The following is a 57671-nucleotide window of genomic DNA, read 5'->3' on the forward strand; positions in this document are numbered from 1 at the left end:
ACGCGGCCCTGCACTGGGTGACCGCGCAGCCGGACGTGGACGTCAAGCGCATCGCCCTGCTGGGCTGGTCGCATGGCGCCTCGACCGTGCTGGCCTCACTGAACCTGGCCGAAACCGATGTGGCCATCCGCAAGATCCAGCCGCGCGCGGCGGTGGCCTTCTATCCGGATTGCCGCCCCTACGCCAAGACCAACGAACCCTTCAAGCCGGCCGCACCGCTGCTGATCCTGATGGGCGAAAACGATGACTGGACCCCGCCCCAGGCCTGTGAAGCCATCGAACAGAAGATGCAGGGCAGCGATACCGAGATCGCCCTGCGTCTCTATCCGGACACCTATCACGACTTCGACGCCCCCGGTCTGCCGGTGCATGTGCGCATGGACGTGGCCGGCGTCGGCAAGCGCGGCGAAGGTGTCACCAGCGGAGGCAACCCGGATGCGCGCGCCCAGGCCTATCGCTCCATGCTCAACTTCCTGGACGCCAAGCTCAATTACTGAGACAAAGACCGCCGCGGCGTCTCGCGGATTTCGGTCAATGGCTTCACCAACGACAATGCCGGCCCCTTGCGGGAGCCGGCATTGTCGCTTTGCTCGACCTGTTTCTTCACATCGGCCGGAAACCGCCGTCCATCGGCGCTCTCCGGCTTGCCTTGCGGTCAGGCGATCAGGTCCTGCATGCCCTCGCCCAGTTCGGCCAGCGGCGGCATGTCCTCGGTGAAGGTGCCTAGGGTCAGGCCCAGCCTGGCGGCCACCTCGCCCGGGAAGGTCGATTCCAGTTCATCGGCCGAGTATTTGTTTTCCTCGGCGCGGGCGCGCCAGGTGGCCAGGTGGACGATGGCGGCGTACGCATCGAACTGACCTTCCAGCGGCTGCGGGAAAGCCTTGATGACCTGCGCGAACTCATCCGGGAAACGCCAGCGGCGCGCCAGCTCGGCTCCCACATCGGCAAAGTCGTAGCCGAAGGACTTGCGCTCCACATCGAGGCGACGGGCATCCAGGGGACCGGCCACCTTGTCCACCTGCAAGGCCTGCTCGGGCATGGCCGCGTGCATGACCAACTGGCCGATGGCGTGCATCAGGCCCACCGTGAAGGCGAAATCGGAATTGAGCTTGACCTCTTTGGCCAGCCACTTGGCGACCAGGGCGGTATCGAGGCTGTAGCGCCAGAACAGCTTGAGGTCCACGCCCGGCAACTTCTTGAAGCTGCCGGCCATGCCGGTACTGACCACCAGGGTGCGCACGGTCATGAACCCCAGCATCAGCACCGCATCATCGACGGTGCCGATGGTGCGCGAGACGTGGTAATAGGACGAATTCGCCAGACGCAAGATCTTGGCACTGAGGACCTGGTCGGCGGCCAGCTTCCTGGCGATCTCCTCGATCGAGACCGCGTCGTTGTTGAAACTTTCGATGACTTCCTGCACCACCTTCGGAATGCTCGGCAAGGCAGTTTGCTGCTGAAACAGTGCTTCCAAATTCATGCTTCTCTCCTGTAAGACGACCCCCAGACATCTTGCTCGCTCTTCGCTTGTCAGGACCACCCCCGTGGCATGCCCGGTCGGACGACGCCCGGCAACATCGACGGCAATCGCATCATCCCGGCTGCGCCTCGGCTGGCAGCCCTTTTTCTTCACCGGAAACCTGCAGAACTTCCCCCGGTTCAGTCATCGCGCCTTGAGTATAGCGTCAGCCCTTGTCATCAACACAAGGCTTTTTTGCGGTGCAGGAGAGCTTGCACAAATACAACAAGCAAAAATGATGCCACATGGCAACTTCGAGTGATTTCGTGTGGCCGTGCGCCGCATTTCACCAGCGGCCGGGAACCCCTGAAAAAACTGCCCACAGCAGCGCGCGCCAATGCGAAAAATCCGCATCCCGCAGCATTTCCGGCTGCATTGCCGTGGCTTGGCGCAGTTGTGCTTGCTATAATCGCCCATTCTCCGGAATTCCCTATATGACAGACCAATTTGCTAAAAAGGGCGAAGCCTGGTCGGCTCGCTTTTCTGAACCCGTCTCCGATCTCGTCAAGCGCTATACCGCATCGGTGTTCTTCGACAACCGCATGGCCCAGGTCGACATCCAGGGCTCGCTGGCGCATGCCGAGATGCTGGCCCACCAGGGCATCATCAGCGCGGCCGATTACGCCGAGATCCAGCGTGGCATGGCCCAGATCAAGGGTGAGATCGAGTCCGGCCAGTTCGAATGGTTGCTGGACCTGGAAGACGTCCACCTGAACATCGAGAAGCGTCTGACCGAGCTGGTCGGCGACGCCGGCAAGCGCCTGCACACCGGCCGTTCGCGCAACGACCAGGTGGCCACCGACATCCGCCTCTACATGCGCGGTGCCGTTGACGACATCATCGGCCTGCTGCGCGATCTGCGCGGCGCCCTGCTGGACCTGGCCGAGCAGCACGCCGACACCATCCTGCCGGGCTTCACCCACATGCAGGTGGCGCAGCCGATCACCTTCGGCCACCACGTGCTGGCGTACGTCGAGATGTTTGGCCGCGATGCCGAGCGCATGATCGACGCCCGCAAGCGCATCAACCGCCTGCCGCTGGGCGCAGCCGCCCTGGCCGGCACCACCTTCCCGATCGACCGCCTGCGCGTGGCCAAGACCCTGGGCTTCGACGACGTGTGCCGCAATTCGCTGGACGCCGTCTCGGACCGTGACTTCGCCATCGAATTCTGCGCCGCCGCTGCACTGGTGATGACGCACATCTCGCGCATGTCCGAAGAGCTGGTGATCTGGATGAGCCCGCGTGTGGGCTTCATCGACATCGCCGATCGCTTCTGTACCGGCTCGTCCATCATGCCGCAGAAGAAGAACCCGGACGTCCCCGAACTGGCGCGCGGCAAGACCGGTCGCGTCAATGGTCATCTGATCGCCCTGCTGACCCTGATGAAGGGCCAGCCCCTGGCCTACAACAAGGACAACCAGGAAGACAAGGAGCCGCTGTTCGATACCGTCGACACGCTCACCGATACCCTGCGCATCTTCGCCGACATGGCCCGCGGCATCAGCGTCAAGCCGGAAGCCATGCGCGCGGCGGCCCTGCAAGGCTACGCCACCGCCACCGACCTGGCCGACTACCTGGTCAAGAAGGGCCTGCCCTTCCGCGACGCCCACGAAGCCGTCGCCCACGCCGTGCGTACCTGCGTGGACAAGGGCTGCGACCTGGCCGACCTGTCGCTGGATGACCTGCGCGCCTTCTCCAGCCTGATCGGGGAAGACGTGTTTGCCGTGCTGACCCTGGAAGGCTCGGTGGCTGCACGTGACCATATCGGCGGCACCGCACCCAACCAGGTGCGTGCAGCCATTGCGCAACTGCGCAAGGAACTGAACTAAGCAAGACCTGGCACCACCCTTCGTCCGCAGGCCGGACGTTGTTCGCATGCCGCCGTGGCGCGCCCTACCCGGGCGCGTTGCAGCGGGTTGTAATTGCTGGCGCAGCCTGCCTTTTCGGGTATGCTGTGGCGGCTGTATCGAAAGAGGCCGCACAACGGTCTTCAGAGGATGGAGCACAAGTCCCGGCCATCCCGGGCGCCTTTTGCATCATCCTCGATGAAGGAATCACCCTGTGACGTCGCGCGACACTGTCGAGCGCGCCGTGATGCGGACGATTTCTACAATATCTAACTGAGGAGAGAACTCGATGCAATTCAATACCATGCTCAAGACCATTCCGGCCCTGCTGATCGGTGCCACCCTGTCGCATGCCGCGCTGGCTGCCGACATCAAACTGGGCGTCGCTGAAGCCCTGACCGGCCCGGCGGCCAAGTATGGCGTGGCCATCAAGAATGGCTTCACCCTGGCTTCCGAAGAGATCAATGCCAAGGGCGGCGTCAACGGCAACAAGCTGGCCCTGGTGATCGAAGACGAACAAGGCAAGAAGGAAGAAGCCATCAACGTCTTCAAGAAGCTGATCTTCCAGGACAAGGTACTGGCCGTCTTCGGCCCCACCCTGTCGAACTCGGCCTTTGCCGCCGACCCCATCGCCAACGCGGCCAAGGTCGTGGTCTTCGGTACCAGCAACACCGCTGACGGCATCACCGCCATGGGCCCCTTCACCTTCCGCAATTCCGTGATGGAAGCCGACGTGCTGCCCGTCACCGTCAAAGCGGCCGTGAAGCACTTCGGCATCAAGAAGGTCGCCGTGATCTACGGTAACGACGACGCCTTCACCAAGTCCGGCTACGACGTCTTCAAGGCCACCCTGGAACAGCAGAAGATCCCCGTCACCACCACCGAGGCCTATGCCAAGGGCGACGTCGACTTCAAGGCCCAGCTGACCAAGATCAAGGCCGGCAACCCGGACGCCATCGTCTGCTCCTGCCTGGCTGAGGAAGCCGCCAACATCATCCTGCAAACGCGCGCGCTGGGCATGAAGCAGCCCTTCATCGGCGGCAATGGCCTGAACTCGCCCAAGCTGTTCGAGATCGCCAAGGATGCCGGCGACAACACCCTGATGGGCAGCCCCTGGTCGGCCGAAAACCAGACCCCGGCCAACAAGGCCTTCATGGCAGCCTACAAGGCCAAGTTCGGTTCGGACCCGGACCAGTTCGCCGCGCAAGCCTATGACGCCATGTACATCATGGCCGATGCGATCAAGGGCGTGAAGCTCACCGGCAACCTGGCCAAGGACCGTGACGCCGTGCGCGTCGCGCTGCCGGCCGTGAAGATCGAGGGCGCCACCGGCAAGTTCGCCTTCCGCGCAGCACCGGCGGTAGCGGGCAAGCAGGTCGGCTTCGATGCGGACCAGGAAGCCATCGTCAACATCGCCAAGGGCGGCAAGTTCGTCCTGCTGAAGTAAGCAGCCCGAGGCCGTAACAACGGTCGCCTCCGGAGCACCGGCGGCGACCGTTTGCAAGTGATCGCGCGCCGCGCGGCGCTTGGCATCTCATCACCCATTGCAGGTTCCCATGTTAGAACAACAGCTCATCAATGCCCTCTCGCTGGGCAGCGTGTATGCGCTCTTCGCGCTCGGTTTCACGCTGGTCTTTGGCGTGTTGGGCGTGATCAATCTTTCGCACGGCGCCATCTTCATGCTGGGCAGCTATGCCGCCCTGCTGCTGGTGGAGCAGATGGCGCTGCCCCTGTGGGTGGCACTGCTGCTGGCCATGGTGGCCACCGGTCTGCTCGGCCTCATCATCGATGTGCTGGTCCTCAAGCCCTTGCGCCGCCGCAATGCACCGCACCTGATCCCGATGATCGCCACCATCGGCGTGGCCATCATGATCACCAACATTTCGCAGGGCATCTTCGGTGCCGAGAACAAGCGTTTCCCCCAGGGCACCATCCCTGAAGACAGCGTGAACCTGGGCAACCTGCACATCACTGCGGTCCAGGTGGCCATCATCGTGATTGCCTTCGTGCTGATGGTGGTGCTGCTGGGCGTGATGCGCAAGACCCAGCTGGGCCGGGCCCTGCGCGCCATCGCCGAGTCGCCCAAGGCGGCTTACCTGCTGGGCATCAACGTCGAGGGCCTGTTCCTGCTGACCTCCTTTGCCGCTGCGGCCCTGGGGGGGGCGGCCGGCGTATTGGTGGGCGTGTCCTTCAATGCGATCTCGCCCTTCATGGGACAGCCGATGCTGCACAAGGGCATCGCCGTCATCATCCTGGGCGGCATGGGCGATATCCGTGGCGCCATGATCGGCGGCCTGTTCCTCGGCTTTGCCGAGGTGTTGACGGTGGCCTATATCTCCAGCGACTTCCGCGATGCGGTGGCGTTCGGCCTCCTGTTCCTGATCCTGCTGGTAAAACCCTCCGGCATGTTTGGCAAAGTGCTGGAAAGGAAGGCATAAGATGGGCTTCATGGATTGGTGGGATGGCTTCTGGGCCACCTACAACACGGTCATTTTCAGCGTCGGCGTCAATGCCATGCTGGCGCTCTCGATCTACGTCACGCTCTCCTGCGGCCTGCTCTCGCTGGCCAATGCGGCCTTCATGGGAATTGGGGCCTACACTGCCTCGCTGTTGACGATGCAGTTCGACATGCCCTTCCCTGTTGCGCTGGCCGCTGGCGGCGTGTTGCCCGCGCTGGTGGCGCTGGTGATCGGTATTCCCACGCTGCGCTTGTCGGGCGTGTATCTGGCCATGGCGACGCTGGGCTTTGGCGAAGTGGTACGGGTCATCGTGCTGAACCTGGACATCACCGGCGGGCCCATGGGCCTGAATGGCGTACCGCCGCTGACCGAGTGGTGGCACATCGTGCTGCTGCTGGGCGTGACCGTCTACGCCCTGGCGCGCCTGCGCCGCTCCAAGACCGGCCGCGCCTTCGAAGCCATCAAGGAAGATGAAGTCGCGGCACGTCTGATGGGCGTGAACGTGGCAGGCTACAAGCTCTTGGCCTTCGTCATCGGGGCGGCCATCGCGGGCGTGGCCGGTGGCCTGAACGCGCACTTCACCTTCACCATCGGCCCCAACAACTATGGCTTCGAGAACGCGGTCGACATCCTGACCATGGCTGTCTTCGGCGGCACCAGCAACCTGGTCGGCCCGATGATCGGTTCGACCATACTCTCGCTGCTGCCGGAAGTGCTGCGTCATTTCAAGGACTTCCGCCTGGCCATCAATGGCCTGATCCTGATCCTGGTGGTGCTGTACCTGCCCAAGGGCATCTGGGACCCGCGCCGCATCCGCGCCTTCCTGGGCCGCAACGCTGAGAAGAAGGTGAAGTAATGCTTCTACAACTGAACGACATCAGCAAGAACTTCGGTGGCCTGCAAGTGCTGCAGGGTGTGAACTTCAACGTCAAGGAAGGCGAGATCTTCGGCCTGATCGGCCCCAACGGTGCCGGCAAGACCACCGTCTTCAACCTGATCACGGGCCTCTTGCGCGCCTCCTCCGGCAGCATCCGCTTCAATGACGACGACATCGGTGCCGTCGCCCCGCACAAGATCACCGAGCGCGGCATTGCCCGTACCTTCCAGAACATCCGCGTGTTCAAGGAAATGACGCTGCTGGAAAACGTGGTGGTCGGCATGCACGAACACCTGAACTATGGTGTGACCAGCATGCTGTTGAACCTTGGCGGTTTCCGCAAGGCCGAAAGTGAAGCCCGTGAACGTGCGCTGGAACTGTTGTCCTGGGTGCGCCTGGATCACAAGGCGCACATGCTGGCCGACAGTCTCTCCTATGGCGAGCAGCGCAAGCTGGAGTTCGCCCGTGCCCTGGCGACCAAGCCCAAGCTGTTGTTGCTGGACGAGCCGGTGGCCGGCATGAACCCGGCCGAGAAGACCGAGCTGATGAGCGAGATCGTCAACATCAAGGCGCGCGGTTTCACCATCTTCATGATCGAGCATGACATGCGTTTTGTCATGGGCCTGTGCGAGCGCATCGCGGTGCTGAACTTCGGCAAGATCATCGCCGAGGGCACGCCAGACCAGATCAAGAACAACCAGGAAGTGATCGAGGCCTATCTCGGCAAGGAAGAAGCATGAGCGCCAGTGGTAACAAGCAAGCCATCCTGCAGGTCGAGGACCTGGCCGTGGCCTATGGCCACATCGAAGCAGTCAAGGGCATCAGCCTGTCGCTGAACGAAGGCGAAATCACCGCGCTGGTCGGTGCCAATGGTGCCGGCAAGAGCACGTCGCTGTTGGCCATCTCCGGCCTGGTGAAGGCACAGCGCGGCCGCGTGCTGCTCAACGGGCAGGATTTGCTGCAGATGTCACCGCACCGCATCGTTGAATCCGGCGTGGTGCAGGTCGCTGAAGGCCGTGCCACCCTGACCACGTTGAGCGTCGAAGAGAACCTGGCCCTGGGCGCCTATACCCGCAAGGACAAGGAAGGCGTAGCGCGGGATCTGGAGTGGGTGTATTCCCTTTTCCCGGTGCTGAAGAACCGTGCAGCCGGGCTGGCGGGCAATCTCTCGGGCGGCGAGCAGCAGATGCTGGCCATTGGCCGCGCGCTGATGGCCAAGCCCAAGGTGTTGTTGCTGGATGAACCCTCGATGGGGCTGGCCCCGCTGATCATCCAGGAAATCTTCCGCATCGTGCAGGAGATCAACAAGACCGGCATGACCGTGCTGCTGGTGGAACAGAACGTGCGCCAGGCGCTGCGTATCGCGCAACGGGGCTATGTGCTGGAGACGGGCAAGATCGTGCTGGAGGATAGTGGCGCCAATCTGCTGGGCAATCCGAAGGTGGTGGAGGCTTATCTGGGTGGTTGATGGGCATGAATGTGGGGCCTGCGAAAAATAATAAAAAATTTTTCAATTAGGTGTTGACCATCAGCCTGATAGGCCTTAATATGCAGCCTCTTTCAAGCACAGCAAGTCACCGCTGATGCCAGAAGGCCCACGTGGCGGAATTGGTAGACGCGCATGGTTCAGGTCCATGTGCCGCGAGGTGTGGGGGTTCGAGTCCCTCCGTGGGCACCAAAATAGAAAAGGTCGATTGATGAAAATCAATCGGCCTTTTGTATTCTGGGGTCCACGAGCAAGGCGCCTGCGCGCCTTGCGGGAGGGACGAGAAAGTCCGGCCTTGCAAGGCCGGACGGGGTCGCGGGACGTGACCGAGTCCCTCCGTGGGCACCAAAATAGAAAAGGTCGAATGATGAAAATCATTCGGCCTTTTTCGTTTCGGGGGTTGGAAAACCGTTTTATTTATCGAGGGTTTTCTTTGAAAATTACTTCTTCAATTTTTTAGGTTTTAGGGGTCTTCTTCGCTCTTGGGTAGCGATTTTTTTATTAGTTTTTTCGGAGTAAAAAACTTGAAGAAAATAGGTGACAACTTAAAAGTTGTCCCTTAGAATGCAGCCTCTTTCAAGCAATGCAGTTTGAACGCATTGGCAGAAGGCCCACGTGGCGGAATTGGTAGACGCGCATGGTTCAGGTCCATGTGCCGCGAGGTGTGGGGGTTCGAGTCCCTCCGTGGGCACCAAAATAGAAAAGGTCGATTGATGAAAATCAATCGGCCTTTTGTATTTTGGGGACCGCGAGCAAAGCGCCTGCGCGCTTTGCGGGAGGGGCGAGAAAGTCCGGCCTTGCAAGGCCGGACGGGGTCGCGGGACGTGACCGAGTGCCTCAGTGCGCAGCAAAATGGAAAAGGTCGATTGACGCAAGTCAGTCGGCCTTTTGTATTTTTTTGGGGGGGCACATCATGACGGCTTAGTTATTCGAAGTGTCGTTTTTATTATTTCTTGCGCGCCGTGCAGAATACTCAGAGTCGATCAAGAAACGACATCCTCAATTCCCACGCTTGCCCACCACCTTGCCACCTGGTCGCTCCACCGCCCCCCGCACCTCAAATCGCACCCGATCCAGTTCCTTGCCGGCCTTGTCCTGCAACACCAGCACATGCTTGCCCGGCCAGGGCATCCAGTCGAAACTCAAGTCCTCCAGCGCAGGCGCAGACGTGCTCGCCACCACCTTCTGTGCCTTCACCCTGCCCGCCTGCATGACCTCCTGCGGCATCAGCTTGCCGTCCAGCATCCAGCGACTACCGACAGGCGCACCCTGGGCGCGGAAGCGGATGCGCTGACGCGCAGGCGGAATATCCGGGTCCAGTGCCGCCAGCATGCCCGTGGTGGGATAGGTGATGGCAGGACGGATATCGCGCGCATGCGCCAGCCGGATCTCGGCCTGCGCCGTGCCGGGCAGAAAATATTCCGTGCGCGCCGCTTCCACCTCCTGCTCATAACGGATCACCTGCGCCTGCACGCCAATTGGTTTGGCAGGCGGTCCGTTGCCTGCATCGCGGCCACCGTTGCGTCCACGCTCATGCAGATACTGCATGACTTCCTGCCACACCGGTGCCGCCCCCGTCACACCGGACACGTCCCACATCGGCGCACCAGAAGCGTTTCCGACCCATACCCCGACGGTATAACGCGAGGAATAGCCCACGCACCAGTTGTCGCGCATGTCCTTGGAGGTGCCGGTCTTGACCGCCGTCCAGATGCGCGTGGATAGCGCATTCTCCAGACCGAAGGTACGGGCGCGCGCACTGCGGTCCGAAAGAATATCGCCGACGATGTAAGCCGCATCTGGGTCCATGACCTGCATGGTGCGCGCTGTGGTACGGGCCTCATCGAGTCGCGTGCGCAATGGCGTGTAGCGCCCCTGATTGGCCAGCACGCGATAGGCATTGGCCAGGTTGGCCAGGGTCACATCGGCACTGCCCAACGCGAGGCTGTAGCCGTAGTAATCACCGCTCTCGCGCAGGTTGAAACCCAATGCCTGCAAGCGCCGGAAGAAGCGCTCCGGCGTCACCATCACCAAGGTGCGCACGGCGGGGATATTGAGGGAGGAAGCCAGTGAAGTGCGCAGGCTGACCAATCCCTTGTATTGCTTGTCGTAGTTCTGGGGGATATAGAGCCCCGCCGAAGTGGCAAGGTTGACGGGAGAGTCGTCCAGCAGGGAGGCTGCCGTCAGCCATTTCTTTTCGATCGCCAGTTCGTAGAGGAAGGGCTTGAGGGTCGAACCCGCCTGCCGCTGTGCGACTACACCATCCACATTGGCCGCCGCCGACAGCGGGCCGCTGGAACCAACCCAGGCCAGCACCTCGCCGCTGGCATTGTCGATGACGATAATGGCACCGTCCTCGATGTTGCGATCGGCCAGTCCGGCCAGTTGATGGCGCAAGACTTGTGTGGCAAAACGCTGCACGGGCGCATCGAGTGTGGAGCGCAATTGCTGGCCCGGTGCGTTCAGCAGCTTGCGCGCCAGATGCGGTGCCAGTTGCGGCGCTTCGCTGGTGCCCGGCAAATCACGTCTGGCTGACACGCGCGCCACGGCCAGCTCGGTGCGACCGTCCATGCCGCTGCACTGCTGCGCTGCCCCCTCCTCCTTGAGGATGGCGCAGGCACGTTCGGCCACGCGGCGCGGCGGCGCATTGGGCGCGCGGATCAAGGCGACCGCAATGGCGGCCTCACCCTGGTCGAGTCCGCTGGGATGCTTGCCGAACATCACCCGCGACAAGGCGTGCACCCCCACCAGTTCCCCCCGGAAAGCGACCAGATTGAGATAGGCCTCCAGGATCTGATCCTTGCGCCAACTGCGTTCCAGCGACTGTGCAATCCATGCCTGCGAAACCTTCTGCGTGAACGAACGCGCGCCGGACTTGCGGTGCAGATCGTCATAGAGCAAACCCGCCAGCTGCATGGTGATGGTGGAGGCCCCGCGTGTCCTGGTGTTCCACAGATTTCCCCAGGCAGAGGCGGCCACGGCACTCCAGTCGATACCGCTGTGCTGGTAGAAGCGTCGGTCTTCCGAGGCGATCAAGGCATGGCGCAGGGCCGGCGAGACGTCTTCCAGTTTGACCCAGGCCAGCTTGCGCTCGTCCATGTTGATGCGCATGCGCTGCAACAGCTCGCCATGACGGTCCAGCAGACTGGCTTCGGAGGGCAGGAAATCGCGCTGCACCTCGTTGAACGAAGGCACCGCAGCCGCCGCTATCGGCAGCAGCAAGGCCAACATCAGCGCGCCCCTTGCACACAGTGCGCCGGGCCGGGATATGCGTGTGGTCATGCCGATCACGGCGCTGCCTTCACGACCAGCTTGCCATTGGGGATTTCACCAAACATCTCGGGCGCGTACATCGCTTCCACCCGCGTGGGCGGCAGGTTGAATTCACCGGCATTGTTCAGACGCACGGTATAGCTGATGCTGGTGCGCCCCTTGGGCATGGCTTCGTAGTAGGCGCGATAGGCTTCGAAGCTGCGCTCTTCATAGGCCAGCCAGCCCATGCCATGCTCACGCGGGGCCGCCTCTTTGCCCTGTGCGATGACGGAGTCGCGCCCCAGGCCGGAACCCAGCAGGGTGGCACCGCCCGGCACCGGATCGCTGACCACCACCCAGGTCATTTCGGCCTGGGCATCGATGTCCAGCGTCACGCGCAGCACGTCGCCACGGGTGTAGACGCCGGCTTGCTTCTGCTCGATGGCCTCGACCTTGCGGGTGATGCGATAACCGGCGGCGAAGGGCTGCTTCAAGGGCACCGCGGCCAGACTCTGCAAGGTGACCCATGGTTTGCCATTCCCCTCTTGCACCACGCGTACGCTGCCACCTTGCGCATTGCCTTGCGGCCACGGCAACTGCAACTTGCCGCCGTTGGCTGCGCCGCTCCAGGCCAGGCTTTGCGTGGCGGCGCTGGCACCGTTCTGCTCCAGCGTGGCGCGGGTGGCACCGGTGACCGCTTCGGACTCGAACTTGCGGGCGAATTTCTCCAGCGCCAGGCTGCCCCAGACGTTGGCCGTGGTGGTGCTCCAGTGGCCGCGCTGCTGCCGGCCGATGGCGCCGGCGATCAGGCGCGGCATGTCCTCACGCCAGGCCGGGTTGTTCAGCTCCAGCAGGATCAGACGGTTGGCATTGGCATCGGCGCTGCTCATGAGCCACCACCAGTAATCACCCTCTTCATTGGAGAAGCCCATGCGCGTACCCTGGAAGTTCAGGCGGGCGCGCAGGATCTGGTCAGCTTGCTCCAGCTTCTTGTCGCGCTCGGGGATGGCGGCGACCCGCTGCAGGATGCCGATCCAGTCCAGCAGTGCCGATGTGGGCCAGACATTGGGGTTGATCTGGATCGAACCCAGCATCGCAGGCTGGACGCGGTTATAGCGCGACAGCGCTTCCAGCGCGGCCAGCTTGCGCACATCCAGATCCTTCTGCGGCGACCAGAATTCGCGCATGACCTTGCCTTCCACGAAGGCTGCCAGACCATCGAGCATCTTGTCGCGGCTGGCTTGCGGAATGGCGTAGCCGGCCTCGTTGGTGGCGGCCAGCAGATAGGCCGTCAAGGTATCGCTGCCCCGGCGCGCAGCACTGTCACTGGGCGGGAAGTAATAGGCCAGGCCGTCGCCGTCCAGATAGGTCGGCAGGTCCGCCACGATCTTCTGCCAGGCCGCTTCATCGCGCAGACCGATGGCCTTGGAGGTCTTCTGCTCCAGGCAAGCAAAGGGATAATTGACGAAGTAGCGGGTCAGGGCATCACTGCCACCGGCCAGGCTGGGCTTGAGCGAGATCGCCAGGCCACCGCGCCCGGGCAGGCTGTCGGCGGGCCGCGCCACGTTCATGGCAGCACTCTTGTCCAGCTGGAACAGCGTGGCCTGCTGCACCGTGACCGGCACGGCGGGCACAACGCGCTGGGTGAACTTCATCGCGTCACGCGCTTGCTGACCGCCCTGCTCCCGGGCGCTGATTTCCCAGGCCAGTTGGCTGATATCTTCGGGCGTCTGCACCGGCCACATGACTTCAGTGGACTGCCCGGCGGCGATCTTCACCTCACGTTCAGGCAGTGTCAGCGTACTGCTTGCAGTGCCCCCCTGCGCACGTGCGGCGACCTTGATGGTCATGTCGTGCGTGGTGGTGTTGCGTACGGTGACGGTGCCATTGAAGTTGTCACCTTCACGGACCAGCGGCGGCAGACCGGAAATGATCTGCACATCCTGCGTGGAACGGATGCTGACGCTGCCGGTACCGAAATCGCTGATGCCGTTCTCGGCGATGGCAACGATGCGGAAGGAGGTCAGCGCATCATTGAGCGGCACATCGAGTTGCGCCTTGCCCTCTGCATCCAGAGTGACGCTGGGCTTCCATACCAGCAAGGTATCGAACAACTCACGCGTGGGCGCACGACCACCGCCACCGCCGGCCGGGGTGGCCTTCTTGCCGTAGTGGCGCTTGCCGACCACCTGCATCTGCGCGGTGGAGGTTTCCACGCCATAGCTGCGCCGTTGCAGCATCGCGTGCAATACATCCCAGCTGCCATTGGGCTGCAGTTCCAGCAAGGCTTCATCGACGGCGGCGAGCGCGAATTCACCACCGGCGGCGGGCTTGCCGTTGGGCAGCTTCACCTGCACTTGTACTTTCGCCGTGGCGCGGATCGGATACGTCGGTTTGTCCGTCGTGACCGCCACCTGCAGACGATGGCCCGCATCACCGACGTTGACTTCGGCAATACCGAATTTCCAGGCCGGCTTGGAAAGATCGACGACGGGGCCCGGTCCCTGGTATTGGCGGAATTCATGCCACCAGTTGATCGGTTCCTTCCAGCCCCAGATGAAGAAGGAATACCACGGCACCTCGCGCATGCGGCCACGCACAGCCAGGACCGACACATAGACGTTGGGACCATACTCGGCCTTCATCGGCACACTGATGGCGGGATCCTGGCCGGACAGCTGCACCACGCGCGTATCGATGACGCCCTCACGTTCGACTGCTACCAGGGCGGTAGCGTGGCGGAATGGCATGCGTACCTGGAAGGTGGCGGTCTCACCGGGCTGATAACTTTTTTTCTCGGGCAGGATATCGATACGGTCCTGGTTCTCGCCATCGAACCAGACTTCGCCGCGTCCCGTGACCCACACCGAGGAGCGGGCGGCAGCGGCGTTGCCATGGCCATCCCTGGCGCTGGCGATCAATTCCACATTGCCCGCTTCCGACAATTCCGTCTCGCAGGTGAACATCCCGTGCGGGTCGCTCTTGCCGGAGCAGAGCTTGCCCAGGTCCTGCTTGCTCTCATCGTTTTCATACGCATAGAAGCCGCCGACCATGCGCTTGCGGTGCGAGTTGGTCTTGCGCGCCAGGCCACGGATTTCCACCGGCACACCGGCTTGCGGCTGGCCTGCGGTATTGAGGGTGACGGCAGTCAGTGTGAGCTTCTTCTTCACCGAGACCCAGTTGCCGGTGCGCAGACCGACCACCACGGCGGCAGGCCACAAGGGCGTAACGCTGGAGATGGTCTGCACCTCGCCATTGGGGTCGCTGTAGGTCATTTCGGTGAGCAGTTCCTGCGGGCGTTGCAGCGCGGGCAGTTTGCCGATCACGGCGCGGCCTGCACCGTTCTTGTCGAGCGTGACGGCCAGCTTGTCGGCGACGATCTTCTGGTCGTCCGCGTTGCTGTCGTCATCCTCGCGCGGGGCATCGAAAGAGAAACCGTCGTAACCGGACATGTTCAGCGACCGCGAGCGCAGCAGCGAGGACACCTGCACCGCCTGGTTGGCCGCTGCGCCACCGTTGATGTAGTTCAGCTGCAGGTCCAGCGGCAGTTCCTTGATGGCGACCTGCGCGCCCTTGGGAGGCGTGATGCGCCCCTGCATCAGCGGCAGGCGGAATTCCTCCACGCGGAAGGTACCGGTGACGTAGCTGCCACGGCCATAGTGATCTTCGTCATCATCGTCACTCTGCTCACCCGTATTGGACCTGACGCGTCCCTGGTCGAGCACGACTTCATAGCTGCCCAGCCTGGCTTGCCTGGGCAGGACGAAGGTGGTCTCGGCGCTCTTGTTGCCGCGCCAGGTCAGCGGGAACTGGTATTGCTGGCCACTGCCGAGATGGCTGATGCGCACGCGCGTGGGCAGGTCTTCCTTGCGCATCAGGCCAAAGCCTTGCATGGTCTCGGTGCGGATGACGTGCTTCATGGATACCGTTTCTCCCGCACGGAACAGGGTGCGATCGAAGATCGTGGTAGCGCGCGTGGTGACCGACTTGTCCATGTCGGTGGGCAGGTTGAAGCGCCAGGATTCGATGCCCTCGTTCCACGAGGTCAGCGCGAAGGCCATGTCCTGGCGCCCCTTCTCGTCGGTCTTGCGGGCGCTGACGAAGAGGCCATTGACCTTGTCGGCGTTCTCGGGGCTGTAGCCACGGTTGGCGCAGGCATCTTCCAGCACCGGCATCATGGCCACGCCGCTGGCATTGGTCCGGCCCTGCCAGAGCTGGGTGCCGTCGCAATTGGAGACGCGGATCTCGGCATCGGCCACCGGCCTGGCATCATCCAGTCGGGTTACCCAGACCGCACCATTGACGCGACCCAGCTTGACGTGCACCGACAGGTTGGTCACCAGCGCGCTGGTGCGCACGTACATCGGCTGCGGCTTGCCCAAGAGCGAGGCACCCAGTTTCTGCGATTCCAGTTCGACCACGTAGAAGCCGGGGTCCTTCAGCGGAATGCCGATCACTTCAAACGGCCATTGGCCATCCTTGGCGTCCTTCTGCGCGGGCAGATCGAGTTTCTTCGCGCCCGGTTCCCTGGCCAGCAGGCTGACGCTGCGCGTATCTATCTTCTTGGGATCACCCCATTTCTCGTGATATTTGTTCAGGCGCGTGAGCCAGGCGATGACGGCCTTGTCGCCATCGACCTTGAGGTCGGCCACCTGGCCGGGCATGGCGAGGCCATCCTTGCCGCGCACCAGCAGACCGGCTTCCACGCGGCGCAGGGTGACTGGCAACGTCGGATCGGCGTTGAGTTCAATGATGCCGAAGGGCGCGGCCGGGAATTTGGCCAGCGGCGGGAAATCGGCCAGCGCCGACTTCAACGGGAAGCTGCCCGCATTGGCCAGCGTACGCCCATCCTCATCCTTGAAGCCGGAGGGCAGGCTGATGGTGAAGTCGGATTTCTCCGGGAATGGCGGCTTGAAGCGCAGCTCGCGCACCGCTTCATCCTTGTCGCCTTCCAGGGTCGGCTTGATCTTGCCGGTGGTGGCGTTCATCACCACCTGTTCGGCCAACTTGCGCGGCACCGGGGCCGAGAACGACAAGGTGACCGGCAGGATCGGCGAGCAGGCCGCATTGGCGTTCTCGCGCTGGCACGACAGGCTGGCGACGAATTCGCTGCGCACCTGGAAATTGAAGACCTGAGGCTTGGAGGTGACGATGGAAGGCGCATTGGCGGCGGCGATGCCGCGATCCCAGACCAGTTTCACGTGCGCCTCGTTGGGCAGGCGCTGCTGGCACTGCACGATGGTCACCGACGCCGGGTCCACGCCTTTGGCGAACTGCTGCAGCAAGGCCTTGCGATCAGCGTCTCCGACGGCTTTGGTGGGGATGCGCTCGTTGATGCCTTCGGCTTCGCAATACAGGTGCTCGCGCACCGTGGCCTCGGTGGCCGGGCCGTTCTGGAACAGGATGAAGGCCTGGTCCTCGGTGATCCGGGCGCCATCGTAGGGCTGTACGCGACTCACGGCCGGGCCGCCCGTGCTGAACTGGAAGCGCGTCTTGCCGCTGACGGTATTGCCGGCCTGCGAGCGTACGTCGCCGCGCAGACTGAAGCTGCAGCGCGTACCGGGCGGCAGGTCGCGTTCGAAGTCGTAGACCCAGTTCTTGTCATCGACCCAGCGCGCCGTGCCGCTGACGGCGCAATCGGCATCGAAGGGTGAGGCGGCCTTGGGATCGCCGAACTTGATCATCGATTCCGAAAAGCGCGCCCGTACCTGGCGGATGCGCTGCACGTCGCCCTGTGGCGAAAAGGACAGCACGCTGGCATTGGCGGCCTGCGCCGCCGGAGCAGTGAGCACAGTGGCCGTGCCCAGCGTGACCAGCAACGCAGCCGCCGCCAGCAGCCCTCGCAGCGGGTGGCACAGGGCCGTGAACCATGGACGGCCTGTGGCCATGCCGTTTTCCGTTTGCTTCATCTTGTTCTCTCCGGATCAATCTTGTCTTGATGACAGCCACAGGACGCTTCCCCCTTGCGGCAACGCTGGCGCTCAGACTGGAATAACGGCAAAACGTTTCCGATTTACAGCTTGCACTGCAAAAAATCCAGGAAACAGCTGATGCGGCGTGACAGTTGGGTGTTGTGATAGTAGACCGCCGAGATCTTCTGGCGAAAACCGCTATCGTAGTGCTCCATCAGCCGCACCAGGCGCCCGGCGGCCAGATCGGCAACGGTCATGAAGTCGGACAGGCAGGCAATGCCCTGCCCCTGCAAGGCCAGGTGACGGAGGGTCTCGCCACTGGAGGCGCGGATCGCCGGGCGGACCTGGTAGCGGTCCCCGGCGGTATGGCGCAGCGGCCAGTGATTGAGGATGTCTGGCTGGGAAAAGCCGATCAGTTGGTGCTGCTCCAGCGCTTCCACCGACTCCGGCGCGCCGTGGCGGGCAAGGTAATCGGGACTGGCCACGATGTTCAGGCGCGCCGAACTCAGGGGCCGCGCATGCAGGGTGGAGTCCTGCAGTTCGCCGATGCGGATGGCAATGTCGGCGCGCTGCTCCACCAGGTCAATGAAGCGGTCATTGGTGGTCAGCTCCAGTTCGATGTCCGGGTAGGCTGCGCGGAAAGCCCCTACATGCGGAACAATACAATGCAGCATGAAAGGCACTACCGCATCCACACGCAGCTTGCCAACCGGCTTGCGGGTGCGCATGCGCACCGTGTCTTCGGCTTGCTCCATGGCGGCCAGGATGGCGCGCGCCTGCTCCAGGAAGGCTTCACCCTCTTCGGTCAGTTCCATGCGGCGCGTGGTACGGGTCAAGAGGCTCGCGCCCAGCTTCTCTTCCAGCCGCGACAACGCCCGGCTCACCCCTGAGGTGGTCTGCTCCAGCACCTCGGCGGCCGCCGAGAGCGTGCCCGCCTCCACCACGGCGACGAAGGTGCGCAATTCCTCGGACTGAATGCTCATTGTTGACTCCGGATCAAATATTCTTTGATTTTAACGGTATTTTTCTCAACAAAGTCTGCGCGCACAATCCTTCATATCGCTGGCAATCCAACTCGGATCGGTCAGCTCGCCCCCCTCACCTATCAAGGATTGCCATGCCAATTGCACTTTGGGCGCTGACCATCAGCGCATTCGCCATCGGAACCACCGAATTCGTCATCATGGGCTTGTTGCCCGAGGTGGCCAACAACTTGGGCGTGAGCCTCTCGTCGGCCGGTCTGCTGGTGACCGGTTATGCGTTGGGTGTCTTCGTCGGGGCTCCGCTGGTCACCGCCACTACCGGACGCCTGCCGCGCAAGACCTTGCTGATCGCATTGATGGTGGTCTTCGTCATCGGCAACCTGGCCTGCGCCATCGCGCCGGACTATGCCACCCTGATGATCGGGCGCGTGGTGGCGTCCTTTGCCCATGGTGCCTTCTTCGGGGTCGGCTCGGTGGTCGCGACCGGCCTGGTCCCCAAGGAAAAGCAGGCCTCGGCCATCGCCCTGATGTTCACCGGCCTGACGGTGGCCAACGTGCTGGGCGTGCCCTTCGGCACCTGGCTGGGCCAGAGCTATGGCTGGCGTGCCACCTTCTGGGCGGTGACCGCCATCGGCGTGATCGCGCTGGCCGCCACGGCCGTGCTGGTGCCTCGCTCGCAAGGCGGAGAAGAAGCCGACTTCGGCAAGGAAGTGCGCGTGCTGATGCGCCCGCAGGTAATGCTGGGGCTGTTGATGACGGTACTGGGCTTTGGCGGCGTGTTTGCGGCCTTCACCTACATTGCCCCGATCCTGACCGACATCAGCGGCTTCTCGCCCACGGCGGTCTCGCCCATCCTGCTGCTGTTCGGCCTGGGGCTGGTGATCGGCAATCTGGCCGGCGGCAAGCTGGCCGACAAGAAGCTCATGGCGACCCTGCTGGGCAGCCTGGTGCTATTGGCCGCGGTGCTGTTGCTGTTTGGCCTGACCAATGGCAACAAGATCGCCGCTATCATCGGCGTGGGCCTGATGGGCATGGCCGCTTTCGCCACCGTGCCGCCGCTGCAGATGCGCGTACTGGAAAAGGCGACCGGCGCGCCCAACCTGGCCTCCTCGGCCAACATCGCCGCCTTCAATCTGGGTAATGCCGCCGGTGCCTGGCTGGGCGGTGTGACCATCGATCATGGCCCGGGCCTGCATGCGGTGCCTTATGTCGCTGCACTGCTGCCGCTGGCGGGCATCGTGGTAGCCCTGGTGAGCTGGAAGATGGATGCCAGCCCGGTCGCGCTGTCCCGCACCGAACGCACCACGACCTGCTGATCCCCGGAGAGCGCCATGACCCATTCCGCAATCGCTACCCCGCCGCAGCGCCACACCGCCCTGGTGGTAGGTGCCCACGGCGTGATCGGTAGTCAGTTGATCGCACACCTGCTATCCCTGCCGCAATGGGAGGTCATCGGCCTCTCGCGCCGGGGTGGCGAATCCCGCAAGCAGGCGCGACTGCGCTACGTCGCAGTGGACCTGCTCGATGCCGCCGACACCGAACGCCAGCTGGCACCGCTGGAACAGGTCACGCACGTGTTCTATGCCGCTTACCAGCACCGGCCCAACTGGAGCGAGCTGGTCGCGCCCAACCTGGCCATGCTGCAGCACACGGTGCAGACGGTGGAAGCCCGTGCGCCGGGCTTGCGGCATATCAGCCTGATGCAGGGCTACAAGGTCTATGGCGGCCATCTCGGTCCCTTCAAGACGCCGGCACGCGAGAGCGATGCGCAGTTCATGCCGCCCGAATTCATGTTCGACCAGCAGCGCTGGCTGGCGCAGCGGCGCATTGATTCAGGGTGTAACTGGAGCTGGTCGGCACCGCGCCCGGCCGTCGTGGGAGGCGCGGCCCTGGGCAATCCGATGAACCTGGCGCTGGCCATTGCACTGTACGCCTGCATGAGCAAGGCGCTGGGGCTGCCGCTGCGCTTTCCCGGCAAGCCCGGCGCCTACGACAAGCTGGTCGAAATGACCGATGCCAGCCTGCTGGCCAAGGGCACCGTATGGGCGGCCACCACCGAGACCGCGGCCAACCAGGCCTTCAATTTCGGCAATGGCGACCTGTTCCGCTGGAGCGAGATGTGGCCCAAGATCGCCCGTTATTTCGGCATGGAAGTCGGTACGCCGCTGCCGCTGAAGCTGGCCGAGGTGATGGCCGACAAGGCGCCCTTATGGGAAAGGATCGTCACGGCGCATGGCCTGAAGCAGCATCCTTATGCTTCACTATCGGCGTGGGAATTTGCCGATTTCGTGTTCTCCTGGGACTACGACATGTTTGGTGATGGCAGCAAGGCGCGCCGCCTGGGCTTTCATGAGTATGTGGAAAGCGAGCAGATGTTTTATCAGCTCTTTGATACCTTCAAGGAGCGCAAGATCATTCCGTGGTCCTGATGCCTTGCCTCGCCTCGGCGGATGAAAAAAAGAGCTTGCCGCAGCAAGCTCTTTTCACATCTGCCTCCATGAAACTGAAGCAAAAGGTCAGGCACCCTTCTTGATCCAGGCCGCCAGCTGATGCGGGCCCAGGCCGTCATATTCTTCGAACGGCTGGTGAATCCACGGGTTGGTCGGCAGGTAGTCGATGTGGAAGTCAGGTTCCACCACCGAGCAGGCCTTCCACCACAACACGGCACTCTTGATCTCGGTGACGGCAGGGTAATGTTCCTTCAGGTGGACCATCACCTTCTGCAGGGTGACGCCCGAATCGACCAGGTCGTCCACCAGCAGGATGCGGCCACCCAGGGTTCCCTTGGTGATGGTGATGTACTTGGCGATGTCCAGGGAGCTGCGGATGGTGCCGGCCGCTTCACGGTAGGAGCTGGTCGAGAGAATGGCCAGCGGGACATCGAAAATGCGCGACATCACGTCACCCGGGCGCAGGCCGCCGCGCGCCAGGCACAGCACCTGGTCGAACTGGTAGCCGGATTCGTAGACCTTCAATGCCAGTCGTTCGATCAGGCGGTTGTAGTCGTCCCAGGAGACCCAGAGGTCTTTGTCGTCAGAGATCTTCATATTCTTGATTGCTTCGTAGTGCCTTGTGCCGATAACGGCGATTGCTTGGTGAATTACTTGAACGGATGGCGCAGGACGATGGTCTCTTCGCGGTCCGGGCCGGTGGAGATCATGTCGATGGGCACGCCCACCAGTTCCTCGATGCGCTTGATGTAAGCGCGGGCGTTGGCCGGCAGAGCGTCCAGCGTCTTGGCGCCGACAGTGGTCTCGGACCAGCCGGGCATTTCTTCGTAGATCGGCTCGCAGGCAGCGGCTTCTTCAGCGCCGACCGGGAAGATGTCGACGGTCTTGCCGTTGAGCTTGTAGCCGGTGCACAGCTTCAGGGACTCCAGGCCATCGAGCACGTCCAGCTTGGTCAGGCACATGCCCGAGACACCATTGATCTGCACCGAGCGCTTCAGCAGGGCGGCATCGAACCAGCCGCAGCGGCGCGCACGGCCGGTGACGGTACCGAATTCATGACCAACTGACGCCAGGTGCTTGCCGGTGCCGGCATCCGTCGGCAGTTCGGCCGGGAACGGACCCGAACCGACGCGGGTGGTGTAGGCCTTGGTGATGCCCATGATGTAGTGCAGCATGCCCGGACCCACGCCCGCACCGGCGGCGGCATTGCCGGCCACGCAGTTGCTGGAGGTGACGAACGGATAGGTGCCGTGGTCCACGTCCAGCAGGCTGCCTTGCGCGCCTTCGAACAGGATCTTGCCGCCGGCCTTGTGGATGGCGTACAGGTCGCTGGAGACGTCGGTGACCATGGGCTTGATGCGCGGCACGTTGGCCAGGGCATCGTCCAGGGTCTTCTGGTAGTCCACCGGCTGGGTCTTCAGGTAGTGGGTCAGGACGAAGTTGTGGTAGTCCAGGTTGGCCAGCAGCTTTTCGGCAAAGCGCTTTTCATTCAACAGGTCAGCCACGCGGATGGCACGACGGGCCACCTTGTCTTCGTAGGCCGGGCCGATGCCCTTGCCGGTGGTGCCGATCTTGTCGACGCCTCGGGCGGCTTCACGCGCCACGTCCAGGGCCACGTGATACGGCAGGATCAGCGGACAGGCGTCCGACACCTTCAGGCGCGAGCACACTTCCACGCCGGCGGCTTCGAGCTTGTCGATCTCGCGCAGCAGGTCGGGCACCGACAGCACCACGCCGTTGCCGATGTAGCAGGCCACGCCTTCACGCATGATGCCCGAGGGAATCAGTTGCAGCGCAGTCTTCTTGCCGCCGATGACCAGCGTGTGGCCGGCATTGTGGCCGCCCTGGAAACGCACCACGCCTTGGGCGTGATCGGTCAGCCAATCGACGATCTTGCCCTTACCTTCGTCGCCCCATTGCGTACCGATGACGACGACATTCTTTGCATTGCTGTTCTGTAACATGACTCAACCCAAGTTTTTGATAATCCAGTTTCCATTGCTGAAATCGAGTGCGCGATCGCAATCGAATTCGTCCTGATCGTTTTCGTGGCCGGGAAGGCTTTGGATCACGATCTCTCCCGCTTGCCGCAATTGCGCTATTTTCTCACGCAGACCGGCGTCCCTGCCCCAAGGGGCGAGGATGGCGCGTTTTCGTTCTGCGCCCGGCATCAGTCGTGCCAGTTCACGCAGGTCCAGGGAGAAGCCGGTGGCCGGCCGCGCACGGCCGAAAGCTTCACCCACATGGTCGTAGCGGCCGCCGCGCACCACCGCATTGGGCAGGCCCGGCACGTAGGCAGAGAACATCACGCCGCTGTGGTAATGATAGCCGCGCAGGTCGGCCAGATCGATGGTGACAGCCGCGCCTTCATGGCCGGCAGCCAGTTCCACCACGGCCTGCAGCTCGTCGAGCGCCTGGCCGATGCCAGGCAGAGCCGGCAAGGTGATGCGGGCGCGCGCGATGACGGAAATGTCGCCATACAGGTTGGGCAGCGCAAGCAAGGCGGCGCGAGTACCGTCCTGATAGCCGGCGGTGATTTCCTTCAGGCCAGGCACATCCTTGGCCTGCAGCAGGCCGAAGAGCTGCGCCTCGTCGCGCTTGGCGGCGGCATCGTTGGCAATGATGGCGCGCAGCACGCCGACGTGGCACAGGTCCAGGCGGATGGTGCGCATGCCGGCCAGGGCCAGCGAATTCAAGGCCAGTTCCTGGATCTCGGCATCGGCTTCGATGCCGGCATGGCCATAGATCTCGGCACCAATCTGGATTGGTTCGCGGGTGGCGTGCAGGCCGGTCGGGCGAGTATGCAGGACACTGCCGGCATAGCACAGGCGGGTGACCGAGGCGCGATTGAGCAGATGGGCGTCGATGCGCGCCACCTGCGTGGTCATGTCGGCGCGCACGCCCAGAGTGCGACCGGAGAGCTGATCAACCAGCTTGAAGGTGCGCAGGTCGGTGTCCTGGCCGGCGCCGGTGAGCAGCGATTCGAGGTATTCCAACAGCGGCGGCATGACCATTTCGTAGCCATAGAGGCGGAAATTGTCGAGCAGGCGCCGGCGCAGTTCCTCGATCTTGCGCGCTTCGGAGGGCAAGACATCGGCGATGTTTTCGGGAAGAAGCCAGTTAGGCATAAACAAAAGTCAAAGCAGAAAAAAACGGTTTGCGTACTTGCGTGATGCGGATGACAACAAGACAAGCAGGCGCCCAGACGAACAATCGGGGCGGTCCGCAAATGCCTGCCGCCCCTCATCTTGTATTCCGGGAAAATTGCACCCCGGAACATTGTGTCCGACCAAAAAAGGAAAGATGCCCTTTACCAGCGGCATCCATCCGGTTCGCCCTGCCCGCCGCAAACCTGCGGCGGCGCAGAACACTTCACATTATCGCCTGTTAAGCAGATTTTTACTTCTTCGCAGCGCTGGTGGCGCCGCCGCCCACTCCCTTGAAGTACTTGAAGAACTCCGAGCTCGGATCCACGACCAGGAGATCGTGACGGTTCTTGAAGCTGGCGCGGTAGGCTTCCAGGCTACGGTAGAACTTGTAGAAGTCGGGGTTCTGGCCGAAGGCCTGGGCGTAGATCTGGGACGCCTTGGCGTCACCGGCACCGCGAATCTTTTCGGATTCGCGGTAGGCTTCGGCCAGGATCACCACGCGCTGGCGATCGGCATCGGCACGGATCTTCTCGGACTCGGCCGCACCGGTGGAACGCAGCTCATTGGCCACACGCACCCGCTCGGACTTCATGCGTTCAAACACCGAATTGTTGATCTGGTCAACGTAGTCCACGCGGCGCAGGCGCACGTCGATGACTTCGACGCCGATCTGCTTGGCTTCGTTGGCCACGCGGGCCTGGATGGCGTCCATGAGGTTGTTGCGCTGGCTGGAGATCACTTCGCGTACGGTGCGCTTGGTGATTTCATCGTTGAGCGCCGCCTTGACGATCTGCGAAAGGCGATCCTGGGTACGACGTTCGTCGGCGTTGAAACTGACGTAATACAGACGCGGATCGACGATGCGCCACTTGACGTAGGCATCAACCAGCACGTTCATCTTTTCGGCGGTGATGAAGCGGTCTGCATCAGGGGTATCGAGCGTCTGGATGCGCTTGTCCACGTACATCACGCTCTGGAACGGTGGCGGCAGCTTGAAGTGCAGGCCGGGTTCGGTGATGACCTGCTTGACTTCACCCAGGGCGAAGACAATGGCCGAGGAGCGCTGATCCACCACGAAGATGGTGGACGACGCCAGCCAGATCGCCACCACGGCGACGATGACGGAGGTAACGAGGCGGCCCATCAGCGCACCTCCCTTTCGCGCGCATCACGGGGATCGCGGTTTCTCGAATCTCGCATCAGCTCGGAAGAATACACGGTGTCGTTTCCTGCAGTCGAAGTGGTGGACGCCGCGCCCGCAGAGGGCTGGACGGTCGCCGAAGCCTGCGCCTTGCCACCGGCCGGGGTCGCTTCGCTGGCGCTTTGCTGGATCAGCTTGTCCAGCGGCAGATACAGCAGGTTGCTGCCGCTCTTGGCATCAACCATGACCTTGGTGGTGTTGGCAAAGATTTGCTGCATGGTTTCCAGGTACATGCGCTCGCGGGTGACCGCCGGCGCCTTGGCGTAGGCTTCTTGCACCTGGGTGAAGCGGGAGGCATCACCTTCTGCATTGGCGACCACGCGGGAGCGGTAGGCCTCGGCTTCTTCCAGCAGGCGCGAGGCGGCGCCGGATGCGCGCGGGATCACGTCATTGGCATAGGCCTGGCCTTCGTTCTTGAGGCGCTCGCGATCCTGACCTGCCTTGACGGCGTCGTCGAAGGCGGCTTGCACCTGTTCAGGCGGTTGCACGCCCTGCATGGTGACGTTGGTGATCTGTACGCCGGACTTGTAGCGGTCCAGGATCTGCTGCATGCGCTGGCTCACGTCCAGCGCGACCTTTTCACGGCCTTCATAGAGGACGAAGTCCATCTTGCTGCGACCGACGATTTCACGGATGGCGGTCTCGGCGACCTGGCGTACGGAGTCATCCGGGTCGCGGTTGCTGAACAGCCATTCTGCGGCGTTCTTGAGCTTGTACTGGACGGCGAACTGGATATCGATGATGTTTTCATCATCGGTCAGCATCAGGGATTCCTTCAGCTGCTTGTTGCGCACATTGCCGCGATAACCGATCTCGGCAGTACGCACCTGGGACATGTTGACGATCTCGTGGCCCTGGATGGGATACGGCCAGCGCCAGTTGAAGCCCGGCAGCGTGGTGTGGCTGTAGCGACCGAAGGTAGTGACCACGGCGGTCTGACCTTCCTGCACGATGAAGAAACCGCTGGCCAGCCAGAGGAAAGCCACGATCACGGCGATGACGCCCACGCCGATGCCGGCACCCTTGACGTCGCCACGATTGAAGCCACCGCCACCGTTGCCGCCGTCGGATCCGCCACCGCCCTTGCGGCCCAGGAGGCCGGCGATGCGCTGGTTGAAGTCGCGCCAGAGCTGGTCGAGGTCAGGCGGGCCGTCATTGTTGCCGGACGGTTTTTCGGGCCGTTTGTCGCCGTTATTTCCGTTATTCTGATTCTCGCGGTTGTCGTTTTGCGAACCACGTCCCCATTGGGGGTCGTTCAACGAAAACTTGACACCGATTTTCCTGAATAAAGACACAAGCATGCGTTTGCGTTCCGGCTGAAGTAATGGATTAAGAAAATCAAGGAGGAATGCGCGCCAGGAACGTGCAAAAAGCCGTCCCCTCGAACGGCTCAAGCGTGCATGTCTGCGGAATCGACTGGCTCGGAACGGCTGCGACCCCTGGCCTCCAAGGCGGCCTTGAGCGAAGCGGCGATCGCTTCGCGCAGCAGATCCAGGCCAGCACCGGACTTGGCACTGACGAAAACCCGCTGGATTTTACCATACTCGTCATACTCGACCGTCGGTTCCAGACCGGCGGCGTCGATCTTGTTCCAGACCAGGATCTGCGGCACGTGATCTGCGCCGATTTCCTTCAACACCAGGTTGACCTGCTCGATCTGTTCCATCCGTACCGGGCTGGCCGCATCCACCACGTGCAGCAGCAGGTCGGCGTGAATGGTTTCTTCGAGGGTGGCGCGGAAGGCCTCGACCAGTTGGTGAGGCAGTTCGCGGATGAAGCCCACTGTATCCGAAATCACCACGTGCCCGACCTCGCCCAGGTAAACGCGACGGGAAGTCGTGTCCAGCGTGGCGAAGAGCTGGTTGGCGGCATACACCCCGGCCTTGGCAAGGGAATTGAAGATAGTCGACTTGCCGGCATTGGTGTAACCCACCAGCGAGACCGAGAAGGTTTCACTGCGCCCCCGCGCGCGACGCTGCGTGGCATGCTGCCGGCGCAGCTTGGCCAGCACGGCCCGCAAGGCCTTGACACGCTCGCCCAGCAGACGGCGGTCTGTTTCGAGCTGGGTTTCACCGGGTCCGCGCAGACCGATACCCCCCTTTTGCCGCTCCAGGTGAGTCCAGCCGCGGATGAGGCGGGTGGCCAGGTGTTGCAACTGGGCCAGCTCAACCTGCACCTTGCCCTCGTGGCTCTTGGCGCGCTGCGCGAAGATATCGAGAATCAGGCTGGTCCGGTCGAGCACGCGCACCTTCAGCACCCGCTCCAGATTACGCTGCTGGGCCGGTGAAAGAGCGTGATTGAAAATGACCAGTTCGAGCTGGAGGTCGGCAACGGCGTCGGCCACTTCCTGTGCCTTGCCGGTGCCTACGAAAAGCGCGGCATCCGGACTGGCACGGCGACCGGTGATGGTGATCACCGGTTCCGCACCAGCCGATTTTGCCAGAAGGAGGAGCTCATCCAGACTTGCGGCGAAATCGTTCTTGCCGAAGTCCAGGCCGACTAACGCGGCACGCATGTCAAAATGCCCACGGCGTCAAGCCGGCCAGGTAGACCATTATTCGTCGGACGAGGATTCGAGACTGAGGTTGACCGCACGTGCAGGCACGACGGTAGAGATGGCGTGTTTGTAAACCATTTGCGTAACGGTGTTACGCAGCAGGACCACGTATTGATCGAAAGACTCCACATGGCCTTGCAGCTTGATGCCGTTGACCAGATAGATAGAGACGGGAACGTGCTCTTTTCTCAATGCGTTCAGGAATGGGTCTTGTAACAATTGCCCTTTGTTGCTCATGGCAGCTCCACGGTGTTGTTGTGATTAGGACTTGGAGGCACTTCAAGGAATATCAAGTGCTTGACCAACTTTATGCTATTCAATTTAAACGATTTTCGCTCCAACGCCAAAAACATTGATCGAATAGCAGGATTTACGATTATTTTTCCTGCCGGATGAAAGGATTCTTGCCCGACTTGAACTCGATACGCAGTGGAGTGCCGACCAGGGAGAAAGTTTCCCGGAAGTGCTTTTCCAGATAGCGTTTGTAATTGTCATCGATGGCTTCCAGCGCATTGCCGTGGATCACCACCACGGGAGGGTTCTGCCCGCCCTGGTGCGCATAGCGCAGCTTGGGACGAATCGAACCCTTGCGGCGCGGCTGCTGGTGTTCCAGCGCCTCTTCCAGCGCGCGCGTCAGGCGCGGCGTGCTCAGCTTGGCCATGGCAGCGGCGTAGGCCGAATCGATGGATTTCATCAGCGGACCGATACCGGTGGACTTGAGTGCCGAGATGAAGTGGAACTTGGCGAAGGAAAGGAAATTCAGTTTGCGCTCCAGATCCATCTTGATCTGGTTGCGCTGATCGCTTTCCATGCCATCCCATTTGTTCACACCGACCACCAGCGCCCTGCCCGACTCCAGCACGAAGCCGGCGATGTGGGCATCCTGCTCGGAGATGTCCTGTTGGGCATCCAGCAACAGCAGCACGACGTTGGCATCTGAAATCGATTTCAGCGTCTTGACCACGGAGAATTTCTCGATGGCCTCGAAGACCTTGCCACGGCGGCGGATGCCGGCGGTATCGATCAGGGTGTAGTGACGGCCTTCGCGCTCGAAGGGAATTTCAATCGAATCGCGCGTGGTACCCGGCATGTCGAAGGCAATCACGCGCTCTTCGCCCAGCAAGGTATTGACCAGGGTCGACTTGCCCACGTTGGGACGACCGACGATGGCGATCTTGGTACCGCGCATGGCCGGCTCTTCGGCTTCCGGCTCCTGGGCACGCTGGGCCTCGATCTGATCGAGGGCTTCCTCGACCAGGTCAGCCACGCCGTCACCGTGGGCGGCGGAGATCACATAGGGATCGCCCATGCCCAGCTCGTAGAAGTCGGCGGTGACCGAGGTGTACTTCATGCCTTCGGACTTGTTGACCACCAGCAGCACGGAGCGGCCGCACTTGCGCAGGAAGTCGGTGATGGTCTTGTCGTGCGGCGTCAATCCCTGGCGACCGTCGACGATGAACACCACGATATCGGCCTCGACCACTGCCTGCTTGGTCTGCTTGGCCATCTCATACATGATCCCGTCCTTGGCGACGGGTTCGAAGCCACCGGTATCGATCACCAGGAACGGACGTTCGCCGACGCGGCCTTGGCCGTAGTGACGATCGCGCGTCAGGCCGGGCAGGTCCGCCACCAGCGCATCGCGGCTGCGGGTGAGCCTGTTGAACAACGTCGATTTGCCGACGTTGGGACGGCCTACAAGTGCAATTACCGGTTTCATTTCTTTTCTTGGGGGTCGTTCGTCACAGCCACTTATTCGGCAACGACGGAGACCACGGTTCCTGATTTGGTTTGGAAAACGACAGACGAACCGGTCGAAACCGGAGGCGCCTGGATAGCACTGCCGTCGGTAGCCAGACGGGCCACGAAGGCGCCATCTTCCCGCGACAGGAAGTGAATATAACCCTGGAAGTCACCCACCGCCACCGCTTTGCCAATGGCGATCGGGCTGGAGAGCTGGCGGTTCTTCAGACGGTCGTTGCGCCAGATGACCGCACCGGTATCACGCGCAAACTCGGTCACGGCACCGCCGACATCGGCCGCGTAGACATAGGCATCATCCAGATTGACGCCGACATCGCTGGAAAACTCCTTGATCCAGCGCACATTGCCATTGAGCAAGTCAAAGCAACCGATACGCCCCTGGTAGGAGGCCGCGCAGATGTCGGTCGCGCCCAGCGCCGGCACACCAGATACATCGGAGATGCGTTCCAGTTCGGTGGTGCCGCGCGGATCGCCGACCGGCACTTCCCAGCGCGGACCGCCATTGTTCAGTGCCAGCGCCGACAGGCGGCCGCCCGGCAGAGCCACGAAGGCGGTCTGCGAAGCAATCACGATGCCCGGCGCATTGCGCAGCGTCAACGACGGCACGTTGCGCTGGACCATCCAGCGCTGGCTGCCATTGTCGGCATCATACGCGGTCACGCGGTTGTCGATGCTGCGAATGACCACCAGACCCTCACCCACGGCCGGGGCCGACAGCACTTCGCTGGGCGCCTGGGCGCTCCAGGTCGGCTTGCCGGAGCCCGCATCGAAGGCCTGGATACGGCCCTTCTCGCCCACCACCACGACAGTGCTGCCATCGGTGCCGACACCGGCCGTCAGGTCACCCTCGGCACGGCTGCGCCACAGGGTCTGACCATTCTGGGCATTGATGCGTACCACGGTGCCGTCATTGGCGGCAGCAAAGATGCTGCCGGCAGCAAAGGCCGGGCTGAACTGGTAGCTGCCGGACTTGCCGACCGAGACCGTCCAGGCGGACTGGGCGCGCATCTTCTGGGTGAATTCCACCAGCGGCGCCGGCGGATTCGGATCTTTCTTGCTGGAGAACAGCGAGCAGCCTGACAAGGCCACCACGGCGGCCATGGCCGCCACGTTCAGCGCCAGCTTGCCGGCGCGGCGGGATCGAGCAAAGGATGTTGCCTGGGCAGCAGTGGCTGTCACACTACGCATATTCTGTTTCCTCTAAGCGATGGATGGATTCGCGGTGGGATTGCGATTCAATTCGTGGGTTGCACCAGCAACCCCGCGGGTCACCGGTCCGCCGCAGCAGACCGATCACCGGGGCATTCAGTCAGTCGCGCGGGCGCCGGCCTCAGGCCTTGGGCGCTTCGCCGCCAATGGCGTCGAGCTTGATCTGGATCAGCTGGCGCGCCGGATCCTTGGCATCGCTCTTTTCCAACGCCAGCTTGTAGGCGGTACGGGCTTCGTCACGCTTGCCCTGCGCCGCCAGCACATCCCCCTTGCGGTCGGCGATGGCGCCGGCAAACTGGGCCGGATAGTCACCCGACAAGACCTTCAGCGCTTCATCGTAGGCCTTGGCATCAAGCAGTACCCCGGCCAGACGCACGGCGGCGATGGCCTTGTACTCCTTGCCACGACCATGGTCGATCACCCATTGCAGCTGTTTCTTGGCCGCTTCCATGTCATTGGCATCGAAGGCCGACTTGGCGGCCACCAGCGCGCTCATTTCGGCGTAGGCGGTACGGCTGAACTTGTCCTGAATGTCGGCCGCGGCACGTTGTACCTTGGCATTATCCTTGGCGGCCAGCGACTTCTGCTGCTCTTCGTAGAGCACCGAGGCTTGTGCCGACTGGCGGCCCTGATAGGTGTTCCAGCCGGTCCAGGCGGCGTAAGCAGCCAACACAATGATCAGCGCCCAGGTCACCAGGTTGCCGTACTTCGCCCACCAGGCTTTGATGGAATCAAGCTGTTCTTGTTCTTCGAGATCGTATGCCATGTAACTCTGCGTTTAGATAAGTTGACGGTCGAGGAGGACGGGTCTTCAGGGGTGATAGTGCACGTGGTCGTGATCATGGTCGTGATCGCCCACGATCTGTTCCACGATGTAATCGACCACGCCGTCGAAGGCCATGTTGCTCTGATTGGCACGCCCTTCCTCGGCATTGCCTTCGCGCATGTGCTTGACGGTGGCGGTCCCGGCCTTGAGCTCGTCTTCGCCGATGATCACGGCAAAGGCGGCACCGCTGGCGTCGGCGCGCTTCATCTGCGCCTTGAACGAGCCACCACCATTGGACGATGCGCAATGTAGCACAACATCGAGCCCGGCAGTCCGCAAACGTTCAGCCAGGACAAAAGATTGCAATTGTGCATCCTCGCCTTGATGGACCAGATAGACGTCGCACTGATTCGGTGCGTACTGTTCGCCATTGGCCTTCATCAGCTCCAGCAAGCGTTCCACGCCCATGGCGAAGCCGCAGGCCGGAGTCGGCTTGCCGCCGAACATTTCGATCAGCGGGTCGTAGCGGCCACCGCCACAGACGGTGCCCTGCGAGCCCAGCTGGTCGGTGACCCACTCGAACACGGTACGGTTGTAGTAGTCCATGCCGCGCACCAGGCGCGGATTGATGGTGAAGGGAATGTTGTTGTGGCGCAGGATCTTCTGGACGCCCTCGAAGTGCGCGCGCGATTCTTCACCCAGGTAATCCAGCAGCTTGGGCGCGGCATTCACCATCTCCTGCATGGCCGGATTCTTCGTATCCAGGATGCGCAGCGGGTTGGCGTGCAGGCGACGCTGGGCGTCGGTGTCCAGCAACTCCTTGTGCTGTTCAAAGTAGGCGATCAGGTCGGCGCGGTGCTTGTTGCGCTCCTCGGCATTGCCGATGGAGTTGAGCTCCAGGCGGATGTCGGACAGGCCCAGGTCATCCCAGAGGCGCTGGCACATCATGATCAGCTCGGCATCGATATCCGGACCGCTGAAGCCCACGGCCTCGGCCCCCACCTGGTGGAACTGGCGATAACGACCACGCTGCGGACGCTCGTGACGGAACATCGGGCCGACGTACCAGAGGCGCTTGGGGCCGTCGTAGGTCAGATTGTGTTCAAGGGCGGCACGCACCACGCCGGCAGTGTTTTCCGGGCGCAGGGTCAGGTTGTCGCCGTTCATGGAATCGGTGAAGGAATACATCTCCTTCTCGACGATGTCAGTCACCTCGCCCAGGCCGCGCGCGAACAGTGCGGTCGGCTCGACGATGGGCGTGCGGATCTGCTGGAAACCATAGCTCTTGAGCACCGATTGCACGGTGTTCTCGAACAGTTCCCACAACGGGGCGTCGGCCGGCAGGATGTCATTCATGCCTTTGACGCCAACGATTTTTTCGACTTTCTTTTGTTCTGACATACCGAAATCCGGAATTTTGCTTTTTACTTCATTTTTGGAAGCTGGAATATGTCGCATCTTTCGTGCGACGGGCCAGCGCAAGTGTACTGCATGGCCTGGAACACCCTAGGGTGGCCGGCCACGCGATGATCAGGCATGACTACCCTGACCGTAATGCGATTCGACGTATTCCAGCACCACGCTCTGGAATTCCTCGGCGATGCGTTCGCCGCGCAGGGTCATCTTCTTTTCGCCATCGATGAACACCGGGGCCGCCGGCGACTCGCCGGTGCCGGGCAGGCTGATGCCGATGTTGGCGTGCTTGGACTCCCCGGGGCCATTGACGATGCAGCCCATGACTGCCACGTTCATGGCTTCCACGCCGGGATACTTGCCCTTCCACACCGGCATCTGCTCGCGCAGGAAGGTCTGGATCTTGTCGGCCAGGTCCTGGAACACGGTCGAGGTGGTGCGGCCGCAACCCGGGCAGGCGATCACCATCGGGGTGAACTTGCGCAGACCCATGGTTTGCAGGATTTCCTGGCCGACCACCACTTCCTTGGTACGGTCGCCACCCGGCTCGGGAGTCAGTGAGATGCGGATGGTGTCGCCGATGCCTTCCTGCAGCAGCACCGACAGCGCCGCCGTGGAGGCCACGATGCCCTTGCTGCCCATGCCGGCCTCGGTCAGGCCCAGGTGCAGCGGATAGTCGCAGCGGCGCGCCAGTTCGCGGTAGACCGCAATGAGGTCCTGCACACCGGAGACCTTGCATGACAGGATGATCTTGTCACCCGACATGCCAAGTTCCTCGGCGCGCTGGGCGTTCTCGATGGCGGAGGTGACCAAGGCTTCATACATCACCGCCTGCGCCGACCAGGGTTCGGCGCGGCCGGCGTTCTCGTCCATGATGCGCGCCAGCAGGGCCTGGTCCAGGCTGCCCCAGTTGACCCCGATGCGAACCGGCTTGTCGTACTTGCAGGCCACTTCGATCATCTGGGCGAACTGGGTATCGCGCTTGGCGCCCTTGCCGACGTTGCCGGGGTTGATCCGATACTTGGAAAGCGCCTGGGCACACTCCGGATAGTCGGTCAACAGAGTGTGGCCGTTGTAGTGGAAATCACCCACCAGCGGCACGTCCACGCCCATGCGGTCGAGCTGCTCGCGAATGGCCGGCACGGCTGCTGCGGCCTCGGGCGTATTGACGGTCAGGCGCACGATCTCGGAGCCCGCGCGGGCCAACTCCTTGATCTGGATGGCTGTCCCGATGGCGTCGGCCGTGTCGGTGTTGGTCATGGATTGCACCATCACCGGCGCACCGCCACCCACGATGATCTCGCGCGTCCCGTGGCTGATGACCACGCGGCGGCTGTTGCGGCGGGCCAGCGGCCCGGAGGCGATCGGGAAGGAAGACATGTCAGTCAGTCGGTTCAGTTCAGGTTCAGGCGTGCAACATTGCTGTCGCCCGGGGTTTTCAGGTCCAGCGGCTGGCCGCGCAGCGTCGCGTCGACACCGGCGGCGTTGCCGATGATGAGCGTGGTCGCATCGGAGACGTCGAAGGTCTCGGTGGTGCCGGCCTTGAGCAGACGTGAAATCACGGTGCTCTTGTCAGCACGGCGGATTTCCACCCAGGAATCCTCGCGGAAGGTCAGGCGCAGCAAATCCTTGCTGTTGACGATGTTCAGCCCGCCGGGCACGGTGGTCGAGGCCATCTGTGCCGGCGCGTTTGCCGTCGCTGCCGATGCCGCCGGGGCAGGCATGGAAGCCGGCTCGCTGGCCGCAAGTGTGGACGGCTGCACCGGCTCCGGCTTGGTCGATGCGGGGGTCTGGGCCGTCGGGGCCGGCGATTGTGTGGCCGGCACGGACTGCTTGGCCGACTCCTCGGCAGGCGCGGGCGAGATGGTCTCAACGCGCGCATTGACCGGCAGCTCGCTGGAGGCGGTCTCCGCACTCTGCGCGTTCTGCGCTTCCTGCACGGTTTCCGGGGCTGCAGCGGCATCCTCGTGATGCGACTTGAGGAAGGCCAGCTGAGGCAGCCTGGTCCCCAGCTCGGTCCAGCGCACGGCTGCAGCGCCTGCCAGCAGCGCCACCACCACGACACCGGCGATGATGGGCAAGGCTGAACTGTTGCCGCGCGTACTCATCATCATGGCCGGCAACGGACCTTCCGAGAAGGGTGTCGACAGTGAATGCTGAGGCACGATGTGATCGCGCTGCTGCACCGCCGACTCCTGCGGCATGGCCGCCGCCAGGGCATGGCTATCCAGCCCCAGCACCTTGGCATAACTGCGCACGAAACCGCGCGCCACCGCGAGGCCGGGCAGGGCCGCATAGTTGTCGGCCTCGATGGCCTGGATCTGGCGTGGCGCCAGCTTGACCAGGCTGGCCACCTGCTCGACGGACCACCCCTTTTTCTGCCGCGCCGCCGCCAGCGTAGCGCCCGGCAAGACCTGGGCCTGGGACGGTTGACCGGGATCTTGCGGTTGCTGCGACGACATTTCGTTCATTTGTTGATCACTCATCAAATGCTCCACATGGAAAAGCTTTTTTTAGCCGGACCTGGCCGGATTCTTCTGGAGCGTCCCTGCGCGGCGTGCGCCGCGTCCCTCCGGGGAAATTCGACAACTTCAGCACAGCCCGCCCGACCTCGGCAAGACTGGCATTGACTTCAGCAACAACGCGAAAGGGACGTGCGATGGCTGCGCCACAGCGCAACATCGACGCCCCCGTCACCCATTCTGTAAAAAGCGGCAGCTGTGCCCCCGCCGTGGCGGCGAAGGCTGGTACCGCAGGACCAGCAAGGACATGGGACCGCCCTGCCGTCACCCGGAGATCTCCACGATGCGACCGAAGTCGCGGCCGAACTTGGCCTGGTATTCGGCCATTTTCTGCATGCGTTCCTGCACCCGGGTACGATCCTTGACCTCGCCGGCCAGTTGACCGCAGGCGGCATCGATGTCATCGCCACGGGTCTTGCGGATGGTGGTCACGATGCCCGCATCCATGAGGATCTGCGCAAACGCCTTGATGCGCGGATTGTGCGAGCGCTTCAAGCCCGACTCGGGGAAAGGGTTGAAGGGAATCAGGTTGAACTTGCAGGGGATGGCGGTCTCGCCTTCCTTCACCAACGCGACCAGTTCGCGGGCATGGGTGTCGGTGTCGTTGACGCCATCGAGCATGCAGTACTCGAAGGTGATGAAGTCGCGCGGCGCGAATTCCAGATAGCGCTTGCAGGCCAGCATCAGCTCGCGCAGCGGGTGCTTGCGGTTCAGCGGAATGAGCGAGTCGCGCAGCGCATCGTTGGACGCGTGCAGCGAGACGGCCAGCGCCACCGGACATTCTTGCGACAGCTTGTCGATCATCGGCACCACGCCGCTGGTGGACAGCGTGACGCGGCGGCGCGACAGGCCATAGGCATTGTCGTCCAGCATCAGGCGCAAGGCGGTGACGGTCGGCTCGAAGTTGAGCAGCGGCTCGCCCATGCCCATCATCACCACATTGGTGATCTGGCGCTCGCCCTTGGGGCCACCTTCGATGCCCTTGGTCTTGCGCAATTCGAATTCCGCCATCCACAACTGGCCGATGATTTCGGCCACGGTGAGATTGCGATTGAAGCCCTGCTTGCCGGTGGAGCAGAAGCGGCAATTCACGGCACAGCCCGCCTGCGTCGATACGCACAGCGTGCCGCGGTTTTCTTCAGGAATGAACACGGTTTCCACCGCATTGCCCTGGCCCACGTCGACCAGCCACTTGCGTGTGCCGTCGGTGGAGGTATGGTCGCTGATGATGGCCGGCGCACGGACTTCGGCGCGGGTCTTGAGCTTGTCGCGCAGCGATTTGGCCAGATCGGTCATCTGATCGAAATCAGACACGCCGAACTGGTGTATCCAACGCTGCAACTGCTTTGCACGAAACGGCTTCTCACCCAACTCGCCGCAGTAGGCGACGAGTTGCGCGGGATCCATATCCAGCAGATTGGTGAGAGCTGTAGTCATGATGCTTGCGGTCGGGACCAGGACAGAAAGACGTTGCAGGGATTGCGACGCCGGTTTTTGCCCCAGCCCGGAAGACCGATGAAAAACAGGAACAGATTAACGCGAATAAACGTTCAGTGCCGGGAAGAAGTAGCTGATTTCGACCTTGGCGGTTTCTTCAGCGTCCGAACCGTGCACGGCGTTGGCATCGATGGAGTCGGCGAAGTCGGCGCGGATGGTGCCCTTTTCAGCCTTCTTCGGATCGGTCGCGCCCATCAGGTCGCGGTTCTTCAGGATGGCGCCTTCGCCTTCCAGCACCTGGATCATCACCGGGCCGGAGACCATGAAGTCGACCAGATCCTTGAAGAAGGGGCGCTCGCGGTGCACGGCGTAGAAGCCTTCTGCTTCAGCGCGCGACAGTTGTGCCATGCGGGCAGCGATGACCTTCAGGCCAGCGTTTTCGAAACGGGTGTAGATCTGGCCGATCACGTTCTTGGCGACGGCGTCGGGCTTGATAATCGACAGGGTGCGTTCAATTGCCATGAGAAAAACTCCAATAAAAATAATGGCTTAAAGCCAAGAATTGATAATTCAATGAACCTTGTATTTTAGCATGAAACCATCAAATATCATGTCAATTCACCTCCTTTGACGCTGCCTGCGAGCAATGATGCACCACCGCAGGCGACCACGCGCAGGAACCGGGTTCATATAAAGTGCCCGCATCTCGAACCATAGCGAGGGAAGACTTGTCTTAGCAGTGAGCCGGCGTGCTATTCTCTGGCTCGCATTCAACGCTTTGGAGGACATATGAACCAACTGGACACGACCTTCGGCCACTCGACCACGAGCCTGGCCGCCCGCAACCGCGTACTGCGCAACACCTACTGGCTGCTGGCGCTGTCGATGATCCCGACCGTGCTGGGCGCATGGCTGGGGGTGCAGATGCACTTGAACCTCTTTGCCGCCAGCCCGATGATCGGCTTCGTGCTGTTCCTGGCGATCGCCTTCGGCTTCTTCTTCGCCATTGAGAAGACCAAGAATTCCGGCTGGGGTGTGGCTTTCCTGCTGGGCTTCACCTTCTTCATGGGCCTGATGCTGTCGCGCCTGATCGAATACACGCTGGGCTTCTCCAACGGCGCCGGCCTGATCATGACGGCCTTTGGCGGCACCGCCATCATCTTCTGCGGCATGGCCACCATCGCCACCGTTTCCAAGCGCGACTTCTCGGGCATGGGCAAGTGGCTCTTCGCAGGCGTGCTGGTGATCCTGGTAGCTTCGCTGGCCAACATCTTCCTGCATCTGCCGGCGCTGCAACTGACCATTTCAGTGGTCGCCATCGCCATCTTCTCGGCCTACATCCTGTTTGACGTGCAACAGGTCGTCAACGGCGGCGAAACCAACTACATCTCGGCAACGCTGGCTATCTACCTGGATGTCTACAACGTCTTTGCCAACCTGCTGTCCATCCTGGGCATCCTGGGCGGCAACCGCGACTGATAGCTCAAACATTGCTTCATCAGCAATAAAAATGCCGGCGAAAGCCGGCATTTTTTTCGTCTACAGCGGGGCGCTTACGCTGGCAAGTCGAACACGGCAATGGATTCCACATGCGCCGTATGCGGGAACATGTTGACCACGCCCGCGTACTTGAGAGCATAGCCACCCAGATGTACCAGCATGCCGGCGTCACGTGCCAGTGTTGCCGGGTTGCAGGAGACATAGACGATGCGCTTGGGCTTCAGATGCTGCTGTTCGGGCGGCAATTCCACCAGCGCCTTGCAGACTTCCATGGCGCCTTCGCGCGGGGGGTCGATCAGCATGCGATCGAACTTGCCCAGCGCCACGAAGTCCTCGGGCTTGGCTTCAAACAGGTTGCGGCAGTAGAAGCTGGTTTTGGCATCCACGCCATTGACCTTGGCATTGTCCAACGCGCGCTCGGTCAGCGCGGTGCTGCCTTCGATGCCGACCACTTCGCGCGCCAGGGTGGCGATGGGCAGGGTGAAGTTGCCCAGACCGCAGAACAGGTCCGCTACCCGGTCTTGCGGCTGCACATCCAGCAGGCGCAGGGCGCGCGCCACCAGTACGCGGTTGATCTGATGGTTGACCTGGGTGAAGTCGGTGGGCTTGAAGGGCATGCGGATGCCGAATTCAGGCAAGGTATATTGCAGGCGCGACTCGGCCGGATAGTAAGGCGCTGCCGTATCAGGCCCCTTGGTCTGCAGCCACCACTCGATCTTGTGCTCGTCGGCGAAGCGCTTGAGCAGGGTTTCATCGGCCGGGCTCAACGCCTCCATGATGCGCAACACCAGGACGGTGACCTTGTTGCCTTCATCGCCCTCACCGACGGCCAGCTCGATCTGCGGCATACGGTCACGAATAGACAGTCCTGCCACCAGTTCACGCAGCGGCACCAGCATGGCTGAGACATTGGGCGGCAGGATTTCGCAAGTCTTCATATCGGCGATGAAGGACGAGCGTTTCTCATGGAAGCCCACCAGCACCCCACCCTTCTTGGCCACGTGGCGCACCGAAATGCGGGCGCGATAGCGATACCCCCAGGTCGGCCCGTAGATGGGGCGCAACATCACCTCGGCCTTGGTCTTGCCAAGGTGCCAGAGGTTGTCTTCCAGCACGCGCTGCTTCATGGCGACCTGGGCCGACGGCTCCAGATGCTGCATGGCGCAGCCGCCGCAGGTGCCGAAATAGTCACATCTGGGTTTCACGCGCAGCGAAGACTCGCGGTGCAGCGTGGTCATCACGCCCGCTTCCCACTTGGCTTTCTTGCGATAGGATTCGAAACTGACCCGTTCGCCCGGCAGCGCGCCTTCGACGAAAATGACCTTGCCTTGCGTGCCATCCTCGTTCTCGAGGTGACCAACGCCGCGCCCGTCCATGTCGAGCGACTTGATTTCAATGATGATGTCTTGTTGCATGAGGGAAACCACAGGGTAGGACCGAAGCCCGCTGCCGAAAACAAAAGCGGTATTGTCCGCGATCCGGGAGCGGGAGGGAAGCAGCAAGCGCATCCGGACAATGCCGGCGCACAGAAATCCACTGCAACGAAGGAATGCGGCCTAGAACAGCGCGTCGCGACTGACACCACGCGAAGTCAGCAGGCGCTTGAGCTTGACCAGAGCCTCCTGCTGTACCTGGCGCACACGCTCACGCGTGATGCCCATTTCGCCGGCAAGTTGCTCCAGCGTGGAAGGATCGTCGTTGTCCAGCCCGAAACGCCGGGCTACCACGACACGTTGCTTTTCCGACAAACTTTTCAGCCATTCGCGGATCAGCAAGGCCATTTCCTGGCTCTCGGCGCGGGTATCGGGATGCTCTTCGACGGCGCTGGGCAGAAGATCCATCAGGCTGGCCTGAGGGTCGTTATCCAGCGGGGTATCCAGCGAGGCTGCATGTTCGGACAGGGCCAGCACATCCTGCACCTCTTCCACCGGACGGTCGACCAGGTGCGCGATGTCTTCCGCGCTGGCGTCTCTTCCGTCACGTTGCTGGGCTTCGAGGTGATACTTTGCACGCAGGATCTGGTTCAGCTCGCGCACCATGTGTACGGGAAGCCGCACGGTACGGGCCTGATTCATGATGGCGCGCTCGATGCTCTGGCGGATCCACCAGGTGGCATAGGTGGAGAAGCGGAAACCGCGCTCGGGCTCGAACTTGTCGATGGCGCGCATGAGACCAAGATTGCCTTCTTCAATCAGGTCAAGCAGTGCCACGCCCCGATTGATGTAGTGCTTGGCGATCGACACCACCAGCCGCAGGTTGTGCTCGATCATTTTCTGGCGGGCCAGGAATTCACCGGCCTTGGCCCGGGTGGCGAAGTGCAGCTCCTCAGCCGCCGTCAGCAGGGGCTTGGCGCCGATCTTGTTGAGGTAATGCTGGGTGGTGTCGGTGGAGAGCTCGGCGGCGAGCACCTTCTTGAGCTCGTCCACGCCCTCGGCGGGGGCCGGTTCCCGGGGCTGGTCAGCAGCATCGCCGTCGATCACTTCCGGCTCTTCGATCTCCTCGATGGGATCGTCCATGTCCTCTTCATGAGGATTCTGGTCTGGCAAGTGATCGCGGCGATTGCTTGTCATACGCTAGCGTGGCGGTAAGTATTTGGAAGGATCAACAGGTTTGCCCTGTTGGCGGATCTCAAAATGCAGTTTCACGCTGTCGCTGTCGGATTTGCCCATTTCAGCGATCTTCTGGCCCTTGGTCACGGACTGGCCCTCCTTGACCAGAATGGTCTTGTTGTGCGCGTACGCCGACAGCAGGTTGTTGGTGTGCTTGATGATCACCAGGTTGCCATAGCCGCGAATGCCGCTGCCGGCATACATGACCTTGCCCCCGGCAGCCGCCAGCACAGCCTGACCATCCTTGCCGGCGATGTCCACGCCCTTCTTGCCACCCTCGAAGGTGCCGACCACCTTGCCTTCGGCTGGCCACATCCAGGAGACACCTTCATCATCCACAGTCGCAGGCTGGCTGGCCGCGGCCGGCTTTTCGGCCGCATGCGGCGCTTCCGGCTTGGCTGCGGTCGCCGGGGCGGCTGTGGCCGGTGCCGCATCGGGCTTCTCCAGTTCGGCCAGGGCACTCTCCGAATAGGCGCGCTTGTCACCCCGCGGACCGGTCTTGTTGCCGCCCGGGGCCATCGGCGCAGCTGCCGGCGCGGCAGTGCCAGGCGCCCCCAGCGGCTTGACGTCCAAGCCCGCCCCCGGTGCGGCAGCAACCGCAGCGGTCTGGACCGGCCCGGTGCGATCCGGCGGCGCCACGCGCAACACCTGATCGACTTTGATGTCGTTCGGATTGGTCAGGTTATTCCAGGCGACGATGTCGCGCCAGTTCTGCCCGACGTCCAAAGCGATGCGATAGAGCGTATCGCCCTTCTTGACCGTGTAGTAGCCACGTCCAGACGGAACCGGCACGGCCGGAGCGCTCACGGCGTCAGCCGGCCTGGCGGTGCTGCTGGTGCGATCGACCACCGGTGCCGGCTGCTGATTCGGTGTCGAGCCGCAGGCGGCCAGCAGACTGACGACACTGCCCAATACAGCCAAACGAATTTTCTTCATGCTCTTACATTAGATTTTGTACGACGCTAGTTGACAAGCAGCCAGCGCCAGAAGTTCACCAGGGAAATGCGGCCCCCTCGCCTGCCCATCCGCTCTCTTCATCGACCCGCGGCTTGGATGCTTGTGCTTGTTGCCGCCCGTTCCCTGTTCGATGATACGTGGCGGACCTGATCTCCGCCGGTACTGCGCATTGCGTTCTGCGTTCTGCGTTCGCCGACACTCCCGAGATCACACCGTTCCCGGGCGCAACGGCACGAAATGGCACTGCTCCAGGGTAGTACGGCGCCAGTCGCGCTGGCCGACACGTTCAATCAGTTCCAGCACCTGCTGGCGTTCGCCCACGGGTGCCACCAGCCGGCCGCCAATGGCCAGCTGTTCCAGCAGGGCCTGCGGCACTTCCAGTCCGGCCGCCGCGAGGATGATGCCATCGAAAGGCGCAACCTGCGGCAGGCCAAGCATACCATCTCCGTAATGCAAGCGGAGGTTTGCCACGCGCAAGGGACGCAGATTGGTCTTGGCCAGTTCATGCAGCGGCTTGATGCGCTCGATGGAATACACCTCGCCCGCCACGCGCGAGAGCACGGCGGCCTGGTAGCCGCAGCCGGTACCGATCTCCAGCACCCGGTCCAGACGTCCGCCATGGCGGTTCTGGCGCATCAGCTCGATCATGCGCGCCACGATGTAGGGCTGCGAAATGGTCTGATGATGGCCGATGGGCAAAGACGCATCGATATACGCCTGGCTGGCCAGACCGGGCTCCACGAACATGTGGCGCGGCACCGCCTCCAGCGCCGCCAGCACCTTGGCATCGGCCACTCCCTGCTTGGCCACGCGCGCGACCATGGCCTTGCGCACCGCCTCGGAGGCCAGCGGAGAAGCGTGGTGCGAGGCATTGGTCTGGGTCACTGTCATCACGTTCCGGACCGCGGTGCGCGGCGCCGGGGCCGCACTCAGCAATGGCTGGGCCGGCGCCACCGGCGCGCGCGGCGGTGCCGGCGGCGGGCGCAGCGCCTGGGCCAGGCTCTGCTGCACCGGCTTCAAGGCGGCACGCTGCAAAGACTGGGCGGCATTCTTGGCCGCCGTCTGCGTGGTGGCCGGGGTACGGCCAGCCGCGTCCCGGCCGGCACTGGCGGTCTTCTTCTTGTCGACCACCGAGGACAGGCTCAGCGGAAAGCGGCTGGGCTTGTCGTTCATGCAAGCGCTTTCTTGAGGTTGTCCAGTTGTGCAGTATGGGTAAGATCGATCTGCAGCGGCGTGATGGACACATAGCCGTTGGCAGTGGCATGGAAATCGGTGCCCTCGCCGCCATCCTTGGCCGCCCCCGCCGGTCCGATCCAGTACAGGTCACGGCCGTGCGGATCGGTCAGCTTGTGGACTGGCTCGGACATGTGGCGCTTGCCCAGGCGCGTGGCCACGCTGCCCTTGATCTGCGCGTACGGCAGGTTGGGAATGTTGACGTTGAGCAGGTAAGGCTTGGGCAGGCTGTCGAAGCGGCGCTCCACGATCTCGCGAGCGATGCGCGCGGCCGACGCCAGTTCGCCCCAGCCCTTGTGCAGTTGCGAAAACGCAATGGAGGGGATGCCGAACAGGAAGCCCTCGGTCGCCGCCGCCACCGTACCGGAATAGAGCGTATCGTCGCCCATGTTCTGCCCCTGGTTGATGCCGGAGACGATCAGGTCGGGACGCTCCTTCAACAGTCCGGTGAGGGCCACGTGGACGCAGTCCGAAGGCGTGCCGTTGAGGTAGTAGAAGCCGTTGGGGGCCTGCTCCACCCACAGCGGACGATCCAGCGTCAGGGAGTTGGAGCTGCCCGAGCGATTGCTGTCGGGCGCCACCACGGTGATATCGGCGATCGGTGCAAGCGCCTCGGCCAGGGCATTGATGCCGGGCGCAAGGTAGCCGTCGTCGTTGCTGATGAGGATTTTCATGGGCTGAATTTTAACCGAAGCCGAGCCTTGGGCAGTCCCTCTTGCCGACATTCTCATCCCCCGCGCACCCTCTATTCCTGCATGGTCAGTTCCTGATAGACATAGGCCGACAGCACCAGCTTGTCGCGCACCGTCAGTTGCGCAAATTCCACCCCGTACTGATGGAAATCGGCCTCGCCCAGCGATTCTACCGCCCGCAACACCACCGGAAGCTCCAGCGGCAATTGCTGGTCCGCCACCGAAGCCACGAAGCGCAGCTTGCCCGTCACGCCCTTCTTTGCCGCCACCTTGCCGGAGAGCGAGGTCGCCACCAGCGAGGCTCCGGCCAGGCTCAGGTCGATCACGCTGGCCGCCAGCGGCTGACTGCCATCCACCGCCAGGTAGCCTTCCGCGCCAACGGGCACGCGGGTAGCCTGACGGATCACAGTGGAACGGACTTCCCTGGGCAGGGAAAGATGCAGGTAGACGAACGGTGTGTGCTGATATTTCAGCAGTTGCGCCGCAAAGGCATAGGCACGGCGACCGGTCAGAGCGCGCACGACAAAGGCCTGCCCCTCGCGCAGGAAGATCTGCTTGCCCTCCTTTTGCGGTGCCGTGACCAGGATGCTGCGGTTGGGCAGGCAACCCACCAGCGAGACCGCATGGCGCTGGCCGACATCATCGGCAAACTGCAGCCAGAGCGTATCTCCGATCTGCCAGCGCACTTCGTCCAGGGTAATCACGCTTTCCTGGCCGCGCACCGCCGCCGAGGGCTTCAGAGGCTTCTTGCCGCCCTGCTTCTTGCGCAGCACATCACGTGCCTGCGGCAGCCGAACCGATTCCGTATCCGGCTCGGCAATCCAGTTGGCATTGCGATACAGGCCATTCTCGATCAGGCCGGCCAGTTGGTCCGGCGTATCGATCAGGGTGCCCCGTGCCAGCAGCAGCTTGCCGGCTTCGTTGTAGATCGGCCAGGGCGCAGGACGGCCCAGAGCCAGTTCGGAGGCGCGCACCGGCACCAGCGAGGTGTGGTCCGCCATGTCAAGCCTCCACCGCAGCGTCCTCGCCGCCAGCCGCAGCCGCCCGGCGCGCATCCTCTTCGCGGAAGAAGGCCTGCACCACCTCCAGTTCGCGCGTGCGCTTGAAGGGGGGCAGGCTCTGCCAGATGCGACGACCATAATTCTTGGTAATGATGCGCGGGTCGCAGATCATCAGCACGCCACGATCGCCCTCATCACGGATCAGGCGGCCAGCGCCCTGCTTGAGGTTGATGATGGCGGCCGGCAGTTGATGGTGCACGAAACCGTTCAAACCCTGCTTTTCCATCTCGCTGATGCGTGCAGCCAGCACCGGATCATCCGGCGGCGAGAACGGCAGCTTGTCGATGATCACCAGCGAGAGCGCATCTCCGCGCACGTCCACGCCTTCCCAGAAGCTCTGGCTGCCGATCAGCACGCCATTGCCCGCCGCACGGAAACGGTCGAGCAACTCCGTGCGACCGGCCTCGCCCTGCACGAACAGCGGGAAGTCGTGACCACGCGCCGCGAACTCGGTACGCAGGCGCTCGGCGGCGCGATTGACCGCGCGCAGGGTGGTGCACAGGAAGAAGCAGCGACCACCGGCGGCCTCGATGGTGGGCAGCGCGGCATCGATCACCGCATCCGTGTACTCAAAGGAATTGGGCTGCGGCAGGTTCTGCGGCACGTACAGAAGGCCCTGCTCGCCATAATTGAAGGGACTGGGCCAGGATTGCGCTGGCGCATTCCACAAGCCCATCTGGGCGGCATAGTGATTGAAATCTTTCTTCACTGCCAGCGTCGCGGAAGTGAATATCCATGAGCGTGGCGTACCCTCGCGCTGCTTGTTGAAGATGGGCGCGATCGACAGCGGCGTGCGGTGCAGCTGCAGCGAGGACTGGAAGGCTTCCACCCACAGCACGTAGAAGGGTTTCTGGGCCGGCGGCTCTTCCTGCTCCTCGCCCGCTGCCTCCCGCTTGTTGTGGGCGGGCTTGGCCGCTGCCTTGGCGGCGGCTTCGGCCTGGATCTTGGCCAGCTCGTCGGGCGTCCCCCAGTTCTCCAGCTGGCGCAGCAATTCATTGGCGCGGTCACGGCATTGCTCGATGGTCTCGGCACGCTCGGCCTGTTTTTCCAGCACGGCGATCATGTCGTCCATGCAGTCTTTCAGGGTATCGAGCGCGGGGAAGAAGGCGCTGGAGGGAGCGATCTGGTTCAGCGCCAGCCTTACGGATTCTTCCGGGAAGGCCAGCCGCAGATCCCGCGCCGCCCGCTCCACCGGCGCCACCAGGCGCGCCCAGTCGGCGCCGTCGCGGGCGTGCGACAGGCCTTCGGCCAACACGTCGCGGCACAGTTCCAGAATCTGCGAGGTGGAAATGGTTTCGCCGAAGAACAGCGTGGCGGTATCGGGCAACTGATGCGCCTCGTCGAAGATGACGGTGTTGGCCGAGGGCAGCAGTTCGGCGATGCCGGTGTCCTTGAGCGCCACATCGGCAAAGAACAGGTGATGGTTGACCACCACCACGTCGGCCTGCTGCGCTTCCTTGCGCGCCTTCATCACGAAGCAGTCCTGGTAGTACTGGCATTCGGCGCCAAAGCAGGTATCGCGGGTGGAGGTCACCAGATTCCATACCGAGGCCGTCTCGGGCACCTTGGTCAGCTCGGCCTTGTCGCCGGACGAGGTGGATTTGACGAAGCGCGAGATCTCGCGCAGGTAACCGACATCCTCGCGTGCGGTCAGGCGGCCGTTCTGCAGTGTGCGCTCCAGATGGAAATGGCAGACGTAGTTGCTGCGCCCCTTGAGTAGTGCCACCGAGACCGGTGCATGCAAGGCCTTGCGCACGGTCGGGATATCGCGATTGAAAAGCTGATCCTGCAGCGTCTTGGTGCCGGTGGAGACGATGGTCTTGCCGCCCCACAGCAGCGCAGGTACCAGGTAGGCAAAGGTCTTGCCGGTACCGGTACCGGCCTCGGCGATCAGCGTACCCTGGCTGGTGATGGCCGCGGCGATGGCCTTGGCCATTTCGGTCTGGGCATGACGCGGACGGTAGCTGCCGACGGCACCACCGAGGGGACCACCAGCACCGAAGAGGCGCTCGACCTCGGCATCATGGATGCCCGGTGCGTCGGGATTGGTACCCTCGGTCTCGGCGGGAACGGTGCGGGCGCGGCTGTCGGCCATGTCGGCGGGGGCGTCTGGAGCTGTCACTGCGGCAAACCTGTAGGAAAACACGTGCGGCGCAGGCATCGGTGACACCGGCGCAACTTGCACGTCATTGGGAACAAGGCGCTATTTTACGCGGAGTCGGCAGCGCGCCCCTGACTGGCATGAAAGATCCGTGCCAGCGCGCTTGAGAATTCGAGAGCGACGCCTGCACAGGCAGGCGGACAACGGGATTCAGGCGGGGATATCGGGTACCAGCTGCATCTTCAGCAGCGCGATGTGGTCCTTCAATTGCAGTTTGCGCTTCTTGAGGCGGCGCAGTTGCAGGTCCTCGGAACGGGCATCGCGGGTGAGCATGTCGATCACGCTATCGAGATCACGGTGCTCGACTTCGAGTTCGATGATGCGGCGCTGGATGTCTTCGCGATGCGTACTGGTCATGATGGCGGCTGGTTGCTGATGTGCTTGCTAGTGTAATGCACCCGCCGGTACACGCCAAATCGACGTGTACGGCGGAAGAAAAGTCCAGCCGCCAAGCGGCTTGCCTGCTTACTTGGCGATGGGCTGCTGCGATTGCTGCTGTTGCTGTTGCTGTTGCTGATCCAGTTGCTGTTGCTGCTTCTGCTTGCGCTCGGCACGTTCCCGCTCGTTCTCGGCCTTCTTGCGCTCTACTTCCAGGCGATGCTCCTCGGCTTGCTGGATGCGGCGCTGCCGTTCAGCGGCGTTGGCCGCACGGGCCGGTGCGCGTGCGGCTTCCTCGGCCTTCTGGCGCTGTACCTCGGCCTCATGCTGACGCACGCGGTAATCGGCGGGTACATCCTTGTTCTGGTCGATCCGCTGCTGCACTTCGCTGTTCTTGGCGCGGCTTTCCTTGACCTTGCGGGCGGAATCGGCCTCCTTCTGCTTCTGCTCGGCCAGACGACGGGCGGAATCCTCCTCGTCCTTGGCGCGCTGCTCGGCCAGCGAACGATCACGGTCATCCACTGCGGCCTGGCGCTGGAAGACCTTGGCCTCGTATTCCACGGCCTTGATGCCCTTGTCGGTCAGACGTTTGCGGTCACGCGCGGCTTCCAGGCAGTCCGAGACCAGGAACTTGGGATAGCAGGCACGCTGGTCGAGGATGTAGCGCAGCTCGGCCGCCTGGCGATCCTCAGCCGCTTCCTCCAGCGCTTTCTGGGCCAGCTCGTCCGACTTGATGGACCCCGCAGGGTAACGCTGCGCGATGGGCGGACGCGCTTCCAGTTCGTCGAAGCGTTCACGGCTCATCGTCGCTACCGGTGCCGCCGCCGGGGATACCGGGCTCGCCTGGGTCTGCGCCGGTTGCACGCCCGCAGCGGCCTGGGTCGATGCCTGCCCTTGCGCCATGGTGGCACCAGCGACCAGGGTCAGCATCAGGCCGCACAGGGAAGAGGTAACGCCTTTGGCATCGGCAAAAAGACCTTGCATGGATTTCTTGTTCATCAGATGGTTGTTCAGGAGAGGCTGTCGGCAATCGTGCGGCGATCCGCATCCAGGTATTCCTTCGACTGCATCTCAATGATACGTGAAACGGTGCGGTGGAATTCGTTGGAGAGCGTACCGACGGTGTAAAGCTCGTCCGGCTCCACGGCGGCCGACATGATCAGCTTGACCTTGTGATCATAGAAGACGTCGATCAGCCAGGTGAAGCGGCGCGCCTCCGAGGACATCGCCGCCGACATGCGCGGAATGCCTGACAGGATCACGGTCTGGAAGCGGCTGGCCAGCTCCAGGTAATCGTTCTGCGAGCGCGGGCCACCGCACAGCGTGGCGAAGTCGAACCAGATCGCACTGCCCGCACGGCGCAGGGCGCGGATCTCGCGGGCTTCGATGTGTACACGCGGATCTTCGTCGGCGGCTTCTGCGACGGCAGCAAAGGCGCTGCGCAATTCTTCATCGGTCTTGGCATTCAACGGGGTGTGATACACCTTCACCTGCTCCAGTACCCGCTTGCGGTAGTCGATGCCGGCGTCGATATTCATGACGTCCAGCTTGTCCTTGAGCAATGCAATGGTGGGCAGCATGCGGTCGCGATGCAGGCCATCCGGGTAGAGCGTGCTCGGCTCATAGTTGGAGGTCATCACGAACGACACGCCATGGTCGAACAGGCCCTTCAACAGGTTGTAGAGGATCATCGCATCGGCGATGTCGGAGACGTGGAATTCGTCGAAACAGATCAGCCGATACTTCTTGGCGATGCGCTTGGCGACTTCATCGAGGGGATCGGAAATCCCCTTCAATTCATCAAGCTGGCGATGCACGTCGCGCATGAATTCATGGAAGTGCAGGCGCGTCTTGCGCACCACCGGCACCACGGAATAAAAGCTGTCCATCAGGAAGGACTTGCCGCGCCCTACCCCGCCCCACATGTAGACACCGCGCGGCACCGCAGGCCGGCTGATCAGGCGCTTGAAGGCGGAGGCGCGCTGGGCCTTGTAGGCGACCCATTCCTCATAGGCGCGCTGCAAGCGCTCGATGGCGCGCAGTTGCGCCTCATCGGATTGATAACCGCGCTGGGACAGCGACTGTTCGTAGAATTGACGGACATCCATGGTGTGGTCTTGTAAAACGACAATGGGCGAGCCAGGCTCGCCCATTGGGTTGGCATCTCAATGCGCACTATGCGGGCAACTTGGACGCGACCAGCCCCAAGGGCTGACCAGGCGTCGGCGACCCGTATTGTCGCACTGATCGCGCATCAGAAGTTCAGTGCGCGCTTGTCGACGGCCAGAGCCGCTTCCTTGGTCGCTTCGGACAGCGAGGGGTGAGCGTGGCAGATACGGGCGATGTCTTCGGAAGAAGCACGGAATTCCATCGCCACCACGGCTTCGGAAATCAGCTCGGAGGCCATCGGGCCGACGATGTGCACGCCCAGGATTTCATCGGTCTTGGCATCGGCCAGGAACTTCACCATGCCCGAGGTATCGCCCAGCGCACGGGCGCGGCCGTTGGCCAGGAACGGGAAGGTACCGGCCTTGTACTGCACGCCTTCGGCCTTCAATTGCTGCTCGGTCTTGCCGACCCAGGCGATTTCCGGCGAGGTGTAGATGACCCAGGGAATGGTGTTGAAGTTGACGTGACCGTGCTGGCCGGCAATACGCTCGGCCACGGCAACGCCTTCTTCTTCCGCCTTGTGGGCCAGCATCGGGCCGCGCACCACGTCACCCACCGCCCACACGTTGGGCAGGTTGGTCTTGCAGTCGCCGTCCACGGCGATGAAGCCGCGCTCGTCCAGCTTCAGGCCCACGCCTTCGGCATTGAGGCCAATGGTGTTGGGGGTACGACCAATCGAGATGATCAGCTTGTCGAATTCGCCGGTATGGGCTTCGCCCTTGGCATCGGTGTATTCGACGGAAACGCTGTTCTTGCCGGCCTTGATGGTGCCGATCTTCACACCCAGGTTCACGGCCAGGCCCTGCTTGGTCAGCAGCTTCTGGGCTTCCTTGGCGATCTGTTCATCCACCGCACCCAGGAAGGTCGGCAGTGCTTCCAGCACGGTCACTTCCGCGCCCAGGCGACGCCAGACCGAACCCATTTCCAGGCCGATCACGCCGGCACCGATCACGCCCAGCTTCTTCGGCACTTCAGAAATGGACAGTGCGCCGGTATTGGAGAGGATCAGCTTTTCGTCGAACTCGGCGCCCGGCAGTGCACGGGCGTTCGAACCGGTTGCCACGATCACGTGCTTGGCAGTGATGGTTTCTTCGGCAGCGCCGGCGACCTTGATCTCGTAGCCATTGGCATCGCCCTTGACGAAGGAGCCACGGCCGTGGAAGAAGGCGACCTTGTTCTTCTTGAACAGGTACAGGATGCCGTCGTTGTTCTGCTTGACCACGGTGTTCTTGCGGCCCAGCATCTTTTCCAGGTTCAGGCCCAGGCCCTTGACTTCGATGCCGTGCTCGGCGAAGCCGTGGCTGGCGTGCTCATAGTGCTCGGAGGATTGCAGCAGCGCCTTGGAAGGGATGCAGCCGACGTTGGTGCAGGTGCCGCCCGGTGCGGGGCCGCCCTTTTCATTCTTCCATTCGTCGATGCAGGCGGTGTTGAAGCCCAGTTGCGCTGCGCGGATGGCGGCGATGTAACCGCCGGGGCCGCCACCGATGACGACTACGTCAAAATTCTTGCTCATGTGTGTATTCCTGATTCGTTGTGCGCATCCGCTTTGGTCTCTTGGTCCAAAGCGGATGCAAAAAGGCGCTGAATGCCTGGGGGCCGTTCAGCGCCTCGCTCACGCCGTGATGGCCGGTTGCTTACAGATCCAGCAGCAGACGTGCGGGATCTTCCAGTGCTTCCTTGATCGCGACCAGCGACAGGACGGCTTCGCGGCCGTCGATGATGCGGTGGTCATAGGACAGCGCGAAGTAGTTGATCGGACGGACCACGACCTGGCCGTTTTCAACCACAGCGCGTTCCTTGGTGGCGTGGATGCCCAGGATCGCCGATTGCGGCGGGTTGATGATCGGGGTCGACAGCATGGAACCGAAGGTACCGCCGTTGGAGACGGTGAAGGTACCGCCCGACAGTTCTTCGATGGACAGCTTGCCGTCCTTGGCCTTCTGGCCGAATTCACCGATCTTCTTCTCGATGTCAGCGATGGACATCTGGTCCGCATCACGCAGGATGGGCACCACCAGGCCGCGCGGCGAACCGACGGCCACACCAATGTCGAAGTAGCCGTGGTAGACGATGTCATTGCCATCGACCGACGCGTTGACGATCGGGTACTTCTTCAGGGCGTGCACGACTGCCTTGACGAAGAAGGACATGAAGCCCAGCTTGACGCCGTGTTCCTTCTCGAACTTGTCCTTGTACTTGTTGCGCAGGTCGATGACCGGCTGCATGTTGATTTCGTTGAAGGTGGTCAGGATGGCGTTGGTCGATTGCGATTGCACCAGACGCTCGGCCACGCGGGCACGCAGGCGGCTCATCGGCACGCGCTGTTCCGGACGGCTTTCCAGGCCAGCCTTGACCGGGGCGGCCACTTGCGCCAGGGCCGGCTTGGCAGCGGCAGCAGGTGCGGCGGCGGGAGCCGACAGGGCACCCAGCACGTCGCCCTTGGTCACGCGGCCATCCTTGCCGGTGCCGGTGACTTGCGAGGTCGACAGGTTGTTGTCGGCAAGCAGCTTGGCAGCGGCGGGCATGGCGACGTCGCCCTTGGAGGCCAGCTCGGGAGCGGCAACCGGGGTCGGTTCGTTGGTCGATTGCGGTGCCGGGGCAGCCTTGACTTCGGTCGGGGCCACTTGTGCGGATGCGTCGGTGTCCAGGATGGCGATCACTTCACCGGCCACGACGGTGGCGCCGTCGGCCTTGATGATCTGGGTGATCACGCCGGCGTCCGGCGAGGGCAGTTCCAGCACGACCTTGTCGGTCTCGATGTCGATCAGGTTTTCATCGCGGGCGACGGGTTCGCCAACCTTCTTGTGCCATTGCAGCAGGGTCGCTTCGGCGACGGATTCCGACAACTGCGGGACTTTTACTTCGATTTGAGCCATTTTCAGGATTCTCCGATTTTCGGGTGATTTCGTTCTTATGGAAACAGGGACGCACTGCCCTCGCAGCGCGTCCCGTTTGCATCGATGATTACTTGGTCAGCACAAAGCCCTTGAGCTTGGCGAAGGCGGTTTCGATCAGTGCCTTTTGCTGTGCGTAGTGCTTGTCGTAGTAACCGACTGCCGGCGAGGCGCTGGCCGGGCGGCCTGCATAGGCCAGCTTCTGACCTTCGGAGAGATTCTCGAAGATGTTGTGCTGGATCTGCAGCCATGCGCCCTGGTTCTGCGGCTCGTCCTGTGCCCACACCAGTTCGTTGAAGTTCGGGAACTGCTTGAGGGCAGCGGCGAACGCCTTGTGCGGGAACGGATACAACTGCTCGACGCGGATGATGGCCGTATCGGTCTGGCCACGTTCCTTGCGGGCGTTGACCAGGTCGTAGTACACCTTGCCCGAGCAGGCGACGATGCGCTTGACCTTCTTGGCGTCGATGGTTTCATCGACTTCCGGAATCACGGTCTGGAACGAACCCTTGGCCAGGTCGGACAGGGGCGAGCCGGCATCCTTGTTACGCAGCAGCGACTTCGGGGTCATGATGATCAGCGGCTTGCGGAACAGGCGGATCATCTGGCGACGCAGCAGGTGGAAGATCTGCGCAGCGGTAGTGGGCTGCACGACCTGCATGTTGTTGTCGGCGCACAGCTGGAGGTAACGCTCGATACGTGCCGACGAGTGTTCCGGACCCTGGCCTTCGTAGCCGTGGGGCAGCATCTGCACCAGACCCGAGGCACGGCCCCACTTCACTTCGCCGGAGCTGATGAACTGGTCCATCACGACCTGGGCACCGTTGGCGAAGTCGCCGAACTGGGCTTCCCAGATGGTCAGGGTGTTCGGTTCAGCAGTCGAGTAGCCGTATTCGAAGGCCAGCACGGCCTCTTCGGACAGCACCGAGTCGATCACGGTGAAGGTGGACTGGTTCTCGGCCACATTCTGCAGCGGGATGAAGGTACCGGCATCCCAACGCTCGCGGTTCTGGTCGTGCAGCACGGCGTGACGGTGGGTGAAGGTGCCACGGCCGGCATCCTGACCGGTCAGGCGCACGGCATAGCCGGAGGAGACCAGGCTGGCGTAGGCCAGGTGTTCACCCATGCCCCAGTCCAGGTTCATTTCGCCACGGCCCATGGTAGCGCGATCGTTCAAGACCTTCTCGACCAGCGAGTGCACCTTGAAGCCTTCCGGCACGGTGGTGATCTTGGCGGCCAGGCGCTTCAGTTCCGCCATCGGCACGGCGGTTTCGGCGGCGTCGGTCCACTTGCGGTTCAGGAACGGCAGCCAGTCGACGGCATACTTGCTCTTGAAGTTGGTCAGCACCGGATCGATGGCGTGCTTGCCGGCGTCCATCGCGGCGCGGTAAGCCTTGACCAGTTCTTCGCCGCCATCGGCGGGAATGGTCTGCTGGGTCACCAGCTTGTCGGCGTAGAGCTTGCGGGTGCCGGGGTGCTGGGCGATCTTCTTGTACATCAGCGGCTGGGTCAGAGCAGGGGTATCTTGCTCGTTGTGGCCCAGCTTGCGGAAGCAGATGATGTCGACCACGATGTCCTTCTTGAACTTCATGCGGTAGTCGACAGCGATCTGGGTGGCGAACACGACGGCTTCCGGATCATCGCCGTTGACGTGCAGCACCGGGGCTTCGATCATCTTGACCACGTCCGAGCAGTACAGGGTCGAACGGGAGTCGCGCGGGTCGGAAGTGGTGAAGCCGATCTGGTTGTTGATGACGATGTGAACGGTGCCGCCCGTGCCGTAGCCACGGGTCTGTGCCAGGTTCAGGGTTTCCATCACCACGCCTTGGCCGGCGAAGGCGGCGTCGCCGTGCACCAGGATCGGCAGCACTTGCGAACCATCCTTGTCGCCGCGGCGATCCATACGTGCCTTGACCGAACCCTCGACCACCGGATTGACGATTTCCAGGTGGGACGGGTTGAAGGCCAGCGACAGGTGGACCGGGCCGCCAGGGGTCGACACGTCCGAGGAGAAACCTTGGTGGTACTTGACGTCACCGGCCGGCAGGTCGTCAGCGTGGCGGCCTTCGAATTCGGAGAACAGCTCCTGCGGGGTCTTGCCCAGGATGTTGACCAGCACGTTCAGACGGCCGCGGTGGGCCATGCCGATCACGATTTCCTGCACGCCCTTTTCACCAGCGCGCTGGATGGTTTCATCCAGGGAGGCGATGAAGGACTCGCCGCCTTCCAGCGAGAAGCGCTTCTGGCCGACGTACTTGGTGTGGAGGTAGCGCTCCAGGCCTTCAGCAGCGGTCAGGCGCTCCAGGATGTGCTTCTTCTTGTCGGAGGAGAAGCTGGGCACGGCACGGGTCGGTTCCAGGCGCTCTTCCAGCCAGCGCACTTCCGACATGTCGGAAATGTAGGTGAACTCGGCACCGATGGAGCGCGTGTAGGTGTCACGCAGCATCTGCAGCAGGTCGCGCAGGGATGCGGTTTCCGGGCCGAAGTAGGTGTTGTTGATGTTGAACACGATGTCCATGTCGGCATCGGTGAAGCCGTAGAAGGAGGGATCGAGTTCGGGGATGTTGGGACGTTCCTGGCGTTGCAGCGGGTCCAGGTTGGCGAAACGGGAACCGAGGTCACGGTAGCCGGCGATCAGCTGGGTGACAGCGACGCGCTTGCGGCCCATGTCGGAGTCGGCGGAAGCGATGACGGTGCGGATCGGGCCTTGCTTGGCACGTTCGGCGAAGGAAGCGATCACCGGAGCGTGGGCCACATCGGGACGGGTGGAGCCGTCGGTGGCGGGGACGTGTTGCACGGCGTCGAAGTATGCACGCCAGTTGTCGGGGACGGAGCCGGGGTTGTTCAGGTAGGCTTCGTACAGTTCTTCGATGTACGGAGCATTCCCACCGAACAGGTAGGAGTTGATGTTGTATTGCTCGTAGAGCTTTGTCATTTGCTCACCTTTCTTCGCGCTTCGCGAGATTAGCGGGTTTCTACACCTTCCGCGACACGGCCTGACCGGTTAGCGGATTGCATCAAGTTGTGGGGGAAGGACCTTGTCTACCTGAACTTCTGTACGTCATCCAGTCAGCGCATCGGAATTATATCTCCTAATATCAAATAAAAAAGCGAATCCTAAGGGATTCGCTTTTTTATTTGAAACCTGAAGCAAAAGGCGTTTCCGCCCACCAACGCCGGCCCGCAAAGCCTTGCTGCGCGGGCCCCGCTTCCCTCCCCCATCACTCCCGGGAGACGGGAAGCGCAGCGCTGGAGCCGCCTTTGTTGTCCGGCCGACAAGGCAGACGGACAACATCCGGCGATCAGCGCTTGTCGATCGGGGGAACGTCGCGACGCGGCGAGCCGACGAACAGCTGACGCGGACGGCCGATCTTCTGTTCCGGATCCGAGATCATTTCGTTCCACTGGGCGATCCAGCCGATGGTACGGGCCATGGCGAAGATGCAGGTGAACATCGAGGTCGGGATACCCAGGGCGCGCTGCACGATGCCGGAGTAGAAGTCGACGTTCGGGTACAGCTTGCGGGAGACGAAGTAGTCGTCTTCCAGGGCGATCTTTTCCAGCTCCATGGCCAGCTTGAACAGCGGGTCGTCGTGCAGGCCCAGTTCGTTCAGGACTTCGTAGCAGGTTTCGCGCATCAGCTTGGCACGCGGATCGTAGTTCTTGTAGACGCGGTGACCGAAGCCCATCAGCTTCACGCCGGAGTTCTTGTCCTTCACCTGCTTGATGAACTCGGGGATGTTTTCCACGGAGCCGATCTGTTCCAGCATGTTCAGTGCGGCTTCGTTGGCACCGCCGTGGGCAGGACCCCACAGGCAGGCGATACCGGCGGCGATACAGGCGAACGGGTTGGCACCGGAGGAGCCGGCCAGACGCACGGTCGAGGTCGAAGCGTTCTGCTCGTGGTCGGCGTGCAGGATCAGGATGCGGTCCAGTGCGCGCACCAGGACTTCGTTGACCTGATACTCTTCACACGGGTTGGCGAACATCATGCGCATGAAGTTGGCCGTGTAGGACAGGTCATTGCGCGGGTACACGAAGGGCTGGCCGATGCTGTACTTGTAGGCCATCGCCACCAGGGTCGGCAGCTTGGCGATCATGCGGATGGCCGAGACTTCGCGGTGGTTGGCGTTGGAGATGTCCAGCGAGTCGTGGTAGAAGGCCGACAGCGCGCCCACCGAGCCGGTCAGGACGGCCATCGGGTGCGCATCGCGGCGGAAGCCACGGAAGAAGAAGTTCATCTGCTCGTGCACCATGGTGTGCTGGGTCACGGTCTTGACGAACTCTTCCTTCTGGGTGGTATTGGGCAGTTCACCGTGCAGCAGCAGGTAGCAGGATTCCAGGAAGTCGCAGTTCACTGCCAGCTGTTCGATCGGATAGCCGCGGTACAGCAGTTCGCCCTTGTCGCCATCGATGTAGGTGATGGACGAGTTGCAGGAAGCGGTGGACATGAAGCCCGGGTCATAGGTGAACTTGCCGGTAGCGCCGTAGAGCTTGCGGATATCGATCACATCAGGGCCGATGCTGCCCTTGTAGATAGGAAAATCTACGGACGGAGAGCCGTCGGAGAACGACAGGGTAGCTTTGATATCGGTATTGGACATAGCTTTTCCTTTTGCTGGGATGGTGAAACCGTTAATCAAACGCCGCGACCGCAGGCCGGGCGTCATCGTGGCTCAGATGCGCCGGGTGGCCAGTGGAAACAGGCCGCGATCGGGCAAAATCGGTCTGGCTTGTGGCCAGGCGCAATATTCGTGCAACAGTCAGGCAGTACGCAGTTTCTTCAGCAACGCATGCACTTGGGGCAGGTCAACCGCCGCTTCGGGCTCCTTGCGGGCCAGCAGCAAGTCCATCAAGTCGTTGTCGGTCAGGTCCATCAGGCGCGAGAAGGCATCGACCTCGTCGTCGCTCATCTGCGCCTCGTTGGCGTCGAGATAGCGGGTGAGGATCAGATCGTTCTCCAGCAGCCCGCGGCGCGCACGCCAGCGCAGTCGCGCCCGCTTGGCCGGATCATCCTGGTGACGCTGTTCAGTCATGAACTCGCTCATTTCTAGTCTTTCCATTCACTTCAACCGGGCCAAAACTGAAGGAACCGGTCGGGGAAGCCGCTTGCAGCCCCGCTCCCCCTTGCTGCCGCCCGCCATGCACGGCGGGTCTGGCAGGCAACACACCGATCCGGCTTACACCGAACGGCGCACCATCAGTTCCTTGATC

The 57671-nt window shown here is 62.4% G+C and carries 45 protein-coding genes and 2 tRNA genes (1 of these 47 running past the window's edge); 12 read left to right on the forward strand and 35 right to left on the reverse strand.

Going from position 1 to position 57671, the window contains the following annotated elements; translation table 11 throughout:
* On the forward strand, positions 1-497 hold a 497-nt coding region (locus ACODSZ_RS16290), incomplete at its 5' end, for a dienelactone hydrolase family protein (protein WP_488928055.1).
* A gap of 158 nt (positions 498-655) precedes the next feature.
* Here ACODSZ_RS16290 and ACODSZ_RS16295 read toward each other — a convergent pair.
* Positions 656-1480 (reverse strand): HDOD domain-containing protein, encoded by an 825-nt coding sequence (locus tag ACODSZ_RS16295; RefSeq protein WP_008329834.1) that lies wholly within the window; start codon positions 1478-1480, stop codon positions 656-658.
* Between the two features lie 473 nt (positions 1481-1953).
* Here ACODSZ_RS16295 and argH point away from each other — a divergent pair, with 473 nt between their 5' ends.
* From argH to ACODSZ_RS16335, 8 genes are all read left to right on the forward strand, one after another.
* Positions 1954-3348 (forward strand): argininosuccinate lyase, encoded by a 1395-nt coding sequence (gene argH, locus ACODSZ_RS16300; RefSeq protein ID WP_175344596.1) that lies wholly within the window; start codon positions 1954-1956, stop codon positions 3346-3348.
* 307 nt (positions 3349-3655) lie between these two features.
* Complete coding sequence (locus tag ACODSZ_RS16305) at positions 3656-4813, forward strand: ABC transporter substrate-binding protein (protein WP_488928056.1); 1158 nt, start codon at positions 3656-3658, stop codon at positions 4811-4813.
* A 109-nt stretch (positions 4814-4922) separates the two neighbouring features.
* Positions 4923-5804 (forward strand): branched-chain amino acid ABC transporter permease, encoded by an 882-nt coding sequence (locus ACODSZ_RS16310; protein ID WP_008329841.1) that lies wholly within the window; start codon positions 4923-4925, stop codon positions 5802-5804.
* Position 5805: 1 nt separating this feature from the next.
* Complete coding sequence (locus ACODSZ_RS16315) at positions 5806-6681, forward strand: branched-chain amino acid ABC transporter permease (protein WP_488928057.1); 876 nt, start codon at positions 5806-5808, stop codon at positions 6679-6681.
* Positions 6681-7442: an ABC transporter ATP-binding protein gene (locus ACODSZ_RS16320; protein WP_008329843.1), complete on the forward strand. Its 762-nt coding sequence runs from the start codon at positions 6681-6683 to the stop codon at positions 7440-7442. Before ACODSZ_RS16315 ends, ACODSZ_RS16320 begins: the two co-directional genes overlap by 1 nt.
* A complete protein-coding gene (locus ACODSZ_RS16325) occupies positions 7439-8170 on the forward strand; it encodes an ABC transporter ATP-binding protein (protein WP_175344598.1) in 732 nt (243 codons plus the stop codon). Before ACODSZ_RS16320 ends, ACODSZ_RS16325 begins: the two co-directional genes overlap by 4 nt.
* Before the next feature lie 125 nt (positions 8171-8295).
* Positions 8296-8380 (forward strand) — tRNA-Leu (locus tag ACODSZ_RS16330).
* Positions 8381-8797: 417 nt separating this feature from the next.
* A tRNA-Leu gene (locus ACODSZ_RS16335) sits at positions 8798-8882 on the forward strand.
* Between the two features lie 305 nt (positions 8883-9187).
* Here ACODSZ_RS16335 and pbpC read toward each other — a convergent pair.
* The 3 genes from pbpC to ACODSZ_RS16350 form a co-directional block, all read right to left on the reverse strand.
* A complete protein-coding gene (pbpC, locus tag ACODSZ_RS16340; RefSeq protein ID WP_488928058.1) occupies positions 9188-11470 on the reverse strand; it encodes a penicillin-binding protein 1C in 2283 nt (760 codons plus the stop codon).
* A 5-nt stretch (positions 11471-11475) separates the two neighbouring features.
* On the reverse strand, positions 11476-17349 hold the full coding sequence (locus ACODSZ_RS16345) for an alpha-2-macroglobulin family protein (protein WP_488928059.1): 5874 nt from the start codon (positions 17347-17349) through the stop codon (positions 11476-11478).
* A 104-nt stretch (positions 17350-17453) separates the two neighbouring features.
* Positions 17454-18335, reverse strand: coding sequence for a LysR substrate-binding domain-containing protein (locus ACODSZ_RS16350; protein WP_488928060.1), 882 nt, complete (start codon positions 18333-18335; stop codon positions 17454-17456).
* A 134-nt stretch (positions 18336-18469) separates the two neighbouring features.
* On the opposite strand from ACODSZ_RS16350, the gene ACODSZ_RS16355 reads away from it, so the two are divergent.
* Positions 18470-19651, forward strand: a complete 1182-nt coding sequence (locus ACODSZ_RS16355; RefSeq protein ID WP_488928061.1) for an MFS transporter — start codon at positions 18470-18472, stop codon at positions 19649-19651.
* A 15-nt stretch (positions 19652-19666) separates the two neighbouring features.
* Complete coding sequence (locus ACODSZ_RS16360; RefSeq protein ID WP_488928062.1) at positions 19667-20764, forward strand: SDR family oxidoreductase; 1098 nt, start codon at positions 19667-19669, stop codon at positions 20762-20764.
* An 87-nt stretch (positions 20765-20851) separates the two neighbouring features.
* Here the strand turns inward: ACODSZ_RS16360 and ACODSZ_RS16365 are convergent, their stop codons facing one another.
* From ACODSZ_RS16365 to ndk, 15 genes are all read right to left on the reverse strand, one after another.
* Positions 20852-21382 carry a phosphoribosyltransferase gene (locus tag ACODSZ_RS16365; RefSeq protein ID WP_008329857.1) on the reverse strand — a complete coding sequence of 177 codons (531 nt, stop codon included), beginning with the start codon at positions 21380-21382 and terminating at the stop codon, positions 20852-20854.
* A gap of 53 nt (positions 21383-21435) precedes the next feature.
* Positions 21436-22749 carry an adenylosuccinate synthase gene (locus ACODSZ_RS16370; RefSeq protein ID WP_088753376.1) on the reverse strand — a complete coding sequence of 438 codons (1314 nt, stop codon included), beginning with the start codon at positions 22747-22749 and terminating at the stop codon, positions 21436-21438.
* 3 nt (positions 22750-22752) lie between these two features.
* Entirely contained in the window at positions 22753-23913 is a 1161-nt protein-coding gene (locus tag ACODSZ_RS16375) for an ATP phosphoribosyltransferase regulatory subunit (RefSeq protein ID WP_488928063.1), read from the reverse strand.
* 271 nt (positions 23914-24184) lie between these two features.
* Positions 24185-25078 (reverse strand): protease modulator HflC, encoded by an 894-nt coding sequence (gene hflC, locus ACODSZ_RS16380; protein WP_175344312.1) that lies wholly within the window; start codon positions 25076-25078, stop codon positions 24185-24187.
* Positions 25078-26436 carry an FtsH protease activity modulator HflK gene (gene hflK / locus ACODSZ_RS16385; RefSeq protein WP_008329866.1) on the reverse strand — a complete coding sequence of 453 codons (1359 nt, stop codon included), beginning with the start codon at positions 26434-26436 and terminating at the stop codon, positions 25078-25080. The genes hflC and hflK overlap by 1 nt, the downstream gene beginning before the upstream one ends.
* Positions 26437-26525: 89 nt before the next feature.
* Positions 26526-27650, reverse strand: a complete 1125-nt coding sequence (gene hflX, locus ACODSZ_RS16390; protein ID WP_008329868.1) for a GTPase HflX — start codon at positions 27648-27650, stop codon at positions 26526-26528.
* Positions 27651-27689: 39 nt separating this feature from the next.
* Positions 27690-27929: an RNA chaperone Hfq gene (hfq, locus tag ACODSZ_RS16395; RefSeq protein WP_006463311.1), complete on the reverse strand. Its 240-nt coding sequence runs from the start codon at positions 27927-27929 to the stop codon at positions 27690-27692.
* Between the two features lie 139 nt (positions 27930-28068).
* On the reverse strand, positions 28069-29412 hold the full coding sequence (gene der, locus ACODSZ_RS16400) for a ribosome biogenesis GTPase Der (protein ID WP_008329870.1): 1344 nt from the start codon (positions 29410-29412) through the stop codon (positions 28069-28071).
* Between the two features lie 32 nt (positions 29413-29444).
* Positions 29445-30644, reverse strand: a complete 1200-nt coding sequence (gene bamB, locus ACODSZ_RS16405; protein ID WP_008329871.1) for an outer membrane protein assembly factor BamB — start codon at positions 30642-30644, stop codon at positions 29445-29447.
* Between the two features lie 142 nt (positions 30645-30786).
* On the reverse strand, positions 30787-31431 hold the full coding sequence (locus tag ACODSZ_RS16410) for a YfgM family protein (protein WP_488928064.1): 645 nt from the start codon (positions 31429-31431) through the stop codon (positions 30787-30789).
* 45 nt (positions 31432-31476) lie between these two features.
* Positions 31477-32832, reverse strand: coding sequence for a histidine--tRNA ligase (gene hisS, locus ACODSZ_RS16415; RefSeq protein WP_175344314.1), 1356 nt, complete (start codon positions 32830-32832; stop codon positions 31477-31479).
* A 129-nt stretch (positions 32833-32961) separates the two neighbouring features.
* Positions 32962-34224 (reverse strand): flavodoxin-dependent (E)-4-hydroxy-3-methylbut-2-enyl-diphosphate synthase, encoded by a 1263-nt coding sequence (gene ispG / locus ACODSZ_RS16420; protein WP_175344315.1) that lies wholly within the window; start codon positions 34222-34224, stop codon positions 32962-32964.
* A gap of 14 nt (positions 34225-34238) precedes the next feature.
* Positions 34239-35330, reverse strand: coding sequence for a helix-turn-helix domain-containing protein (locus ACODSZ_RS16425; protein ID WP_175344316.1), 1092 nt, complete (start codon positions 35328-35330; stop codon positions 34239-34241).
* 300 nt (positions 35331-35630) lie between these two features.
* The gene (gene rlmN, locus ACODSZ_RS16430) at positions 35631-36803 is read right to left on the reverse strand and encodes a dual-specificity RNA methyltransferase RlmN (RefSeq protein WP_175344317.1); all 1173 of its coding nucleotides are present in this window, start codon (positions 36801-36803) and stop codon (positions 35631-35633) included.
* A 96-nt stretch (positions 36804-36899) separates the two neighbouring features.
* Positions 36900-37325, reverse strand: coding sequence for a nucleoside-diphosphate kinase (gene ndk, locus ACODSZ_RS16435; RefSeq protein WP_008329884.1), 426 nt, complete (start codon positions 37323-37325; stop codon positions 36900-36902).
* Between the two features lie 267 nt (positions 37326-37592).
* Between ndk and ACODSZ_RS16440 the strand changes: the two genes are divergently transcribed.
* The gene (locus ACODSZ_RS16440) at positions 37593-38282 is read left to right on the forward strand and encodes a Bax inhibitor-1/YccA family protein (protein ID WP_008329886.1); all 690 of its coding nucleotides are present in this window, start codon (positions 37593-37595) and stop codon (positions 38280-38282) included.
* A 74-nt stretch (positions 38283-38356) separates the two neighbouring features.
* Here the strand turns inward: ACODSZ_RS16440 and rlmD are convergent, their stop codons facing one another.
* The 16 genes from rlmD to ACODSZ_RS16520 form a co-directional block, all read right to left on the reverse strand.
* Entirely contained in the window at positions 38357-39718 is a 1362-nt protein-coding gene (gene rlmD / locus ACODSZ_RS16445; RefSeq protein WP_175344318.1) for a 23S rRNA (uracil(1939)-C(5))-methyltransferase RlmD, read from the reverse strand.
* Between the two features lie 141 nt (positions 39719-39859).
* Complete coding sequence (gene rpoS, locus ACODSZ_RS16450) at positions 39860-40873, reverse strand: RNA polymerase sigma factor RpoS (protein ID WP_488928065.1); 1014 nt, start codon at positions 40871-40873, stop codon at positions 39860-39862.
* 3 nt (positions 40874-40876) lie between these two features.
* A complete protein-coding gene (locus ACODSZ_RS16455; RefSeq protein WP_008329893.1) occupies positions 40877-41848 on the reverse strand; it encodes a peptidoglycan DD-metalloendopeptidase family protein in 972 nt (323 codons plus the stop codon).
* Positions 41849-42076: 228 nt separating this feature from the next.
* Complete coding sequence (locus tag ACODSZ_RS16460; RefSeq protein WP_488928066.1) at positions 42077-43042, reverse strand: protein-L-isoaspartate(D-aspartate) O-methyltransferase; 966 nt, start codon at positions 43040-43042, stop codon at positions 42077-42079.
* Positions 43039-43776, reverse strand: coding sequence for a 5'/3'-nucleotidase SurE (gene surE / locus ACODSZ_RS16465; protein ID WP_175344321.1), 738 nt, complete (start codon positions 43774-43776; stop codon positions 43039-43041). Before surE ends, ACODSZ_RS16460 begins: the two co-directional genes overlap by 4 nt.
* Before the next feature lie 71 nt (positions 43777-43847).
* Positions 43848-44795 carry a flagellar brake protein gene (locus ACODSZ_RS16470; RefSeq protein WP_008329899.1) on the reverse strand — a complete coding sequence of 316 codons (948 nt, stop codon included), beginning with the start codon at positions 44793-44795 and terminating at the stop codon, positions 43848-43850.
* Between the two features lies 1 nt (position 44796).
* Complete coding sequence (yoaA, locus tag ACODSZ_RS16475; protein ID WP_175344361.1) at positions 44797-46950, reverse strand: DNA repair helicase YoaA; 2154 nt, start codon at positions 46948-46950, stop codon at positions 44797-44799.
* A gap of 216 nt (positions 46951-47166) precedes the next feature.
* Positions 47167-47373, reverse strand: coding sequence for a YdcH family protein (locus ACODSZ_RS16480; protein WP_008329904.1), 207 nt, complete (start codon positions 47371-47373; stop codon positions 47167-47169).
* Positions 47374-47481: 108 nt separating this feature from the next.
* A complete protein-coding gene (locus ACODSZ_RS16485) occupies positions 47482-48393 on the reverse strand; it encodes a hypothetical protein (protein WP_175344322.1) in 912 nt (303 codons plus the stop codon).
* Positions 48394-48404: 11 nt separating this feature from the next.
* The gene (gene zapE, locus ACODSZ_RS16490) at positions 48405-49502 is read right to left on the reverse strand and encodes a cell division protein ZapE (protein ID WP_488928067.1); all 1098 of its coding nucleotides are present in this window, start codon (positions 49500-49502) and stop codon (positions 48405-48407) included.
* 146 nt (positions 49503-49648) lie between these two features.
* Positions 49649-51076 carry a dihydrolipoyl dehydrogenase gene (lpdA, locus tag ACODSZ_RS16495; RefSeq protein ID WP_488928068.1) on the reverse strand — a complete coding sequence of 476 codons (1428 nt, stop codon included), beginning with the start codon at positions 51074-51076 and terminating at the stop codon, positions 49649-49651.
* A gap of 121 nt (positions 51077-51197) precedes the next feature.
* Positions 51198-52439, reverse strand: a complete 1242-nt coding sequence (gene odhB / locus ACODSZ_RS16500) for a 2-oxoglutarate dehydrogenase complex dihydrolipoyllysine-residue succinyltransferase (protein ID WP_088753356.1) — start codon at positions 52437-52439, stop codon at positions 51198-51200.
* Positions 52440-52527: 88 nt separating this feature from the next.
* Positions 52528-55392 carry a 2-oxoglutarate dehydrogenase E1 component gene (locus ACODSZ_RS16505; RefSeq protein ID WP_175344325.1) on the reverse strand — a complete coding sequence of 955 codons (2865 nt, stop codon included), beginning with the start codon at positions 55390-55392 and terminating at the stop codon, positions 52528-52530.
* A 367-nt stretch (positions 55393-55759) separates the two neighbouring features.
* Positions 55760-57061: a citrate synthase gene (gltA, locus tag ACODSZ_RS16510; RefSeq protein WP_008329923.1), complete on the reverse strand. Its 1302-nt coding sequence runs from the start codon at positions 57059-57061 to the stop codon at positions 55760-55762.
* A 159-nt stretch (positions 57062-57220) separates the two neighbouring features.
* Positions 57221-57505 carry an FAD assembly factor SdhE gene (locus ACODSZ_RS16515; protein WP_008329929.1) on the reverse strand — a complete coding sequence of 95 codons (285 nt, stop codon included), beginning with the start codon at positions 57503-57505 and terminating at the stop codon, positions 57221-57223.
* 132 nt (positions 57506-57637) lie between these two features.
* On the reverse strand, positions 57638-57671 hold the end of the coding sequence (locus tag ACODSZ_RS16520; protein WP_006463281.1) for a succinate dehydrogenase iron-sulfur subunit. 677 nt of this gene lie beyond the right edge of the window; the window shows 34 of its 711 coding nt (coding positions 678-711); the start codon falls outside the window, past its right edge — the gene reads right to left on this strand; its stop codon occupies positions 57638-57640.

The organism is Herbaspirillum sp. FG34 (assembly GCF_057809315.1).

Coding starts and splice junctions, on each gene's coding strand:
- yoaA (WP_175344361.1), bottom strand. CDS start 46,950: ATGGCCGACAGCCGCGCCCGCACCGTTCCCGCCGAGACCGAGGGTACC.
- ACODSZ_RS16460 (WP_488928066.1), bottom strand. CDS start 43,042: ATGAACGACAAGCCCAGCCGCTTTCCGCTGAGCCTGTCCTCGGTGGTC.
- hflK (WP_008329866.1), bottom strand. CDS start 26,436: ATGCTTGTGTCTTTATTCAGGAAAATCGGTGTCAAGTTTTCGTTGAAC.
- ACODSZ_RS16350 (WP_488928060.1), bottom strand. CDS start 18,335: ATGAGCATTCAGTCCGAGGAATTGCGCACCTTCGTCGCCGTGGTGGAG.
- bamB (WP_008329871.1), bottom strand. CDS start 30,644: ATGCGTAGTGTGACAGCCACTGCTGCCCAGGCAACATCCTTTGCTCGA.
- ACODSZ_RS16485 (WP_175344322.1), bottom strand. CDS start 48,393: ATGAACAAGAAATCCATGCAAGGTCTTTTTGCCGATGCCAAAGGCGTT.
- ACODSZ_RS16480 (WP_008329904.1), bottom strand. CDS start 47,373: ATGACCAGTACGCATCGCGAAGACATCCAGCGCCGCATCATCGAACTC.
- ACODSZ_RS16410 (WP_488928064.1), bottom strand. CDS start 31,431: ATGGCATACGATCTCGAAGAACAAGAACAGCTTGATTCCATCAAAGCC.
- rlmD (WP_175344318.1), bottom strand. CDS start 39,718: ATGCAACAAGACATCATCATTGAAATCAAGTCGCTCGACATGGACGGG.
- ACODSZ_RS16345 (WP_488928059.1), bottom strand. CDS start 17,349: ATGAAGCAAACGGAAAACGGCATGGCCACAGGCCGTCCATGGTTCACG.
- argH (WP_175344596.1), top strand. CDS start 1,954: ATGACAGACCAATTTGCTAAAAAGGGCGAAGCCTGGTCGGCTCGCTTT.
- ACODSZ_RS16325 (WP_175344598.1), top strand. CDS start 7,439: ATGAGCGCCAGTGGTAACAAGCAAGCCATCCTGCAGGTCGAGGACCTG.
- ACODSZ_RS16370 (WP_088753376.1), bottom strand. CDS start 22,749: ATGTTACAGAACAGCAATGCAAAGAATGTCGTCGTCATCGGTACGCAA.
- ndk (WP_008329884.1), bottom strand. CDS start 37,325: ATGGCAATTGAACGCACCCTGTCGATTATCAAGCCCGACGCCGTCGCC.
- ACODSZ_RS16310 (WP_008329841.1), top strand. CDS start 4,923: ATGTTAGAACAACAGCTCATCAATGCCCTCTCGCTGGGCAGCGTGTAT.
- zapE (WP_488928067.1), bottom strand. CDS start 49,502: ATGGATGTCCGTCAATTCTACGAACAGTCGCTGTCCCAGCGCGGTTAT.
- ACODSZ_RS16360 (WP_488928062.1), top strand. CDS start 19,667: ATGACCCATTCCGCAATCGCTACCCCGCCGCAGCGCCACACCGCCCTG.
- ACODSZ_RS16515 (WP_008329929.1), bottom strand. CDS start 57,505: ATGAGCGAGTTCATGACTGAACAGCGTCACCAGGATGATCCGGCCAAG.
- ispG (WP_175344315.1), bottom strand. CDS start 34,224: ATGTCTTCCTTCCCGATCGCCTCCGGGCCGCTGGCCCGCCGCAACAGC.
- ACODSZ_RS16295 (WP_008329834.1), bottom strand. CDS start 1,480: ATGAATTTGGAAGCACTGTTTCAGCAGCAAACTGCCTTGCCGAGCATT.
- odhB (WP_088753356.1), bottom strand. CDS start 52,439: ATGGCTCAAATCGAAGTAAAAGTCCCGCAGTTGTCGGAATCCGTCGCC.
- ACODSZ_RS16505 (WP_175344325.1), bottom strand. CDS start 55,392: ATGACAAAGCTCTACGAGCAATACAACATCAACTCCTACCTGTTCGGT.
- pbpC (WP_488928058.1), bottom strand. CDS start 11,470: ATGACCACACGCATATCCCGGCCCGGCGCACTGTGTGCAAGGGGCGCG.
- ACODSZ_RS16425 (WP_175344316.1), bottom strand. CDS start 35,330: ATGAGTGATCAACAAATGAACGAAATGTCGTCGCAGCAACCGCAAGAT.
- ACODSZ_RS16355 (WP_488928061.1), top strand. CDS start 18,470: ATGCCAATTGCACTTTGGGCGCTGACCATCAGCGCATTCGCCATCGGA.
- ACODSZ_RS16470 (WP_008329899.1), bottom strand. CDS start 44,795: ATGGCGGACCACACCTCGCTGGTGCCGGTGCGCGCCTCCGAACTGGCT.
- hisS (WP_175344314.1), bottom strand. CDS start 32,832: ATGTCAGAACAAAAGAAAGTCGAAAAAATCGTTGGCGTCAAAGGCATG.
- der (WP_008329870.1), bottom strand. CDS start 29,412: ATGAAACCGGTAATTGCACTTGTAGGCCGTCCCAACGTCGGCAAATCG.
- ACODSZ_RS16440 (WP_008329886.1), top strand. CDS start 37,593: ATGAACCAACTGGACACGACCTTCGGCCACTCGACCACGAGCCTGGCC.
- gltA (WP_008329923.1), bottom strand. CDS start 57,061: ATGTCCAATACCGATATCAAAGCTACCCTGTCGTTCTCCGACGGCTCT.
- lpdA (WP_488928068.1), bottom strand. CDS start 51,076: ATGAGCAAGAATTTTGACGTAGTCGTCATCGGTGGCGGCCCCGGCGGT.
- hfq (WP_006463311.1), bottom strand. CDS start 27,929: ATGAGCAACAAAGGGCAATTGTTACAAGACCCATTCCTGAACGCATTG.
- ACODSZ_RS16315 (WP_488928057.1), top strand. CDS start 5,806: ATGGGCTTCATGGATTGGTGGGATGGCTTCTGGGCCACCTACAACACG.
- hflC (WP_175344312.1), bottom strand. CDS start 25,078: ATGGGCCGCCTCGTTACCTCCGTCATCGTCGCCGTGGTGGCGATCTGG.
- hflX (WP_008329868.1), bottom strand. CDS start 27,650: ATGCGTGCCGCGTTAGTCGGCCTGGACTTCGGCAAGAACGATTTCGCC.
- rlmN (WP_175344317.1), bottom strand. CDS start 36,803: ATGACTACAGCTCTCACCAATCTGCTGGATATGGATCCCGCGCAACTC.
- ACODSZ_RS16320 (WP_008329843.1), top strand. CDS start 6,681: ATGCTTCTACAACTGAACGACATCAGCAAGAACTTCGGTGGCCTGCAA.
- ACODSZ_RS16455 (WP_008329893.1), bottom strand. CDS start 41,848: ATGAAGAAAATTCGTTTGGCTGTATTGGGCAGTGTCGTCAGTCTGCTG.
- ACODSZ_RS16375 (WP_488928063.1), bottom strand. CDS start 23,913: ATGCCTAACTGGCTTCTTCCCGAAAACATCGCCGATGTCTTGCCCTCC.
- ACODSZ_RS16365 (WP_008329857.1), bottom strand. CDS start 21,382: ATGAAGATCTCTGACGACAAAGACCTCTGGGTCTCCTGGGACGACTAC.
- ACODSZ_RS16305 (WP_488928056.1), top strand. CDS start 3,656: ATGCAATTCAATACCATGCTCAAGACCATTCCGGCCCTGCTGATCGGT.
- rpoS (WP_488928065.1), bottom strand. CDS start 40,873: ATGACAAGCAATCGCCGCGATCACTTGCCAGACCAGAATCCTCATGAA.
- surE (WP_175344321.1), bottom strand. CDS start 43,776: ATGAAAATCCTCATCAGCAACGACGACGGCTACCTTGCGCCCGGCATC.